This window comes from Streptomyces catenulae (genome assembly GCF_000718015.1).
GTDB classification, from domain to species: Bacteria; Actinomycetota; Actinomycetes; order Streptomycetales; family Streptomycetaceae; genus Streptomyces; species Streptomyces catenulae.
Genome location: NZ_JODY01000026.1, coordinates 1 through 57671 on the forward strand (window position 1 = coordinate 1; position 57671 = coordinate 57671).

Here is a 57671-nt window from a genome sequence, read left to right on the forward strand (position 1 = left end):
GCCCCCAACAGACCCGCACCCCACCGCCCCGGGGCCGACCGCCACGTCCACCCCGCCCCACATACAGCACACACGGTCCTCGCCCAGCTACCCTCCGTTCATAAGATTTCGGGCACCGCGCCCCGACCCCGCACCGGCCACCGACCCGGCACCACCCCCGGCCGCCGACCCGGCGGGCGCGGCGCCGCACCCGCACCGCCAGCACTTCGTACGCCGTACGCCCACAGGGCCCACAGGGACAAGGGACCGCCCATGGCCACCAGCCGTCTGTTCCGTATCTCCGCCGCTTTCTTCGCGGCCACCGCGCTGCTGATCTCCGGCTGTTCCTCGGGACCGTCGTCCACACCCGCCGCGGCCGGTCCGGGACGGGGCGAGGACGCCAACGCCTCCGGATCGAGCGGCGCCCCGAAGTCCGTCCTCGCCCCGCTGCCCACCGCCGTCCCCGCCGACCTGCGGCGGTACTACGACCAGAAGCTCAGCTGGCACGCGTGCGGCGTCAGCGGCTTCGAGTGCGCCACGATGAAGGCGCCGCTGGACTACGCGCGGCCCGGCGAGGGCGACCTCAAGCTCGCCGTCGCCCGTAAGAAGGCCACCGGCCCCGGGAAGCGCATCGGCTCCCTGATGGTCAACCCGGGCGGCCCGGGCGGCTCGGCGATCGACTACCTCCAGCAGTACGCACCGGAGCCCGCCGCCGTCCGCGCCCGCTACGACATGGTGGCGATGGACCCGCGCGGGGTGGCCCGCAGCGCACCGGTGGAATGCCTCTCCGACAAGGAGATGGACCGCTTCACCGAGACCGACCAGACCCCCGACGACACCGCCGAGGTCACCGCGCTCACCAACGCCTACCGCACCTTCGCCAAGGGCTGCGAGGCCCGCTCGGGCAAGCTCCTGCCGCATGTCTCCACCGTCGAGGCGGCCCGCGACATGGACGTGCTCCGCGCCGTCCTCGGCGACCGGAAGCTGTACTACGTCGGCGCCTCCTACGGCACCTTCCTCGGCGCGACGTACGCCGGGCTCTACCCGTCCCGCGTCGGCCGGGTCGTGCTGGACGGCGCGATGGACCCCTCGCTCGGCCCCCGCCAGGTCAACATCGAGCAGACCGCCGGTTTCAACACCGCCTTCGACGCCTTCGCCAAGGACTGCGTCAAGCGCCGCGACTGCCCGCTCGGCACGGAGAGCGCCGAGGACGCGGGCAAGCGGCTCTCCGACCTCTTCAAGAAGATCGACGCGCATCCGCTGGAGACCGGCGAGGACCGCCGCCTCACCGAATCGCTCGCCACCACGGGCGTGATCGCCGCGATGTACGACGAGAAGGCGTGGCCGGTCCTGCGCGAGTACCTGGCCCAGGCCGAGAAGGGCGACGGCCGCGGCCTGCTGACCCTCTCCGACAGCTACTACGAGCGCGACCCCGACGGCCACTACGCCAACCAGATGTACGCCAACCCCGCCGTGAACTGCCTCGACCTGCCCCCGGCGTACACCTCGGCCGCCCAGGTCCGCGCCGACCTGCCGCGCTTCCGCAAGGCGTCCCCGGTCTTCGGCGACGAGTTCGCCTGGGCCTCCCTGAACTGCGCGTACTGGCCGGTCAAGCCCACCGGCGCCCCCGAACGCATCGAGGCCAAGGGCGCCGCCCCCATCGTCGTCGTCGGCACCACCCGCGACCCCGCCACCCCGTACGCCTGGGCCAAGGGCCTCGCCGGTCAACTCTCCAGCGCCACCCTGCTGACGTACGAGGGCGACGGCCACACCGCCTACGGCCGCGGCAGCACCTGCATCGACAAGGCCGTCAACACCTACCTCCTCGACGGCACCGTCCCCCCGAAGAACAAGCGCTGCACCTGACCCCGCCCCACCCCCTGACCAGCCCGTCAACCGAGTACGAAGCACCCCTCCGGCATGTGTAGACTGGGCCGCGCACCACGCCGCCTTAGCTCAGTCGGCCAGAGCGACGCACTCGTAATGCGTAGGTCAGGGGTTCGACTCCCCTAGGCGGCTCAGAGAGAAAACCCCAGGTCATGTAGGTCGTGACCTGGGGTTTCTTGGTGCTCGGGCCAGGACGGAGGCCCGCCCCCTACCCCTGACTCCCTCCGAAGGCGTTCACCCCCGTGAGTTCTGCTGACAGGGACCACAGGCGGGCGGCCTGGGTGGGGTCGAGGGCGTGGTGGTGGACGCCGGACCAGCCCTCGGTGCTGGTGGTGGGTGCTGCGAGGTCGCAGTCCTCGCAGTAGGCGCCGCCGTGGTCCGTGAGGAGGGGGGAGGTGGCGACCCAGACGGCGGTTGCCGCGCCCTGTTCGGGGGTTTTGAAGTCGGGGTGGATCAGGGTGCCGGCCTCGTCGATCCAGCCCTTGGTGATCATGTCGGGGCGGGAGAGGTGGCGTTGCAGCGGGGTGAGGACGGCGCCCGGGTGCAGGGAGTACGCGCGGATGCCGGCGTCGTGGCCAAGGGTGTTCAGGTGGGTGGCGAACAGGGCGTTGGCGGTCTTCGCCTGGCCGTAGGCTTGCCAGCGGTCGTAGCCCCGGGTGAAGTGCACGTCGTCCCAGCGGACGGGGGAGAGCTGGTGGCCGGCGGAGGAGACCACGACCACGCGGGCGCCGGGGGCGAGGGCGGGCCACAGGCGGTTGACGAGGGCGTGGTGGCCGAGGTGGTTGACGGCGAACTGGGCCTCCCAGCCGGGGCCGACGCGGGTCTCCGGGCAGGCCATGATGCCGGCGTTGGCGAGGACGAGGTCGAGGCGGCGGCCCGAGGCGAGGAAGCGGTCGGCGAAGCGGCGGATGCTGTCCTGGTCGGCGAGGTCCAGTGCATCGACCTCGGCGCCGGGGGCATCGGCGACGGCCGCTTCGGCGGCGGTGCGGCGGCGGGCGGGGACGAGGACGCGGGCGCCGGCGCGGGCGAGCGCGCGGGTGGCCGCCAGGCCCAGGCCCGAGGAGCCGCCGGTGACGAGCGCGAGTTTCCCGGTGAGGTCGATGCCGCGCAGGACCTCGTCGGCCGTGCTGCGGGCGCCGAACCCCGATCCGATGGTGTGCTGAGGTGTTCCCATGGCCGGCACGCTAGGAGCTCGACCGAGGTCGAGGTCAACGCCGTACGATCCCCGGCATGGCAGAGACCGCACAGGAGTTGACCATCGGGCAGGTCGCGGAGCGCACCGGGCTGAGCGTCCATGCGCTGCGGCTCTACGAGCGCGAGGGGCTGCTCGTCGATGCGGTGCGGCGCAATGCGAGCGGCCGCCGCGTCTACCGCGAGTGGGAGGTGGAGTGGCTGCTGAACTGCACGAAGTTCCGGGCGTCCGGGATGCCGCTGGCCACCATCCGGGAGTTCGCCGCGCTCGTCCGCGGCGGCCCGGGCAACGAGGCGGAGCGGCTGGCGATCCTCCGCCGACACCAGGAGCAGGTCACCGACCGGATCACCGAACTCACCGGCGCTCTGGATCTGATCACCCGCAAGGTCACGGCCTACGAGGAGCATGTGGCGGGTGGTGCCGCCCGGGATCCCTGGACCGGGAGTGTGCCCGTGGCCGAGGAGTCCGCAGCGGCCGGTTCCTGAGGGGCGTCGGTTGTTCTGCGGGTGAGGCGGCGGACGTCCGGGACGGCGAGGGCGGCCAGGGTGAGGAGGGTGATGAGGGTGGCGCTGGACCAGAGGGCGGTGGGGCGGCCGGTCAGGTTCTGGGCGGGGCCGGCGAGGGCGGTGGCGAGGGGGACCATGCCGACCGAGCCGAGCCAGTCGTAGGAGGAGACGCGGGAGAGCTTGTCGGTGGGGATCTCCTGGTGGAGGGCGGTCATCCAGGTGACCGCGAAGACCTCGACGCCGATGCCGCACCCGGCCATCGTGGCGGCGAGCGCGGGGAGCGGGAGTCCGGCGGCGAGTGCCGCCGGGGGCAGGGCGCAGAGCAGGGAGCCGCAGCCGCCGGTCAGCAGCATCCGGTGCGGCTTCCAGCGGGTCATCAGCAGGGCGCCGAGCAGGGTGCCGGTTCCGAACGTGGCGAGGGCGGTGCCCCAGGCGCCGGCGCCGCCCAGCCGGTCGCGGGCGACGAGCGGGCCGTAGACGGACTGGGTGGCCGCGAACGCCGCGTTGACCACGGCGAATTGGGTGACGACCACCCACAGCCAGCGCCGCCCGGCGACCTCGCGCCAGCCCTCGCGCAGATCGTGGGCGAGCCCGCCGCGCCGTTTGCGGGGCGGGAGCGCGCCGGTGTCCAGGGCGGAGCGGAGGGCGGCGGCGAGGGCGAAGGCGGCGGCGTCGCCTGCCAGCACCCAGCCCGGTCCGACGACGGCGCAGAGCGCGCCGCCGAGCGCGGCGCCGCCGATCCCGGCGCCGTTGACGCCGATCCGGAAGAACGCGAAGGCGCGGCCCGCCTGGTCGGACGGTACGCAGGAGAGCAGCATGCCCTCGGCGGCGGGGGCGAAGAACGCCTGCCCGGTGCCGCCGAGCGCGGCGAGCAGCGCCAGCTGCCACACCGGCGGCGACCCGGTGAGCACCAGCGTCGCGAAGACGGCCTGTGAGGCGCAGTTGAGGCAGTTGGCCGCGACCATGACGCGGTGGCGCGGCAGCCGGTCCGCCACCGCGCCGCCGACCAGCAGAAAGGCGATGAGCGGCACGGTGCGGGCCGCGGCGACGAGCCCCACGTCCGTGCCGTCGCCGCCACCGTGCAGCACGGCGAACGCCGCCGCGATCACCGCCCCGGAGTTCCCCAGGGAGGTGATCACGGCGGCGGCCGTGAGCAGGCGGTAGGTGCGGCCCATCAGCCGCGGGGCCGTGCGTACTGGGCGACGTAGGAGACGGTGGCGGCGGTGAACGGTTCGTCCGCCCAGCCGCCGTGGCGGGAGATCCTGCGCAGTCCGCCCAGTTCCGCCATGAGGTCCAGTTCGGTGGGCCAGGTGTAGCGGTAGTGGACCGGCTGGATCCGTACGCCGTCCTTCTCGGAGAGGATGATCGACTCCAGGGAGATCACCTGCTCGACCGGGTCGTGGCGGGCGGTCTCCAGCCAGACGCCGTCACCGCGGCGCCCGAGGTGGGCGGTGCGGCGCCCGGCGCGGGAGAAGGTGTCGAGCCGGGGGACGGGCGCCTCGACGACGAGGCGGCCGTGGTCGGCGAGGACGGTGGCGGCGGCGGCCAGACAGGCGCGTTGGGCGGCGCCGTCCGCCAGCGAGCCGAGGGTGTTGAAGACGCAGTACACCAGGTCGTACGCGGCGGTGCCGTCCGGGGCGACGAGGTCGGCGGCGACGGTCATGTCGCCGACGGCGTGGGTGAGGCGGTCCCCGACGTGCTGTGCCTTGTCCGCGAGGATCTCCAGCATGGCGGGTTCGAGGTCGACGCCGTGGACGCGGATGCCGCGCTCGGCGAGCGGGACGGCCACCCGGCCGGTGCCGACGCCGAGTTCGAGCACGGTGGGCTCGGCGGCGCCGGTGGCGCGGGCGAGGGTCGCCAGGGCGTCGGCGGCCTCGTGCGCCGGGGCGTCGCCCATGGTCTCGGCGATCATCGTGTCGTAGGTGGCGGCCCAACGCGTGCCGTAGGTCTCTTCGTTGTCGATCACCGGTAGCTCCTCTCGGGGCCCTCGGGCTCAGGCGGAGCGGCGGGGACGGCAGCTCAGGCGCAGGCCGCGCGGGGTCAGCATGGTGCCGAAGTGCGGGTGCACGGCGGCCGCGGGGCCGGGCGCCACGTGGTGGTGGGCGGCCAGATGGGCGGTGCACAGGATGAGCAGGGCGTTGCCGAGGGCGCTGCCGATGCAGACCCGGGTGCCGCCGCTGTAGGGGAGGTACGCGTGCCGGTGCCGGGCGCCGCCGTTGGTGTCGGCGAGCCACCGGTCCGGGTCGAGCCGGTCGGCCCCGTCCCACCAGCGGGGGTCGCGGTGGACGAGGTACGGGCTGAACAGCACGGTCTCGCCGGGCGTCAGCCGTCGGCCGCCCAGTTCGGTGGCGTGCAGGACGCGGCGGCCCATCAGCCAGGTCGGCGGGTACAGCCGCAGTACCTCCTTGACCACCGCCTCGGCCAGCGGCAGGTCCCCCGCGCCGTACGCCGTGGGGAGGTCGGACGCCGCCCGTGCCTCGGCGGCGACGCGTTCGGCGAGTCGCGGGTCGGTGGCGAGGGTGTGGGCGATCCAGGTGAGCGAGACCGCCGGGACGCCGTAGCCCGCCAGGAGCGTGCCCTTCAGGAAGCCGCCCGCCGTCTTCATGCCGAGGTCGGCGGTCATGAGCGTCGAGGCCAGATCGGGCCCCGGTTCGGTGACGCGCTCCAGCCGGTCGCGCAGCAGGGCGTTGAGGGTGCGGTCCGCCTCCCGGGCGCGGTGCAGGGCGCGGTCCGGGAGCCAGCGCGGGCGCTGCCAGGAGCGGTTCATCAGCACCATGAACGCCTGGAACCGCCGCTCGACGGCGTCGACGACGCGGGGGCTCTCCTCGCCGAGGCAGATGCGGGTGAGGACGGCGCTGGTGTAGTCGGTGAAGACCCGTAGGGGGTCGAAGGGGCGCCCGCCGGTCCGGTGGACGGTGGCGGCGAACGCCTCGGTGATCTCGGCGCCGTAGGGCAGACAGGACTGCGGACGGAGCGCTTTCCAGGCCGGTCGGCGGGCCTGCATCCAGGGGCCGGTCTGGGCGTTGGAGAGCGGCGCGTCGGAAATGATCGCCTCTTCCGAGACGAAATCGGTATTCGTGCGGACGTGACAGTCGTGAATGGCATCCGGGTCCCGGACGACCACTGATCCCGCGTCGAAGCGGAAGAAGTCGCCGTACCGCTCGTGGTTCTTCTCCAGGAAGCGGATGCGGTTCTTCTCGTAGTCGGGCACATTGCCCACCAGCGGTCGGCCGCGGGGGCCGGGGATTTCCGTCACGGCCGGTGTCGGGTGTGCCTCGGCCATCGTCACTGTCATCACCCTCTGCTGTGGGGCGGTGCCCGGGGGGCCGGAACAGCCCTGCGGAAGCTGCTGTCCCGGGCCCACCCGTGAACCGGCTGGATCAGGCGTCGAAGTGGATGTACCGGCCGCCCATGCGGGACTGCGGGGCAGCCGCGGTGTCGAAGTGGATGTAGCGGCCGCCGAGCTTGGACTTGGCACCGAGAGCGCGCAGAACCTTCGCCATTTTCATCCCTCTTTCCGGTTGCCGGGAATGCCCTGGTGGAATTCCCGAAATCTGGGGTGTGGCCGAGGGGTTGGCCCTTTTTCTTTCTTTCGGGCCGTTCCCTCGTTCACGGGGACAACTCTGCCGGGCGGGAGAGGGCGGGAAAAGTCACGGGTTCTCGGTACCGGTGTCCGTGGACCGGCTGACCGGGACACGGCCTTCGGCGCCGAGGGCGAGCAGAATGAGCTGCATACGGTTGTGCACACCGGTCTTGGCGCGGATGCGCCGTACGTAGGTGTCGACGGTGTGGGTGCTCAGGCCCAGGGACCGGGCGATGGCCCCGTAGGTGTGGCCTTCGGCGAGGCGGCAGAGCACCTCGTGTTCACGGTCGGAGAGGGCGGAGAGGGCGGAAGGGCCTCTCTGTCTGCTGTCGATCACCACAACGTCCCGCCTTTCCGGGGTTTGCTGACTATTCCTGACCGGTGGAGAGGGTCCAGCCCCGGAGCAGTGGGGCGGATGCCAAGGCCCGGCGGACGACGCCCTCGGCGGCAGGGGGATCCGGGTCCTGCTGCGGTGTCCGGCGGGTGTAGATGCCGATGTCGATGTGGCGGGGCGCGGAGCGGGCGCTGATGTGCTCGATCCGGTCGCCCGGTGCGGCGGCGGCCCACAGCACGTCGACGATCACGGGTGCGGAGAGGCGGGAGTGGGGGTGACCGGGGGAGGTCAGCGTGAAAAGGGTCAGACGCATACGGCGTTAGCCCCAGATGAGGCTGTCGTCCGTGGAGTGCGCGGTGGTCACCACACGGGAGTGCGCGGGGGCGGCGCCGAGGGGGGCGGCGGACGCGGCGGCGGACGCGGCGGCGGACGCGGTGGCGAAGGCGATCCCGACGAGGGTGAGGGCGGCGGCGGTGCGTATGCGGGCGTGGACAGACATGGGAGCCCCCTGGGGGTGAGTGGGTGGGTTCTCCGGATCCGGCTGCGGTGTTCCGCGTCGGCCCGGTGCATTCATGGTGTGCCCGTGGCCGGTGGGGAGGAAGGGAGAACGGCCCGGCGAAACCGGCCAGGACGGTTCGGGCCACCGCGCCCCCGGCGTACGCGGGGGCGGACGAGGGCCCGGATCCGGTCGGCGGCGAACCGGCGGACGACGCTCCGGTCGGCCCGGCGCCCGCCCCCCGCGGACGCCGTCCACTTGGGATTCCGCGCCCCTCGCCCGCCGAAGTCCGGGCCCGTCCGCCCGCCGGAAGCCGCCCGGCGATGACCAAAAAGGCTCCGTCCGTACGCGGTATCTCACGTGCATAATGCACAAAACGCCGGGGGGGTCCGGCGAGAGGGAACCGGTCGCCGAGAACGAAGGGGATCTCCATGCTTGCCGCGATGGGCTTGAAGACGCTGCACGAGACGGTCTACGAGGCCATGCTCCGGCACCCGTCGTGGGGCGTGGACGAACTCGTCGCCCAACTGGACCTGACCGAGTCCGAGGTGCGCGCGGCCCTCGACGACCTCTTCGAACTCCGCCTGGTACGCCGGTCGTTCGAGCACACCGACCGGCTCCTCGCGGTCGCCCCCGAGATGGGGCTGCGGACGCTGCTGGAGCGCCAGCACGACGAACTCCTGCGCCAGCAACGGCAGATGGCCGAACGGCAGGCGTCGATCTCCCGCATGATCACCCATATCGCGGCGCGGCCGGTGACCGCCGCGCAGGGCGACGGCAGTGAGCAGATCCTCGGCATGGACGCGATCCAGCGGCGCCTGGAGCGGCTGGCGGAGGAGGCCACCGAGGAGATCTGCACCTTCATGTCGGGCGGCGCCCAGGCCGCCGACTCGCTGGAGGCGGCTCGGCGGAACGACGCCCGTCTGCTGGCGCGCGGGGTGACGACCCGGACCATCGGGCTGGACTCCATCCGGGACCACGGGCCGACCCTGGAGCACGCCCGCTGGCTCACCAGCCTGGGCGGCGAGTTCCGCACCGCGCCCTCGCTGCCGCCCCGCATGATCCTGGCCGACCGGCGCGCGGCCCTGGTGCCGCTGGACCCCGACAACACCCGTAAGGGCGTGCTCTGGCTGACCGGCCCCGGGGTCATCGCGTCCCTGACCGCCCTCTTCGACCAGGCATGGAACCAGTCGACCCCGCTCGGCGCCGACGATCCGGCGCCGCGGCCGGGGCTGAGCGAGGCCGAGCGCGCGCTGCTGCATCTCATCGGCCAGGGCCACACGGACGAGGCCGCGGCGGGGAAGCTGCACATCTCGCCGCGTACCGCCCGCCGGATGATGGCCGCGATCATGGAGCGCCTGGAGGCCCGCAGCCGTTTCGAGGCGGGGCTGAAGGCGGCCCAGCAAGGGTGGCTGTGAGCGGGGCGTATCCGGGAGGGGCCGCGCTGTCTGCGGGCTCCGGGCGTACGGCGGGGTGACACGGGCCGGTACGCCTGCGGGCGTGCCTCGGGGGGCGCGGGGAGACTGGGGGCATGGACGCGGTACGGGTTCCGGAGACGGCGGGCGGCGGGCGGTGTGACCCGGGGCGGGTCTGGTACGCCGCCTACGGGTCGAACACGCAGGGCGAGCGGCTCGCCTGTTATCTGCGGGGCGGCCGTCCCGCCGGGGCGAGGCGGACGTACCCGGGCTGCCGCGACCGGCGCCCGCCCGCGGAGTCGGCAGCCGTGGAGCTGCCCGGGGAGATGTACCTCGCGACCCGGTCGTCGGTGTGGGGCGGCGGCTGTGCCTACTACGACGCGGAGGCCGCGGGGCGGGTCCTGGCGCGGGCCCATCTGCTGACCGCCGGACAGTTCGCCGACCTCGCGGCACAGGAGATGCACCGGCCGCCCGGCACCGACCTCGACCTGACCGAGGTGCTCACCCACGGCCGGTCGGCGCTGGGCCCCGGCCGGTACGAGACGCTGCTCTGCGCGGGCTGGCTGGACGGCGCGCCGGTGCTCACCCTGACGGCGCCCTGGCGGATGCGGGACGTGACGTGGACGGTGCCGACCGCCGCCTATGTGCGCTGTGTGGGCACCGGTCTGGTGGCCGCCGGGGCGTGGGACGCGGCGACGGTGGTCGCGTACGTCGCCGCGCGCCCCGGGGCCGCCGGGCACTGGAGCCCGCGGGCCGTACGGGAGGCGATGGCCGCTCCGGCGGCCCGGTAGGCACCGGCGGCGTCACCCCGTCGCGCGGCCGATCCCGGCGCAGCCCTCGCGCAGGTGTCGGCGCCGAAGGCGGTGAGCGGGGAGACCGCGCCGGGGTGCGTCCGGCGTCGGTGGCGGGCCGGGCATCGGCCGGGGCGCCGCGGTGAGCGGCCGCCGGGTGGCCGGGCGCCGTGTGACCGCTGGTCATGTGACTGCTGGTCGCCCGGTAGGGTCGGATCCGTCCGGCGTCGGCACGGGAAGGTGTGGCGCCGGTGTCGTCCGGAACGGAAGAGCCCGAGGAGGTCGGTGTGCCGACGGGGACGTGGGAGCGGCTGCCGGACGGGCGGCGCGCGGCGGTGCTGGCGGCGGCCGAGGCGGAGTTCACCGCGCGGGGCTTCAGCGGCGGCAGCCTCAACACCATCTGCCGCGAGGCCGGGGTGTCGAAGGGCAGCCTCTTCCAGTACTTCACCGACAAGGCGGACCTCTACGTCCACCTCGCCGAGCTGGCGAGCGCCCGGGTCCGTACCGCGACGGAGGCCGAGATCGCGGCGCTGGAGTGCGACGGCGACCGCCTCGGCGCACTGGAGCGGGTGGTGGAGTTCTGGGTCCGCTACTTCTACGACCACCCCCGGGAGCGCGCCCTGACCGCCGCAGCCGCCCTCGAACCGGACCCGACCGCCCGCGCCGCCGTCCGCGCGGTCACCGACCGCCACTACCTCGCCGCGCTGCGCCCGCTCCTGGAGACCGGGGGCGCCGCGGGGCGGCTCGCGCCCGGCGCCGACACCGAGGCGCTGCTCTCCCTGCTCCTCCTGCTCCTGCCGCACCTGGCGCTCGCCCCGCACGTCGCGGGCCTCGACCCGGTCCTCGGGATGGAGGGCGCCGACGCCGATCGGGCCGTCGCTGCCGCCCGGCGCCTCCTCGCGGCGCTGCTGGGGCCGTACCGGGCCGGGGGCTGAGCCGGTGCCGACCGAGTGCGGCGCCGGGGCCCGCGGGCCCGCGCCGGATCGTTTGACAGGTGTGTACGGGGTGGGAAATTCTCGTTCCACTATCAACCGGGATGTCAGAGGTGGGCCGTGACCAGCGAGGAGCTTCTGGCTGTGCTCGCCGCGGTGGGTCACACACAGCGGCTCCGGATCATCGCGGAGCTGTCCGGCGGGCGGCTGTACGTCAGCGAACTGGCCCGCCGTCTGGGCATGTCCCGGCCGCTGCTCTACATGCACCTGGAGCGCCTGGAGAAGGCCGGTCTGGTGGCCGGGAATCTGGAGCTGTCCGACGACGGCAAGGCGCTGAAGTACTTCGAACTGGCACCGTTCGACCTCCACGTGAATATCGATACGATCCTCGCGGCCGTGCGGGCCGACGAGGCGGCGGACGACGCGGCCCCGTCGGAGCGGGCGGGTGGGGAGGCCCCGGCTGACCGACGGGGATCTGAAGACGTGAAGGGGAAACGCACATGACCGGGGCCGTCATCGCCATCGCCGTCGTACTGATCGTCGTCGGCGGGATCACCGCGAGCGTGGTCGCGTACTTCCGGTTGCAGCGCCATCGCGCGGACGCCGTGGCGATGGCCTCGTACCGCAAACTCGCCGAGGAGGCCGTCGCCCAGCAGGAGTCGCTGCGTGGGCAGTTGGCGGAGCTGGACGCGCGGGTCAAGGGCGTGGAGAGCCTGCTGCGCAGCGTCGACTGAGCCGCTCTCCGGCGTCCGTACGCCGTCGGTACCGTTGCCCCGCGCACGGTGACCGGCGGCGTTTCTTGTGGCCGGGCGCTCGGCGGCCGGGCCCCGGAACCCGCTCTGACCAGCGCTTTTAGCTCCGCACTTAAGGGCATTCCCGGGCCGGGGCCGCGTTCCTAGACTCGTGATCGTTCCTGCTGAGCACGGCGCCGGGCCGGTTGACGCGCGGTCAGAAGCCGAACATGTCCCACGGAGTCGCGGGGTTCTCCGGTGGCATCCCTTCGCCGGGCAGACCGCAGCGGCCTCGGGCGAGGCGCGGCCGGTGTCTGCGACCACGAGAAGAAGGGATGGTCGGGAATGTTCGGTCCTGGCGTCTCCATCAACGACGAGATCTTTCCGCCCCTGCTCCGGTGCGAGGCGCCGGACCTCGACACCGTGGAGTGGGCGGGGCGGCACCGCCCGGCTCTCGACACGCTGCTGCTCACCCACGGCGCGGTGGTGCTGCGTGGCTTCGGCGTCACCGGCCACGACGCGTTCGAGGCGCTGGCCGCGTCGCTGGTGACCGCCCTCTACGGCGACTACGGCGATCTGCCGCACGAGAAGGACGCCGACCGGGTCTACCGCTCGACGCCGTACCCCGCCCGTCAGTCGATCCTGTTCCACCACGAGAGCGCGCACCTGCCGCAGTGGCCCAGCCGGCAGTTCTTCTGCTGTCTGCAGCCCGCGGCGGGCGGCGGCGCCACCCCGATCGTCGACGGCCGGAAGGTGTGGCAGGCGCTCACCGAGGAGGAGCGGACCCGCTTCGAGAAGCGGGGCATCCGCTACGTCCGCAACTTCATCCCGGGGCTGGACGTCGGCTGGGAGCAGATGTTCGGCACCGACGACCGGCGCACGGTCGAGGAGCGCTGCCGGGCGCAGGGCGTCAGCTGCGAGTGGCTGCCCGACGGGGTGCTGCGCACCGTGCAGGACGCGCCCGCCGTCGTCCGCCACCCGGTCACCGGCGAGCAGGTCTTCTTCAACCAGCTGTTCCTCCACCACCCGGCCTGTCTGGAGAGCGCCGACCGGGAGGTGATGCGCTCACTGTTCGGGGACGACGAGACCGCCTATCCGCGCAGCGCGTCCTTCGGGGACGGCTCGCCGATCGGCGACGCCACCGTCGACCGGCTGCGGTCGCTCTACGACTCCCTGGCCCAGCGGTTCGTCTGGGAGCGCGGCGATGTGGCGATCATCGACAACATGCTGGTCTCGCACGGACGGGACCCCTTCGAGGGCGACCGCAAGATCATCGTGGCCATGGGCGACATGGTCAGCCGTGCCGCACTGACCTGACCGGCCAGCGCCCCGACCCCTCCGCCGGGCGCCCGTGCCCGGGACGAACAGCCGACAACAGGAGCAGTGATGGTCTCGTCAGCGGCACACCCCGGCATGCTCTCCGGTGAGGTGCGCGACATCGGAACGGACTCGGTGGTGCGGATCGTCCGGGCCCACGCCCGGCTGCGGCCCGACACCGTCGCGGTCCGCTCCGCCGGTACGTCCTGGACCTACCGGCAGCTGTGGCACCGCGCCCTCGTGGTGGCCGACGCGCTGCACGAGGCGGGGGTGCGGCCCGGCGACCGGGTCGCACTGTGGGCGGACCGCACGCCCGGCGTGATCGCGGGCGCCCTCGCCGTGATGGCGCTGCGCGCCGCCTACGTCCCCCTCGACCCGACGCACCCCGCGGAGCGCGTCGCCACGGTGCTCGCCGGGGCCCGGCCCGCGGCGCTGCTCCACGACGGTCCGGCGGCGGCGCCGCCCGCCGCCGGGGTGCCCGTCATCGACGTGGCGGCGCTCGCGGACCTCGCGGCACCGCCGGAGCGGCAGCTGCCCCGGGGCGCGGACATCGCCTATGTCGTCTTCACGTCCGGGTCGACCGGCACCCCCAAGGGCGTCCTGGTGCCGCACGCCTCGCTCGCCAACTACGTCGCCTGGTGCGGCTCGTTGACCGGATCGGACGGCGGCGGCAGCCCGCTCTTCGCCAGCCTCGGCTACGACCTGGCGATGACCTCGCTGTGGGTGCCGCTCGCCCTGGGCAACCGGGTGGTGACGGTCGCCGGACTCCACGACCAGGCGACGCTGTTCGGCGGCGAGCGGTACACCTTCGTCAAGCTGACGCCGTCGCACGCCCGGTTCTTCGAGGCGCTCGCCGAGCCGCCGCGGTACGACCGGGCGACCCGGCTGCTGATGTTCGGCGGCGAGGGCCTCGACCCGGCGCTCATCACCGCGCTCGGCGCCCGGCTCGACGGCGTACGGCTGATCAACCACTACGGGCCGACCGAGACGACCATCGGCTGCTGCGCCCAGGTCTTCGACAACCGCACCGTGCCCACCACACCGACCGTGCCGATCGGCGTGCCCGCCTGGAACACCCGCGCCTACGTGGTCGACGACGGGCTGCGACCGCTGCCGCCCGGCCGCCCCGGGGAACTGGTGATCGCCGGACGGGCGGTCGCCGCCGGGTATCTGGGCGGCGCGGGTGAGCGGTTCCTCGACGAGCGGGAGCTGGGCGGCGGGCCCGGTCCGGCGTACCGCACCGGCGATCTGGCCGAGGTGCTGCCCGGGGGGCGGCTGCTGCACCTCGGGCGCCGGGACGACCAGTGGAAGGTCAACGGCTACCGCGTCGAACTGGGCGAGCTCCGCCACCACGTGCTGTCCGTGCCCGGCGTCGCCGACGCCGCGTTCGACGTGGTGCGCGGGCCGGTCGACAGCCTGGAGCTGTTCGTCCGCGCCACCGATCCGGCGGCCGACGGCGAGGCGCTGGAGCGGGCCCTGCGGACGGCGCTCGCCGGGGTGCTGCCCTCCGGGCTCGTCCCGCAGGAGGTGCGGGTGGTGGCGGAGATCGTCTTCAACGCGAACGGCAAGTGCGATGTCGCGGCCACCCGGCGGAAGCTGGCCCGGCTCGCCCGCTGACGGCCCGGAGATTTACGTACCCGCCCGCACGGTGCCCGGCGCCGTGCGGGTGGCGCCGCATCAGGGCGCGGTCAGTGCCGTGTCAGCGGGGTCCGCAAGCATGACGGTGCGCCGGGCGGCCGGTGCGTACGGCAGACGACTCGGATACGGGAGTGAGTGGGCGACGTGTCGAATCCCTTTGATGACCAGGACGGAACGTTCCTCGTACTCGTGAACGACGAGGGCCAGCACTCGCTGTGGCCGGCCTTCGCCCAGCGGCCCGACGGCTGGCGGGTGGCGCTCGACGCGGGCCCGCGGGAGGCGGCGCTCGCCTACGTCGAGCAGCACTGGACCGACATGCGCCCGCTGAGCCTGCGCGAGTCCGCCTCGCCGCAGGCGTCCTGACCGGCCGTACGGCACCGGGCCGGAGGGCTGACGCGTGGGCATGGCGATTCAGGCGGAGGGACTGCGCAAGGAGTACCGGGGCACGCGCGCGCTGCGCGGCGTCGACCTCGCGGTGCCGTCCGGTACGGTGCTCGGCCTGCTCGGGCCGAACGGCGCGGGCAAGACGACCACCGTACGGATGCTGGCGACACTGCTCGCCCCGGACGGCGGACGGGCGGAGGTCGCCGGGTACGACGTGGTGCGGCAGCCGCACGAGGTACGGCGGCGCATCGGCCTCGCCGGACAGTACGCGGCGGTCGACGAACTCCTCACCGGACGCGAGAACCTCACGCTCATCGGCACCCTGCTGCACCTGGGCCGGGCCGCCGCACGGGAGCGGGCGGCGCAGCTCCTCGACCGGTTCGAGCTGACCGGCGCGGGCGACCGCCCGGCCCGGACCTACTCGGGCGGGATGCGCCGCCGCCTGGACCTGGCCGCCTGCCTCGTCGCCCGGCCCGCCGTCCTCTTCCTCGACGAACCCACCACCGGCCTCGACCCGGTGAGCCGGATGTCCCTGTGGACGGCGGTACGGGACCTGGTCGCCGACGGGGTCACCGTCCTGCTGACCACGCAGTACCTGGAGGAGGCCGACCAACTCGCCGACCGGATCGCGGTCGTCGAATCGGGACGGGTGATCGCCGACGGCACGCCCGACGAACTGAAGCGCAAGACCGGCGAGGAGCGGCTGGAGATCGCCGTGACCCACCCGGCCGACCTGCCCGCCGCGGTCTCCGCGCTGCGCCGGGTCACCGCGGCCGAGCCGCTGGCCGACGACGCCACCCGCACCCTCTCGCTCACCGTCGACGGCGGTACGGACACCATCGCCGCGGTGGCCGCCGCGCTGCACGCCGCGGACATCGCCGTCACCGACTTCGCGCTGCGGCGGCCGACGCTCGACGAGGTCTTCGTCTCCCTCACCGGCCGCTCCGCCTGAGCGTCGCGCGCCCGGCGTGGACCGTTCACCGCGTCATCTTCTTCATCTCCCGCGGCTGCCCGCGGGACTACGGGGGCCACCATGCAGAGAATCCACTTCGACGCCGCCGACCTCGCGAGAACCCGCCTGCGGACCACCGCGGGCCCGCTGGTGGAGACGGCCTTCGCGGTCGGGCTCCTGGGTCGCGGGGTCGGCGCGCCCTACGCCCGCTGGCGCAGTCAGGTCGGCAAGCGGCTGCCCCGGCGGCCGTACCCGCTCCACGGCGGTACCGCGCCGGGGCCGGACGCGTTCCTCGCCTGCGCCGAGCGGCACGCCGGGGACGAGACGGGCGCGGCGCCGGTGCGCGGGCCCGGCGCCCGGCAGGTCTCCGACGAGCTGACCGCGGTGTGGCGGGCGGCGGTCGCGCCCTACTGGGACCGGCTGCGGGCCTATCTGGAGGCGGAGTGCGAGGCGCGCGGCCGGATCATGATGGCCGGGGGCGCCGAACAGCTGCTGGCGACGCTGCACCCCCGCACGGTGTGGCGGGCGCCGGTCCTGGAGATCCCCGGCGGGCCCGACGAGGACATCCGGCTGGGCGGGCGGGGGCTGGTGCTCGTCCCGTCGGTCTTCCTCCACCGGGCGGCGCGGTTGATGACGCCCCCGGCGGGCGGCCCGCCGGTGCTGGCGTTCGCGGCGCCGCCCGACGCGGCGCGCGCCGCCGCGCTGTGGGAGGAGTCCGACCCGCCGTCGCAGTCGCTCGGCGCGCTGGTGGGGCAGACCCGCGCCGCCGCGCTGCGGGCGCTGCGGGCCACCTGCACGACCGGCCAACTCGCCGACCAGCTGGGCATCTCGGCGGCCGGTGCGAGCCAGCACACCGCGGTGCTGCGGGAGACGGGGCTGATCACCACCCGCCGGATCCGCAACACCGTGCTGCACACCGTCACCCCGCTGGGCGTCGCGCTGCTGGACGGCCGCGTCGCCCGCCCGCAGCGGCCCCCGGTCGCGGTACGGCCGCGCGGCGCCGCCGCCCTGATGTCCCCGGCACGCTGGGCTTCCTGACCGCCTTCCGAACGCACCGTGCACCGTCACGGCGAGGGCCCCGGTACCGCGTACCGGGGCCCTCGCCGTTTCTCTCGGTGGGTCAGGGGCGGGGGCTCACTCCCGCACCCCGGCCATCTGACCCGGCTTGCCCCGGAGGACCAGACGGGCCGAGAGCAGGGTGGTGGCGAGGGTCAGGCCGACGGCCGCGGCGACCACCCCGATGAAGATCCACGGGGAGCCGTCCGGGATCGGCGAGCCCAGCACGCTGATGCTCAGCGGCACCAGCGTCAACGCCGCCACCAGCACACCCAGCACGATCCCGGCGATCGCCACCAGCGCCGCCTCGACCGTCATCATCTGGAGCACCTGACGCCGGGTGGAGCCGATGAGGCGTTGCAGCATGAACTCGCGGCGCCGCTCGGTCGTCGCGACCACCTGCGTGTTCACCAGCGCGATCGTCGCGTACCCCACCACCATGCAGAGCAGCAGGTACGACATCCACGTCTGGGTCTCGTCGGCGTCCGCCCGGGCGACGGCCAGCGCGTCGCGGTCGGCGACCCGCAGCCCCGGATGGTCCTTCGCCAGGGCCGAGAGCGTGCCGGTCAGCTTCGCCGGGTCGGTGCCGGGTGCCGCCTTCACCATGATCTGCGGCAGCAGTCCGGTGCCGGTGTGCGGCGCCAGCAGGGCGGCCGGGAGCAGCGCCGTCTCGTAGCCGCGACGGCCGTCGAGCGTGGCCACCAGGGTGAGGCGGACGGGGGTGCCGTCGCCGAGCCGCATCGGCACCCGGTCGCCCAGCTTGTACCCGCCCTCGGTGACCATGGTGGTCGGCAGCGCGACGGATTCGCCGGTCAGCGCGGCGAGGTCGCCGGTGGCCGCGCGGTACGCCGTCGTCCGGCCCAGCCCGTCCGGGGTGACGCCCTGGAGCGGCACCTTCTCCGGGTTCGGGCTGTCGGGCTCGTCGCCCGGCTCCGGCTTCGGCACCGGCGGGTCGAGGTAGCCCAGGGTGGAGATCTGCGCGGACGCCGCCGCGACGCCGGGCTGCCGGGCGACGGTCCGGACGAGGTCCAGCGGCAGGCTGCCGTCGGCGGAGGTGACCACCAGATCGGCCCGCAGATCCTCCCGGAACGCCCGCTCGGCGCCGCTGGACTGGGTGGTCTGGAGGTAGATGAGGGCCATCGCCAGACCGCTGGCGAGCATCACCGGCATCACCGCACCGGCGAACCGGCTGGTGCGGGCCTTGGCGTTGAGCGTGGCCAGCGAACCGGCCAGCCCGGTGAAGGCGCGCAGCGGACCGCGGAGCGCCGCCGTGATCAGCTTGGCGAGTCCGGGCCCGAGCAGCCCGAAACCGGCCGTCCACAGCATCGCCGCGGGCGTCGCCGTACTGCCCGCCGTCGGCCCGTCCACCCCCGCGGTGACCAGCGCCAGCGTCGTACCGCCCGCGAGGAAGAGCAGGGCGAAGACCAGCCGGGGCGCGCTGAACCAGCGGCGCTGGAGGGACGCCTCGGCGAGCGCCTCGGTCGGCCGGGTGCGGGTCGCCGCCCGCGCGCCGAGGAACGCCGCGCCCAGCGCCGTCAGCAGCGCCGTGGCGACACCGATGGCGACGGGCACGAAACCGGCCCGGAACGCGATGGTCTCGGGGACCACTCCGGCGGAGGCGAACGCGCTCAGCAGCACCCGGCCGATGGCGGGCCCGGGGAAGGTGGCCAGCGCGGTCGCCACGACGGCGACGACCAGCGTCTCGCCGAGCACCATCCGCCGCAGCTGCGCGGGGGTGGCGCCGATCGCCCGCAGCAGCGCCGACTCGCGCTGCCGCTGGTTGAGGGAGAGGCCCACGGTGCTGGAGACGACGAAGACGGTGACCGCGGCGGACAGCCCGCCGAAGACGGACGCCAGCGTCACCAGCTTGCTGCCCTCGGCGATGACCTCGGGGTGCTCCGCCCAGCCGCGTTCGTCGCCGGTCAGCACCTGCGGCGGCGCGATCCCGGGCGCCCGCTCCGTACCCGCCACGGCCTTGGTGACGGCCTGGTGGACGGTGGCGGTGTCGGCGCCGGGGGCGGTGAACACGCCCAGGGCGTCGGGGGTGCCGGGGCGTCCGGTGGCGCGGTCGGCGGCGGCGTCGGTGAGGAAGACCGTCGCCGGGTCACCGGTGCCGGACACCAGCGCGGTGACCCGGTAGGCACCGGCCTCGCCGCGCACCGTCAGCCGCACCGTCCGCCCGACGCGCACGCCGTGCTCCGCCGCGAACCGGGTGTCCACCGCGATCTCCCGCGCACCGGTGGGCGCGGTGCCCTCGGTGGTGCGGTACGGGGCCAGCCGCGCCGACGACCAGCCGTGGCCGGTCAGTTGGGCGCCGGGGTGCCCGCCGTCGAGGGTGGCGAGGGGGAACGAGACGTCCGGGACGACGGCGGAGACGCCCGGGACGGCCTTGACGCGGTCCGCCAGCGTCCGGTCGAGGCGGACGCGTTCGGGGAAGATGTCGCGCCGGGTGTCGGGGAAGCGCTGGTCGCCGGTGATCAACAGCGGGGCAGCGGCGAGGCGTTGCGGCGGGGCGGCCTTGTGCAGACCGGTCTCGAAGAGGCCACCGCAGCCCACCACGATGGCGGCGCCGAAGAACAGCGCGATGAACGTCGCGAGGAAGCCGCCCTTGTGGAAGCGGAGCGTCTTGAAGGCGAGCCGGATCACCGCCGGGCCTCCCGCCGGTGCGTGGGGGTCTCGGCGGCGGAGGTGTCGCCCCAGGCGCCGAGGTGGGTCATCCGTTCGGCGACCTGATCGGCGGTGGGGGCGGCCAGCGCGCTGACGATCTTCCCGTCGGCGAGGAACAGCACCCGGTCCGCGTGCGAGGCGGCCACCGGGTCGTGGGTGACCATCACGATCGTCTGCCCGCCCCACTGCACGGCCTCGCGCAGCAGTGTCAGCACCTCGCGGGCGGTGTACGTGTCGAGGGCACCGGTCGGCTCGTCGCCGAAGACGACGGCGGGCTTGGTGATCAGCGCGCGGGCGATGGCGACGCGCTGTTGCTGACCGCCGGACAGCTCCCCGGGCCGGTTGCCGCGCCGCGAGGCGAGCCCGACCCGCTCGATGACCTCGTCGACCTCGGCCTTCCGGGGGCGGCGTCCGGCCAGCCGGAGCGGCAGGGTGACGTTGTCGACGACGGTCAGCGCGGGCAGCAGGTTGAACGCCTGGAAGATGAAGCCGATGCGTTCGCGGCGGAGCTTGGTCAGCTCCTTCTCGTTGAGCGGCGCGAGGTCCACGCCGTCGAGGTGGACGCTGCCGGAGGAGGGCCGGTCGAGTCCGGCGGCACAGTGCAGAAAGGTGCTCTTGCCGGAGCCGGAGGGGCCCATGACGGCGGTGAAGCTGCCGCGCGGTAAGCCGATCGACACGCCGTCGAGGGCGGCGACGCGGTTCTTCGAACCGCCGTACACCTTGTGGACGTCGTCGAGCCGCACGACGGCGTGACGGTCGGGGGCGTCGTAGCCCTGCGGACTCGGGGTCCCGTTCATGTGCGATGTCCTCCGTGTGCGGTGGACCCGGCGTCCGGGCCGGGCGGGGTGGGCGGTGCGGTGAGCGGGCCGGGCTCCGCGAGGACGCGCCGGGCTGGGGCGAGCGGGTCGGGCGGCGGGCGGAGCAGGGCGTGGGCGACGGTGAGCTGCAGCCGGGCGGCGGCCACCACGGCGTACGAGGCGTACATGGCCAGTACCAGGAAGACCGCCGAGGCGATCAGCGCGGCGGGCCAGCTGTCGATCCAGACGCCGGGCCCCAGACCGTTCGACCGGCCGAGCCGGACGCCGTGGACGTACGAGCCGTCCGCCTGCCGGGCGCCGACCGCCCAGAACCACAGGGGCAGCGCCGCCCCGGCGAGCAGCGTGAGCCACAGCGCGAGGGTGAGCAGATCGAGCAGGAGCAGCAGCGGGTGCAGCAGGATCAGATAGCAGCAGTCGCGGTAGAACGCCGGGTCGGTGAACCGGGCCTTGAGGTGCCCGGCGAGCCCCGGTTCGGTGACGGGCTGGTAGGCGTACGGGATCGGCGCGTCGACCAGCGCGGCCCGGCCCCGTTCGACCTGGGCGCAGCAGCGGACCACCCAGGCGGTGCCGGAGGCCAGCGCCAGCGTCAGGGTGAGCTGGCCGAGGAGGAGACCCGCGAGGAGGGCGGTGGTGGCCACCGCGCAGAAGACCGATCCGGCCAGCGCGTGCCCGGCGAGGTAGCCGGTCGCCCGCCAGGTCGCCGCCGACACCAGCATGCGCGGCGGGTTGGCGGCGCGGGCCAGCCGCCGGGGCGTCAGCAGTGCCGCCGAGACCGGCGCCACCAGCAGGGACTTGACCGCCGTCGTCATCCCACGCTCCGCAGCAGCGTCTCGATCGCGGTGAGGCGGGCGTCGAGGGTCTGCAGCTGCTCCTGGAGGCGGGCGTGTCCGGCGGACGCCTCCTCGGCGAGCTTGCGGTACGCGGCCATCGCCACGGCGTCGGCGCGGTGGCGCTGGAGCCGGAAGTAGGCGACCACCGCCGCGGTGCTGCCGCCGGCGATGATCGTGACGATGGCGATCGTGATGACGGCGCCGGTCATGTCGTTCCTTTCGTGTCGCTGACTGTCTCCGGTGCGTCCGCCGCCACGGCGGTGGCTATGGTCTCGGCGGTCACGTGCAGGTCGAACGGCGCCAGTTCGAAGTACTTCAGCGCCTTGCCGCTGTCCGACAGCTCCAGGCTGCCGCTGACCAGACCGGCCTTCTCCAGCCGCTCCAGGTGCATGTAGAGCAGCGGCCGGGACATGCCCAGGCGGCGGGCCAGCTCACTGACGTACATCCGCCCACCGGCGATCTCCGCGATGACGCGGAGACGCTGGGCATGCCCCACGGCGGCGAGTACCACCAGCAACTCCTCGCTCGTCATCGTCCACGCCCTCTCCGGGAAGCATGTAAGTTCAGGCTGACACATGGATTTGTGAGCTGTCAAAGGTAAGGACAGACTTCCCCTCGACGGGAGGGACGGCCCGCAGGTGGGCCGCCCGGGGGCGGACAGCGCGAAGGCCCGGCCCCCGGGCGGGGACCGGGCCTTCGTCATGACGCGGTGTCAGGCGGTGGGCCAGGCACGGAACTGCCGCAGACCGTAGAGGAGCGGCGGCAGCGAGCGGTGCGTCACGATGCGGCGGGCGGTGGCGAAGACCGTCACATGGCTGCCGACCCGCTGGGTCAGGGTGACCTCGCAGTCGGCGACGGTGTGGGCGTCACGGGTCAGATGCGGACCGGCGGCGTCCGGGGACTGCTCCCAGGGCAGCAGGTCGAACCGGCGCGGATTGCCCGAGGCGAACAGCTCCGCCGCCGAACGGGCCTCCTCGTGCAGCAGATTCACCGCGAACTCACCGCTCTTCATGATCGCCTCCAGCGTCGGGCTGCCGTCGCGCAGGCAGACCAGCAGGGTCGGCGGATCGAGCGAGACGCTGCACACCGAGGAGCAGGTCATTCCGCGCGGCGCGCCCTCGTGGTCGGTGGTGGTCACCACGCAGACGCCGGTCGGGAAGCCGCTCATCATGTGCCGGAAGGTGTCGGGGGTGGCCCGGGCGGAGGCCGTCCGGGTGTCTGTCGCGGGCTCGGTCATCGGGTACCGCTTTCTGTCTCCGCGGGAAGCCCACCGGCGTCCCGCACGGGAGGCGCTCCCGGCTCGGGGAGCTGTCCGGGGTCGGTGACCTGCCGGGGCGGGCGCGCGTCCGCGGACCGGCGCGCGTCCCGGCGGTCGAGCAGATTCAGCAGCGGGCCGGTGAGCGCCGTCGTCACCAGCGCCATCACCACCAGCGCCAGGACCAGCGGCGGAGCCAGGATGCCGGAGCTCAACCCGGCCTGGATCACGATCAGTTCGGTCAGCCCGCGGGTGTTCATCAGCGCACCGATCCGCGCCGCCTCCCCGCGCGGCAGCCCGCCGATGCGGGCACCGGCGTAGCCGCCGAGGAGCTTCCCGGCGCAGCCGAGCGCCACCGCCACCACGATCAGCGACCAGGCGGAGGCGGAGAAGCCGCGGGTGAGCACGGTGATGCCGGTGACCACGAAGAACGCCGGGGCCAGCGCCCGCCCCGCCCGGGAGACCAGATGCACCGGGCGGGCCCAGGGCGCCCCCTCGCCGCCCGGTACGGCCAGCCCCACCAGCGCCGCGCCGAGGATCGCCGTCATGCCCAGGTGCTCCATGGCGAGCGCCACGGCCAGCGCCACCGCCCCGAGCACCACCGCGGTGCCGCGCGGCAGCCGGGTGCACAGATCGCGCGCCACCCGGGTGCGCAGCCCGTACCGGACCGCCAGCGCGCACCCGGCGCCGAACAGCAGCGCCCGCAGCCCGTGCAGGGTGCCGGAGGCGCTGCCGGAGCCGAGGCCGATCGCGACCGTGAGGAGCAGCCAGCCGATCGCGTCGATGGCGATGGCCGAGGCCAGTGCGAGCCGTCCGGCGGCCGACTCGGTCATACCGCGGTCGGCGAGGATCCGGGAGAGCACCGGCACCGCGGTGATGGACATCGCCACCGCGATCATCAGGCCCAGGGCCGGGAGCGGGGCGTCCCCGCGGACGGCGGGCGGCGCGACGAGCGTCACCCACCCGGTCAGCAGCGCGCCGGTGAACAGCGCGGGCAGCAGCGAACCGGCGATCACCCACCCGGTGGCCCGCCGCGGTGGCCGGTCCGGGCCGACCGCCAGCTTGTGCGCGAGGCCCACCAGGAACAGCACCAGCCCGGCTTGGGCGAACAGGGAGAGCAGGTCGAAGACGGGGCGCGGCAGCACCACGTCGAGGGCGGGGGCGCCGAAGGACGCGACCACGGCGGGCCCGGCCAGCAGGCCCACCGTGACCTCCCCCACGACTTCCGGCTGGCGCAGCCGGCGGGCGGCCGCCCTGCCGGCGGCGGCGAGCAACAGGACGACGGCGAGCGCCGCCACGGCGTGTGCGAACCGCGGTAACAGGTACAGCACGTCCATCGCGCAGGGGTCCTTCCCGATCGGGGTCCGGGTCGGGTCAGCCCAACCCGGCGAAGTACGAGTAGGCGGGCGGCAGGGTATCCGTCAGCCGCGCCGTCTTCTCCCGGATCAGCGCGAATTCCCGCCGGGCGGCCTCGCCGTCGGAGAGGTCCAGGGCGGGCGACGGCTTGATGTCGATACCGCCCATGCCGAGCAGGACGCACATGTACGAGTACGGCGGCAGCCCGTGGTAGTAGGGGTAGACCGTCTCCGAGTCGGGCAGCTGCGTCTTCCAGCGCTCGATGCGCTCGGCGAGCGCATCGGGAATTTTGCGGGTCTTGGTGTCGCGCCAGTACTGCGTGTCGTTCCGCTTGGCCGCCACGTAGTGGAGCACCAGGAATTCCCGGACGCCGTCCATGACATGGCCGGTGGCGCTGTTGTAGAGATCGCGGCGGACCGGGTCCCAGTCCTCGCCGGGGAAGTACTTGACGAGCTGTTCGATGGCGTGGTGGATGAAGAAGATACCGGTGGATTCCAGCGGCTCGACGAATCCGGCGGTCAGTCCGACGCCCACGCAGTTCTTCACCCAGGAATTCCGGGTGCGGCCGATGCGCATACGGATGTGATTGGCCTCGACATCCGCGGCCGCCGGGCCGACGAATTCCCGCAGAGTGCGCTCCGCGTCCTCCGGCGAGAGATAGTCCTTGGCGTAGACGTAGCCGGTGCCGACGCGGCCCAGCAGCGGAATCGTCCAGATCCATCCGGCGTCCTGGGCGGTCGCCGTGGTGCACGGCAGAATGCCGCGGCGTTCCATGTCCATCGGCACCTGGAGCGCGACGGCGCTGTCGTTCGGCAGCGTGTCCTGGTACGAGATGAACGGCTCCGCCAGCGCCTGGTTGAGCAGCACGCCGCGGAATCCGGTGCAGTCGATGAAGAGGTCGCCGGTGAGGTCGCCGTGTTCGGTGGTGCGCACGCCGCTGATCCAGCCGCGGTCGTCGAGATCGACGTGCTTGACGTCGTCGACGATGTGCCGCACACCGCGGTCGACGGAGTACTTCGTCAGGTACTTGGCGAGCAGCGCCGCCTCGAACTGGTAGGCGTAGGGGAACTGCGTCTTCCCCTGGTGCTCGGACATGGTCAGACCCTGCATCTCGTCCGCGCCCTCGTCGAAGGGCTGGTCGATGAGGGAACCGTCGAGGTGGCGGGGGCTGCGCCCGGCGTCGATGACCGACGCCATGACGAAGCAGTCCTTGTCGAACCGCTCGGTCGGCCGCTGCTTGAGCCACCACTCGGTGAGCGGCACGCCGTTGACCGACCGCATCTGCTCGAAGGGGTGGTAGAAGTAGTGGCCCTTCTCGCGCCAGTTCTCGAACCGCACCGCGAGCTTGTACGTGGCGTTGCACGCCGGCATCCAGTCCTTCTCCTTGAGTCCCAGGAACTCGAAGAAGTGCCGGATGTCGCTGAAGGTCGCCTCGCCGACGCCCACGGTGGAGATGTTGCCGGACTCCACCAGCGTGACGTTGACGCGTTCACCGAATGCGGCTTTGAGGTACGAGGCGGTCATCCAGCCCGCCGTTCCACCGCCCACGATCACTACGTTGTTGAGCACCGAATTACTCCCGTCGGTAGCTGTCGGTAGCTTCTACGAGTTCCGGTCGGAAAAGGCCGGATCCCCCGTCGTCGTGAACGCCATCCGTTTTTGTGCCCCTCGGGGTGGCGCCACCGATGAACGACTCTAGGAAGGCGGGAAAGAGCGGAACAGACCATTAAGCGTTGCATGAAAAACGCAGGCCCGATGAGGTGCGATCCCATGTCAGCACCGTGTCAGCGCAAGGCGGAAACATTGCGGTGTGTGCCGGGCGTCGGTCGACAGGCGTTCCGCCCGGGGCGGCAACAGCCCCCCGTCTACTGCAAATGGAGTGGTGCATGAATCGGCAAGTCCATGTCCCGCCGTTCGCCGTGATCCCCGGCGTGCAGGTGGACCGCGTGCTGTCCGGGAACGAGAAGGACACCGTCGACCTGGTGGAAGCGGCGTACCGGGTGCACGGTGACGGCGACACGGTGAATCCGCCGTCGTATTTCCTGCGCTTTCCCGACCGGCCCGCCTCGCGCATCATCGCCCTGCCCGCCTCGCTCGGCGGCGCCACCCGGGTCGACGGGCTGAAGTGGATATCCAGCTTTCCGGAGAATGTGCGCCGGGGGGTGCCCCGCGCCTCCGCGGTCCTGATCCTCAACGACCCGGAAACCGGCTACCCGTTCGCCTGTCTGGAGAGCTCCATCGTCAGCGCCGCGCGGACCGCCGCCTCCGCGGCGCTCGCCGCCGACCGGCTCTCCCGCGGGCGCGCCCGCCCGGCGCGGGTCGGCTTCATCGGCAGCGGGCTGATCGCCCGCCACATCCACACCTATCTGGCCCGCACCGGCTGGGAGTTCGACGAGATCGGCGTCCACGATCTCTCCGCCGACCACGCGGCGGGCTTCCGCGGCTATCTGGAGTCCTCCGGCGTCGGCGGCCGGATCACCGTGCACAGCGGCGCCGAGCAGCTGATCCGCAGCTCGGACCTGGTGGTCTTCGCGACCGTCGCCGCCGCCCCGCACGTCGGCGATCCCTCGTGGTTCGCCCATAACCCGCTCGTCCTCAACGTCTCGCTGCGCGACCTCGCCCCCGAGGTGCTGCTCGCCTCGGCCAACTTCGTCGACGACGTCGAGCACTGTCTGAAGGCCGACACCTCCCCGCACCTGACCGAACAGCTCACCGGCGGCCGGGACTTCCTCGACGGCACCCTGTACGACGTGCTGACCGGCCGGACCGAGGTCCCCGCCGACCGGCCGGTGGTCTTCTCGCCGTTCGGGCTCGGCGTCCTCGACCTCGCGGTGGGCAAGCGGGTCTACGACGCGGTGCGCGACGCCGGGGAACTCCGTACCGTCGACGGTTTCTTCCACGAGACCGACCGCTACGGCAGCGCCGGTGCGCCCGGCGACCGCAGCTGAGGCGGGTGGTCCTCGTGCCCGTGATCTCCGCGCCGGAGGACTTCCATGTGGACGATCTCTACGTGGACCTCCGGCCCGCCCTCGGCGCCTCGCTCTACCTCAAGTGCGAGGGGTTCAACTTCGCCGGGTCCATCAAGCTGAAAGCGGCCCGGGCGATGATCGCCGACGCCGAGGAGCGGGGCGCGCTCACCGCCGACTCGGTCATCGTCGAGTCCTCGTCGGGCAATCTCGGCGTCGCCCTGAGCATGATCGCGGCGGACAAGGGCTACCGCTTCCTGTGCGTGACGGACACCCGGTGCAACCTCACCACCCGGCGGCTGATGGAGGCGATGGGCGCCGAGGTGCACATCCTCACCGAACCGCACCCGGAGACGGGGTTCCTGGGCGCCCGGCTCGACCTCGTCCGGGAGCTGTGCGCCTCCGACAGCCGGTACCTCTGGCTCAACCAGCACGCCAACCCGTACAACTGGCTGGCCCACCACCGCACCACGGCACCGGCCATCGCCTCGCACTTCCCCGATCTGGACGTGCTCTTCGTCGGCGCCGGGACGACCGGCACGCTGATGGGGTGCGCCCGGTACTTCAAGGAGTCCGGCCGCCCGGTGACGGTGGTGGCCGTCGACTCCGTCGGCTCCGTCACCTTCGGTGGCCCGCCCGGCCTGCGGATGATCCCGGGGCTCGGCGCCGGGGTGCGACCGCAGCTGCTCGACGAGGCGTACGTGGACGATGTGGTGCATGTGCCGGAGGTGGCGGCGATCCGGGTCGCGCACCGGCTGGCGGCGGCCGGATATCTCTTCGGCGGCTCGACCGGCACCGTCATCGCGGGCGCCCGCGGCTGGCTCGCCGAGCACCGCCCGGACGGCCGCGCCACCGCCGTGGCCATCGCCCCTGACCTGGGGGAGCGCTACCTCGACTCCGTCTACCAGACCAACTGGGTCAGCGACATCTACGGCGCCCACGCCCTGGACCGGGACGCGGTCCGGCCCCGTTGAGCGGCGCCGCCGCCGACCCGCGCCACCGCGCCGTACGGCTCCCGTCCCCTCGGGCGACGGGAGCCGTTTCGTCGTGTCCGGGGCCGGTCGGGCCGGGGCGCGACCGGTTGCGGAGGGGGTGTCCCCCGTTTTCGGCGCGTCACCGACTTACGGTTGACGGCCTTCACCTCCACCTGTCATCTTGAACTTACATGCGGCGGTCAGAGCCGACCCTGAAGGAGCGGAACAGTGAAGAAGCAGCCGATCACCGTGCGGGTGGCGAGCTGGAGCGCCTTACATCCGGGGCGGGCGATCGCCACCTGGTTCGCGTTCGTTGCCCTCTGCCTCGTCATCGGAATCGTGTCCGGCACCCACAACGCGGTCGCCAAGGACTACCGGATCGGGGAGTCGGGGCGGGCCGAGGCCATCGCCACCGACGCGGGTCTGGAGCGCAAGCCGACCGAGCAGATCATGTTCAGCGCCCGGACCGGCGCGTTCGACGAGGCGCAGGCGCGGAAGGCGGCCGGGGATCTCGGCACCCGCATGCAGGCGCTGCCCGAGGTCCTCGACGTCAAGAAGCCGGTGCTGTCGGAGAACGGCCGGATGCTGATGCTCGAAGTGACGATGAAGGGCGTCAAGCGCGAGGCACTCCAGCACGTCGACCCGCTCCAGGAGCAGACGGCGGCGGTGCAGAAGGGCCACCCCGACCTCGTCGTACAGGAGACCGGCGACGCCTCCGTCAGCAAGGGCCTCAACAAGCAGCGCGGCGACGACCTCGCGAAGACCGAGATGATCACCTTCCCGGTCACCCTGGTGACGCTGCTGATCGTCTTCGGTTCGCTGGTGATGGTCGGCGTCCCGCTGCTGCTGGCGCTCTCCTCCATCGCCGCCTCGGTCGGCCTGTCGATGGTCGTCTCGCACCTGGTGCCGGACGCCGGGGTCGGCATGAACGTCATCCTGCTGATCGGCATGGCCGTCGGCGTCGACTACACGCTCTTCTACCTCAAGCGCGAACGCGAGGAACGGTCCAAGGCGGCGGGCTCGCTCAGCCCCGAGGCGCTGGTGGGGATCGCCGCGTCGACCGCCGGACGGGCGATCGTCGTCTCCGGCCTGGCGGTGATCATCTCCAGTGCCACGCTCTTCCTCGCCACCGACATCATCTTCTCCTCGCTGGCCACCGCGACCATCCTCGTCGTCTTCGTCGCCATGGTCAGCTCGGTGACGGTGCTGCCCGGTCTGCTGGTCGCGATCGGCCGCCGCACCTCCCGCCGCGCCGCCCACCGCGCCGCGAACGGCAAGCGGACCCGCGCGGACCGGCCGGAGCGCACCGGCCGGATGTTCACCGCGCTGCTCAGCCCGGCACGTAAGCACCCGCTGGCCACCCTCGTCGTGTCCGCCCTGGTCATGCTGGGTCTGGCGGCGCCCGCCCTCGGGATGCAGCTGCGCGTCCTCAACAAGGACACCCACTCCCGGGCGATCCCCGAGATGCGCACCTACGACCGGCTCAACGACGCCTTCCCGGACCGCCGCGCCGAGCACTGGGTCGTCGTCCGCGCCGGTGCCGACCAGCGGACCGAGGTCCGCGCCGCGCTGACGGACCTCGCGCACCGCGCCGAGCGCGACCCGATGTTCTCCGACCACCCGCCGAAGGTGGAGACGTCGGACGACGGGCGCGTCAGCCTGATGACCCTGGCCGTCCCGCACCGCCTCAGCTCACCCGAGGCGACGGGCTCCCTGGACCATCTGCGCAAGGACTACCTCCCGGCCACGCTCGGCAAGGTCAAGGGCGCCGAGTACGGCGTCGACGGACCGGTCGCGGTCGACGTCGACTATCTGATCCACCAGAACGACAAGCTGCCGATCGTCGTCGGGTTCCTGCTGCTGCTGACGTTCATCATGACCACGCTGGTCTTCGGCTCGGCGGTCATCGGACTGGTGGGCGTGGTGCTCAACCTGCTCTCCGTCGGCGCCGCGTTCGGCCTGGTCGTCGTCTTCTTCCAGTGGGGTCTGGCCTCGACGCTCTTCGGCTTCGACCCGAGCGCCACCAGCGCCATCGGCTCCCGGGTGCCGCTGTTCCTCTTCGTGATCCTCTTCGGACTGTCGATGGACTACCAGGTCTTCGTCGTCAGCCGGATCAAGGAGGCGGCGATGAACGGGGTGCCCACCCGGCAGGCGGTCCTCGAAGGCATCGAGAAGTCGGCGAAGGTGGTCACCAGCGCCGCGGTCGTCATGGTCACGGTGTTCGCCAGCTTCATGTTCCTGCACCTGGCGGAGATGAAGCAGATCGGCTTCAGCCTCGCGGTCGCCGTCCTGCTCGACGCCTTCATCATCCGGATCATGATCCTCCCGGCGGCACTGACCCTGCTGGGCGAGGCCACCTGGTGGCCGTCGAAGAAGATCCGGCGGGCGCGGAGCGAGATGGCCGAGAACGGCGGTGGCCGATCGGCCACCCCCTTGACCCCGGCGGCACCGTTCCACTAGCCGTCGGCCCACGGACGGGCGCCGGACCGGACCCCCGCCGGTTCGGCGCCTGTTCCCGTGAGGACATACCAAACCGCCGGAGTTGCCCGTCCCAGATGGTATTTCCCCCGAACGAGTGGCTCCGGGCAGACTTTGCCGTGGTTTGCCGATAGCTACGGGGGTCAGCTGTGGAGATCAACCTTCTGGGACCGCTCTATCTCGCGCAGGGGCGGGAGCACCACACGATGGCATCGAAGCGAGCCGGCGTCGTGCTGACGCTGCTGGCGCTCTCGCCTGGCACACCGGTCGTCTTCGACCAGATCGTCGACGAACTGTGGGCGGGCCGCTCGATGGCCAATGCGCGTAACGCACTTCAGGCCAATGTCGGACGGCTCCGCAAATTCCTCAAGGCGGTCACCGGTCTGGACGGCGACCGCCTCATCCGCACCGTCGGCAGCGGCTACGTCCTCGACGTCCCGCACGACGTGGTCGACGCCCACCGGTTCGCCGCACTCGCCGACACCGGCGCCGCGCTCGTCGACCGGGACCCGGTCGAGGCGGTCGTCACCCTCGAATCGGCGCTCTCCCTCTGGCGCGGTCCGGCCCTCCTCGACACCTGCGACGGGCTCCGCTGCCGGGTCCACGCGACTCATCTGGAGGAGCGGCGGATCACCGCCTACGAGGATCTGACGGCGGCGAAGCTCCGCGTCCCCGGCGAGCGCGTCTCACTCACCGAGATCCGCCAACTCGCCGCCGAGCACCCCGGGCGGGAGCGGCTGAGCGAACTGCTGATGTTCGCGCTCTACCGCGACGGACGGCAGGCGGAGGCGCTGGAGATCTTCCACGGCGCCCGCAGAAGACTCGCGGACGACCTCGGACTGGAGCCCGGACGCGGTCTGCACCGCGCCTACCAGGCGATTCTCATGCAGGACGATGAGCTGGGGGAGCCGCGGCGGGTTCTGCTGCACGCGGGCCGGAGCTGACACCACCCGCGGCGCGGCGTCCCACCGGAGGGCGGTGGCGCCGCGCCGGGTGGTGCCCTCCTGCCGAAAAGACGTCCGGTGTGCTGCGTGTCACCCTGTTAGCGTGATGAATCACCTCGAGACTTCTGTGCCGAGGTGATCAGTGCTGGGCTGTTCGGTGCCACGGGGGTAGCGTGAACATAGAGTTACGGCATGCGCGCATAGTGTCCGTCATCTGCCGTTCCGGAAGCATTTCCAAGGCCGCCGCGGACCTGGGTGTGCCGCAATCGAGCCTCACCGCACAACTGCGCCGCATCGAGAAGGCCGTGGGCGGACCGCTCTTCGTCCGCTCGGCCAGCGGCGTCGTCCCTACCGTTCTCGGCGAGCGGCTGCTCCCCATGCTCACCGAACTCGTCCACCGCGCCGACATGGTGATCGTCGAGGCGGCGGCGCACGCCTCCTCGTCGATGTTCCGGTTCGGGAACGCCGACTGGACGCCGCCGTCGCTGCTCAGCGCGTTGCAGGACTCGCTGCCCGGCACCGAGGTGCGCACCGAGACGCTCCGGCCCGACGCCGCCGTGGACGCGGTGCGCCGCGGCTGGCTCAACGCGGCGATGGTGCCGTGCAGTTCCTTCGTCGAGCCGGACGACCACGTCGAGATCGACACCGCCGTCATCGTGCGCGAACCCGTCTGGCTCGCCCTGACGCCGGGCCATCCGCTCTGCGCCGAATTCTCCGTCGACGCCTGCCACCTCGCCTCCCTCAAGTGGGTCCGCTACGCCCGCGACCACTGGTTCCACCCGATGGAGAAAGACCTGTTCGCCCGGCTCCCGGTGGCCGAGCCCGAGGTGCTGCACTACGTCCACGGCCACCACGAGGCGATGAGCTGGGTGCGCGACGCCGGTGCCGCCGCGCTGACCACCCCGACCGGCGCCACCAAGGACGTCGCCCTGGTGCCGCTCGCGGAGACGGAGTCCACCGAGATGGTGCTGATCTGGCGCAGCGGCTCCGTCGACCGCGCCACCTTGGCGCAGCTGGTGGAGACCGTCCGCGGCTACTACTGCGCCTATGCGCGGACCATCCCCCGCTACTGGTCCTGGATGGCCGAACACCCCGCGAAATTCCCGCAGTTGCTGCGGTATCTCCAGATGGCCTGAGCGTCGGTCCGGGGCGTCAGTCCGGTATCAGCCCGCTGTCAGGGCTCTTCGTCAGCATCGACCGCATGACGACAACGAACCGTGTGGACGCCGAAGGCCGGGCCACGATCAAGGGCATCATCTGCGACATCCTGGAGATCGACGCGGAGGACATGACCGACACCAGCCGCTTCAAGGAGGACCACGAGGCGGACTCGATGGGCGCCATCGAAATCCTCTCCCAGCTGGAGCGCGCCTTCGGGGTCGACATCGACCAGGCCGAACTGGCCCGGATGGTCAACCTCGAAGGCGTCGTCACCGTCATCGACGAGGCGCTCCTGGCCAAGGCCGCATAGGCGGGGACGGGAGCGCACCGTGTACGACAACGATCAGCGGCCGGCGCGCCGCGTGGTGATCACCGGGCTCGGTACGGTCAGCAGCATCGGGCTCGGCGTCACGGCCTTCCTGGACGGGCTGCGGTCCGGCCGCAGCGGGGTCAAGCCGATCACCGCCTTCGACACCACGGGCTTCGCACACGCCAACGGCTGCGAGGTCACCGGGTTCGACCCGGCGGAGTGGATCCACCGGGTGGACGCCACGGAGTTGGGCCGGGCCACACAGTTCTCGGTCGCCGCGGCGCGGATGGCCGTGGCGGACGCGGGCCTGACCCCGGAGGAACTCAGGGCGCGCCGGGCGCTGGTCTCCGTCGGCACCACCGATGCCGAGTCCCGCGACCTCGACGCGCTGGTGGACGTGGAGCTGCGGGAGGGCCCGGAGCGGTTGCCCGCCACGGTGGTGCGCCGGGCGCAGGCCGGGCGGCTGTCCACCGGCATCGTGCGGGAGCTGGCGCTCACCGACGTCGAGGCGCTCACCCTGCCCACCGCCTGCGCCGCCGGGAACTACGCCATCGGCAGCGGCTTCGACGCGATCCGCGGCGGTGAGGTCGAGGTGGCGCTGTGCGGGGGCGCGGACGCGGTGTGCCGGAAGACGTTCGCCGGGTTCTACCGGCTCGGCACCATCGCGCCCGAGGTCTGCCAGCCGTTCGACAAGGACCGTAAGGGCATCCTCACCGGTGAGGGCGCCGGGATCCTCCTCATGGAGAGCCTGGAGACGGCGCGTGCCCGCGGCGCCCGGATCTACGCCGAGGTGCTCGGCTACGGGCTCAACTGCGATGCGCACCACCCCGTCGCGCCCGACCAGGACAGCCTGGCGCGGTGCATGCGGATCGCGCACCGCAACGCCGGGGTGAAGCCGCAGGACATCGACTTCATCTCCGCGCACGGCACCGGCACCCGCGCCAACGACGTGACGGAGGCGGGCGCCATCCGGCAGGTCTTCGACGCGCCGCCGCCCACCGTCTCCATCAAGTCGATGATCGGCCACTCCATGGGCGCGGCCAGCGCCCTCGCCTCGGCCGCCTGCGCGCTGGCGCTGACCGAGGGCTTCATCCCGCCCACCGTCAACCACCACGAGACCGACCCGGAGTGCGGTCTGGACTGCGTGCCCAACGTGGCCCGGAGCACCGAACTGAACGTCGTGCAGAACAACGCGCTCGCCTTCGCGGGCAACAACGCCGTGCTGATCCTCGGCCGTCACCGGGAGGCCCAGTGATGTCCCCCTTGGTCCTCTCCGCCTGGTCGGCGGTGTCTCCGTACGGCGTGGGCGCCGAACCGTTCGCGCGCGGGATCACCGCCGGGCGCTGCGCGGTCGGCCCCCTCGACCCGGCGACGCACCCGGGGCCCTTCGACCGCGGCGGGGTGGTGCCCGACTTCAGCGCCCGTACGCATGTGGGGAAGAAGGGGACCCGGACGATGGACCGGGTCACCGCCCTCGCCGTCGCCGCCGTCGGGCAGCTGCTGGAGTCCTGCGACGGCGGTCCGGTGCGGCAGCCCGAGGAGACCGCGCTGGTCCTGGGCACCGGCTCGGGCAGCGTCCAGAGCATCATGGACTTCACCCGCGACTCCTTCGCCGGGGAGCGGCCCTACCACGTCGATCCGGCCCGCTTCCCGAACGCCGTGATGAACCGGGCGGCCGGGCAGAGCGCCATCTGGCACCGGATCAAGGGCCCCAACACCACCGTCGCCGGAGGGTGGTTGACCGGGCTGCTGGCGCTGAGCTACGCGGCGCGGCTGCACCGCGGCGGGCACTGTGCGCGGGTGCTGTGCGGTGCGGCGGAGGAGTACTCGGAGCAGCGCGCCTGGCTGGAGTGGCACGGGCGGTCCGCCGCCGAGCGGGCCACCCCGCTCGGCGAGGGCGGCGCGGTGTTCCTGCTGGAGCCCGCCGAGGCGGCGCGGGAGGCCGGGCATCCGGCGCTGGCCCGGCTGCTGACCACCCGTTTCCGCGCGTACGGGGCGGAGAGCGAGGTCCGTGCGGCGCTCGCCGCCTGTGTCCGGGACGCCCTGAAGACCACCGGGGTCGCCCCCGGGGACGTACGGCTGGTGGCGCCGCTGGGGGCCGGGGGTGAGTCGGCGGCGCTGGAGGAGGCCGGTGTCGGGGATGCGCTCGGCGCGGCGGACCCGCGCTGGATCCGCTGCCGTCCGCTGCTCGGCGACACCTCGGCCGCGGCCACCAGCCTCCAACTCGCGGCGGTGCTCGCCGCCGCCGGTGCCGACGGACTGGCGCCCGGCGAGGCCGCGCTGGTCACCGGCGTGGAGCGGGACGGCACCGTCGGCTGCGCGCTGCTCGCCGGAGCCTGATCCGCCCGCCCGGGCGGCCGTCCGCCCGGGCCCGGCGGCGGCGCGGCCGTCCGCGTCGCCGCCCTTCCGCACGTCCCGATGCCTGATTCCCGATGCCTGACGCCCGACGCCTGATTCCCGATGCCCGATGAGGAGACCCGTATGTCCGCAGCCGACCGGCCCGTCGCCCTGGTGACCGGAGGGTCCCGGGGCATCGGCCGTCATGTCGTGACCCGGCTCGCCCGGGACGGCCACGACGTGGCGTTCTGCTACCAGTCCGACCGGACCGCCGCCGAAGCGGTGGCCGCGGAGGCCACCGCCGCGGGGGCGCGCGTCCACGCGGTGCGCGCCGATGTGACCGACCACGACGCGGTACGCGCCTTCGTCCGCGGCACCGAGAAGGAACTGGGGCCGCTGGACACCGTCGTCTCCTGCGCCGGGATCGTCCGCGACAACCCGCTGGTGATGCTGGGCGAGGACGACTGGGACGCCGTCATGCGGGTCAATCTCGACGGCACGTTCCACGTCTGCAAGGCCGCCGCCTTCGCGATGATGAAGCGCCGCCGCGGCTCGCTGATCACCCTGTCGTCCGTCGCCGGGGTGTACGGCAACGCCACCCAGACCAACTACTCGGCCACCAAGGCCGGAATCATCGGCTTCACCAAGGCGCTGGCCAAGGAGACGGGTCGGTACGGCATCCGCGCCAACGCCGTCGCCCCCGGCTTCATCGCCACCGACATGCTGGGCGAACTCGCCGAGGACCATCTCGCGAAGATGACCGCGCGCATCCCGCTCGGCCGCCTCGGCCGCCCCGAGGAGGTCGCCGACCTCGTCGCCTTCCTCGCCTCGGACCGCGCCTCCTACATCACCGGCCAGGTCTTCGGCATCGACGGCGGTCTCGTCGTCTGACGCCACCGCCTCCGCCGCCCCTCGACGCGAACGGGACTTCCGTATGCCCAAGAAGAACGCCATCCCACGCTGCTACTTCAACCTCCGCAGCCCCTACTCCTGGCTCGCGTACCGGGAGTTGACCGCCCACCACCCCGAGGTCGTCGCCCGCCTGGAGTGGGTGCCCTTCTTCGAACCGGACGCGCTCAGCACCCGCCTCCTGACCGAGGCGGGCGCCGCCTTCCCGTACTCCGAGATGTCCCGGGAGAAGAACCGCTACGTGCTCCAGGACGTCGGCCGCCTCACCAAGGAGCGCGGGCTGACCGTGACCTGGCCGGTCGACCGCGCGCCGGTGTGGGAGGTGCCGCACCTCGGCTACTTCGTCGCCGCCCGCGAGGGCCGCGGCCACGACTACATCGCCGCCTGCTACCGGGCCCGCTTCGGCGAGGGCCGCGACATCTGCGACCGCGCCACCGTCGCCGACCTCGCCGACGGCCTCGGCCTCGACCCGCGGGAGGTCGCGGAGGCGAGCGACGATCCGAAGCTGCGCGAGGAGGGGCTGCGCGCGCTCCTCGGCGTCTGCACCGACGGCGCCTTCGGCGTGCCGTTCTTCGTCCACGGCTACACCCGCTTCTGGGGTCTGGACCGCCTCGACGCGTTCCTCGCCCATCTGCGCACCAAGGACGCACCGGCCGCCTCCGTACCGCGGCCGGACGCCGCGGTGGGCCTGGGCCGCTCCGTCGACGACGGGCACGCGGGCGGCTGCGGCTGACCGGCGCCGGGCCGCTACCCGGCGCCCGCCCGGCCCGCGCCGGACGGCGGGCGCCGGGCCGGTACGCGTCAGTTCCGAGTCAGTCCGGTGTCAGCGCCCTCGTCGACGATCGACGGGTGAACTCGATGACCTTCGCTAGGGGATTGGTATGACGACTCACGTCCACACGGCCGGCCTGCCGCTCACCGCCGGGCAGAAGGACATCTGGTTCGACGAGAAGCTCTCCGGCGGCGGCGCCGCGTACAACACCGCGATCTACTGGGACATCCGCGGCCCCCTCGACCGGCGGCTGCTGCGGACCGCGCTGGAGCGGCTGGTCGAGGAGGCCGAGTGCCTGCGCGCCCGGTTCACCGAGACCGACGGGGAGCCCCGGCAGTTCATCGAGGAGCTGGCCCCGGCGGACCTCCCGCTGACCGTCACCGACGTGAGCGCCGCCGCCGACCCGGTCGCCGCCGCCCGCGAGGCGATCCGCGCCGACCTGGCCGTCCCGCTCTCCCCGGCGGCCGAACCGTACGTCCCGCTGTTCCGGCTGAGCGTCTACACCCTCGCCGAGGACCGCACCTTCTTCTGCCTCCTCAACCACCACCTGGTCTCCGACGGCTTCAGCTACGTCATCTACTGGGAGCGGCTCGCCGCGATCTACGCGGCGCTGCTCGACGGCACCTCCCTCGACGAGGGCCGCTTCCCGCCGCTGCGCGAACTGATCGACGCCGAGGCGGCGTACGCCACCACACCGCGTGCCGAACGCGACCGCGCCTACTGGGAGGAGCGGTTCGCCGACCGGCCCGAGCCGGTCTCCCTCGCCACCCGCGACGCCGCGCCCGCCGAGGTCTTCCACCGCGCCGAGACCGTGCTGCCCGACGAGGTCGCCGACCGGCTGCGCGGCCTCGCCTGGGACGCCCGCGTCACCTGGCAGACCGTGCTGGCCGCCGCGCTCGGCGTCTACACCCGGCGGATGACCGGCGCCCCCACGGACGACGTACTGCTCTCGCTGCCCGTCACCGCCCGCGTCGGCGGCACCATGGCCGACATCCCGGGCATGGTCGTCAACTACGTACCGCTGCGGCTCACCGCCGCCCCCGGCACCACCCGCCGCGCTCTGCTCACCGCGACCTACACCGCCTTCTCGAAGGCGCTGCGCCACCAGCGTCACCGGGTGAGCCGGATCCGCCGGGCGATGGGCCTGGCCAGCGACGACCGGCGCCCCTTCGGGCCGTTCCTCAACATGATGCCGCAGATCGAGAAGCTGGCCATCGGGCCCTGCGCCGCCACCCTGCACAGCCCGTCCACCGGCCTCGTCGACGACCTGGAGTTCACCGTCGCCGACAAGGGCGCCGACGGCGTCGGCGTCGACCTCAGCGGCAACGAGGCCCGCTACACCCGGGACGAGGTCCACGCCCATCTGCGGCGCTTCGTGGACTTCCTCGACCGCTTCGTCACCGCGGACGACACCACCGTCCTCGCCGCCCTCGACGTCCTCGCCCCCGGTGAGGCCGGAGCCCAGGCCGCCGCGCTCACCGGCCCGGTGCGCGAGGAGCCCCACCGCGGCGTCGTCGAGCGGATCCGCGACCACGCCGCCGCCCGCCCCGACGCCCCGGCCGTCACCGACGACGCCGGACACCTCGGCTACGCCCAACTCACCGGCCGCGCCTCCGCGGTGACCCGGCTGCTGGCCGGGGGCGCCGGGCCGGTGGCGCTGCTCACCGAGCCCGGCCGGGACTTCGTCACCGCCGAACTGGGCGCGCTCGGCGCCGGGCGGCCCTTCCTGCCGCTCGACCCGGCCGCCCCGCCCGCCCGCCTCACCGCCCTGCTCACCGACAGCGGCGCCACCTGCGTCCTGGCCGACGCCACCCACCACGCCCTCGCCGAACGGGTCGGCGCCGACCTCCCCGTCCACCTCCTGGACGGCACGCAGGACCCCGCCGACGGCCTCGCGCCCCTCACGGGCGGCCCGCTCGACCTCGCGTATGTGCTCTACACCTCCGGCTCCACCGGCCGCCCCAAGGGGGCGATGGTGCACCGCGGCGGGATGGTCAACCATCTGCTCGCCAAGGTCGAGGAGCTGGGCCTCACGGAGGGCGACGCGCTCGTCCACAACGCGCCCGTCACCTTCGACGTCACCGTCTGGCAGACCCTGGCGGCGCTGCTCGCCGGGGGCCGGGTCCGCGCGGTGCCCCGCGAGGTCGCCGCCGACCCGGACGCCCTCTTCGACGTCATCGCCGCCGAGCGGCTGACCGTCCTGGAGGTCGTCCCGTCCCTGCTGCGCGCCACCCTCGACGCCTGGGACGCCGCCGGGCGCGCCCCCGAACTGCCCGCACTGCGCCGACTGGTCTCCAACGGCGAGGCGCTCCCCGCCGATCTGTGCGCCCGCTGGTTCGCGCGCCATCCGCACATCCCGCTCGCCAACGTCTACGGCCCCACCGAGTGCTCCGACGACGTCACCCACGCCCATGCCGCCACCCCGGCGGAGACCGGCGACGGCGAGGCGTCCATGCCCATCGGCCGCCCGCTGCGCAACACCCGGCTGTACGTCCTCGGCGACGATCTGCGGCCGGTGGCCCAGGGTGTCCCCGGTGAGCTGTACATCGCCGGTGCGGGCGTCGGCCGCGGCTACCTCGGTGACCCGGGCCGTACCGCCGCCACCTTCGTACCCGACCCGTTCACCGCCGACGGCGGCCGGATGTACCGCACCGGCGACCAGGTGGTGCTGCTCGCCGACGGGCAGCTGCGCTTCAACGGGCGCCGCGACCACCAGGTCAAGATCCGCGGTCAGCGCATCGAGTTGGGCGAGGTGGAGGCGGCGCTGCGCGCCCTGCCGTCGGTCACCGACGCGGTGGCGGTGGCCGTCCCCGACCCGGCGGGCCACCAGCGGCTCGTCGGCTACGTCGCAACGCCGGACGGCACCGGCACCGGCACCGCCGCGCTCCGCGACGAACTGGCCCGGACGCTGCCCGCCGCCATGGTGCCCGCGCTGCTGCTGGCGCTGCCCGCGCTGCCGCTCACCCCGCACGGCAAGATCGACCGCAAGGCGCTGCCCGCCCCCGACTTCGCGACCGTCCGCACCGGCGGCGCGCCCCGCACCCGTGAGGAGCGCCTCCTGTGCGAGGTGCTCGCCGATGTCCTCGGGCTGCCCGAGGTCGGCGTGGACGACGGCTTCTTCGCCCTCGGCGGCGACTCCATCAGCGCCATCCAGGTCGTCGGGCGGGCCCGGAAGGCGGGGCTGGCCGTCACCTCCCGCGAGGTGTTCCGGCACCGCACCCCGGCCGCCCTCGCCGCCGTCGCGCGCCCCGTCGGCGGAGCGCCGCGGCCCGCCGCCCCCGTTGACGACGCCGTCGGCGAGCTGCCGCTGACCCCGATCGCCGACCAGTTCCGCGAGGAGGTCTCGCATCTGGCCGACGCCACCCGCGAGTACGCCCAGTACGTCACCCTCACCGCACCCGCCGGTGCCGACCCGGAGCGGCTGACGACGGCGCTCGGGGCGCTCCTCGACCACCACGACGCGCTCCGTACCCGGCTCACCGCGCCCGCGCCGGGCCTGTGGTCCCCCGAGGTGCTGCCGCCGGGCTCCGTCCCGGCCACGGTCACCCGGGTCGAGGCCGCCCCCGGCGACGACGCGGACGCGCTGCTCGCCGCCGAACTCGCCGCCGCCCGCGCCCGGCTCGACCCCGCCACCGGACGGCTGCTGGCGGCGGTGCTGCTCGACGCCGGACCCGACGCGCCCGGCAGACTGCTGCTCGTCATCCACCATCTGGCCGTCGACGGGGTGTCCTGGCGCGTCCTCCTCGACGATCTGACGGCCGCCTGGCGGGCCGTCGCCGAGGGCCGCGAGGTGCGCCTCGACCCGGTCCCGACCCCGTACCGGCGCTGGGCGCGGGCCCTGGCCGACGAGGCGCGCAGCGCGCGGCGGGTCGCCGAACTCCCGCTGTGGAGCGCCCAGTCGGGCGACGGCGCCGACGCCACCGCCACGCTCGGCGACCGCCCCCTCGACCCGGCGACCGACGTCCACGGCACCGCCGGACGGCTCCGCGCCGAACTCCCCGCCGACCGGACCGCCGCGGCCCTCACCGACGCCCCGGCCGCCTTCCGCGCCGAGGCGGGGGAGGTGCTGCTCACCGCGCTGACCCTCGCCCTCACCGGCCACGACCACCGCGCGGGCGGCACCGCCACCCGCGCCCTGATCGAGCTGGAGGGCCACGGCCGGGAGGAGGTCGCGACGCCGGACGGCCCGCTCGACCTGTCCCGTACGGTCGGCTGGTTCACCAGCGTCTTCCCCGCCCTCCTCGACGTCGGCCGGCTCGACCGGGACGCCGTACGGGACGGCGGCGACGCCTGCGCCACCGCGCTCGGACGGGTCAAGGAGACCCTGCGCGCCCTGCCCGACCACGGCTTCGGCCACGGTCTGCTGCGCCACCTCAACCCGCAGACCGCCACCGTCCTCGCCCGCCACACCACACCCCGCGTCGGCTTCAACTACCTGGGCCGCTTCCGCACCGGACCGGACGCCGCATGGGCCCTGCGCCCCGGCGCCTTCGGCCTCACCGCCGCGCCCACCACCCCGCTGCGCCACCTCGTGGAGCTGGTCGCGACGGTGGAGGAGCGCCCCGAGGGCCCGGTGCTGGTCGCCGAGTGGACCTGGGCGGACGGCGCCGTCGCCGCGGACGACGTGCGGCGCCTGGCCGACGACTGGTTCCGCGCCCTCGACGCGCTCGCCGCCCGCGCCGCCCGGCCCGGCGCCGGGGCCCGCACCCCCGCCGACTTCCCGCTGGTCCGCGTGGAGCGGTCGGAGATCGAGACGTACGAGCGGGAGACCGGCGGTCTCACCGACGTCCTGCCGCTCTCCCCGCTCCAGCGCGGACTGCTCTTCCAGTCGCAGTTCGACCGGCACGGCGTCGACGCCTACACCCTCCAGGTCGTCATGGACGTCGACGGTCCCCTCGACCGGGGCGCGCTGCGCGCCGCCGTCGCCGCGCTGCTCGACCGCAACCCGGCGCTGCGGGCGGCGTTCCGGGAACGGGACACCGGCGACCCGGTCCAGGTGATCCCGGACGCCGTCGAACTCCCCTGGACGGAGACGGACCTGAGCGACCTGGGTGAGGAGGCTGCCGCGGCCGAGGCGGCGCGCCGCACCGACGAGGAGTGGCTGCACCGCTTCGACACCGCCCACGCCCCGCTGACCCGCTTCACCGTCCACCGGCTGGGCCCGGACCGCCACCGCGTCGTGTGGACCGCCCACCACATCCTCGTCGACGGCTGGTCGCTCTCCGCGGTGCTGGCCGAGGAGTTGGTCACCCTCTGGTCCAACGGCGCCGACACCAGCGCGCTGCCGCCGGTCGCCCCCGTAAGGGCGTATCTGGAGTGGTCCGCGGCGCAGGACAAGGAGGCCGCGCGGGAGGCGTGGCAGAAGGAGCTGGCCGGGATCGACGAGCCGACCCGGCTGGGCCCGGCCGACCGCCCCCGCGTCACCGAACTGCCGGGGACCCGCACCGTCGACGTCCCCGCGGAGCTGACCGCCGCGGTCACCGCCTGGGCGCACGCCCGCGGTCTGACGATGAACACCGTCGCCCAGGGCTGCTGGGCCGTGGCGCTGGGGCGGCTCACCGGGCGGCAGGACGTCACGTTCGGCGCGGTCGCCGCCGGGCGGCCCGAGGAGCTGCCGGACGTCGAGCGGATGGTCGGCGCCTTCATGCACACCCTGCCGGTCCGGGTGCGGCTCGACCCGGCGATGACGGTGGAGGCGATGCTCACCGACCTCCAGGACCGCCAGCTCGCTCTGGAGCCGCACCAGCACCTCGGCCTCGCGGAGGTCCAGCAGGGCGCCGGGATCGGGGAGCTGTTCGACACCGTCGTCAGCTTCCACAACTACCCCTCCGGCGTCCTCGACCGGATCGGGGAGCGCATCCCGGGCCTGACCATGCGCGCCTGGGAGGCGCGGGTCATCGCCGAATACCCGCTCGCCCTCGGGGTGTTCCCCGGCGACCGGCTGCGCCTGGAGGCGCAGTACCGGCCCGATCTCTTCGCCGCCGACGAGGTCGACGCGGTCCTCGGCCGCTTCGTCCGGGTGCTGCGCGCCCTCGCCGACGGGCCGGACACCGCCCTCGGCACCCTCGACGCGCTCGGCGCCGACGAACGGGACCGGCTGCTCGGCGACTGGTCCGGCGCCGCCCGCACGGCCGCCGCCCCCACCGGGCACACCCCCGGCCGCTTCGAGCCCCGCGCCGCCGCCGCGCCCGGCAAGGACGCCGTCGTCCTCGGCGACGAACGGCTGTCGTACGCCGAGCTGAACGCCCGCGCCAACCGGCTCGCCCGGCTCCTCACCGAGCGGGGTGTGGGCCCCGAGAGCGTCGTCGCGGTGATGGTGCCGCGCACCCCCGCGATGGTGGTGGCCGCCCTCGCGGTGCTCAAGGCGGGCGCCGCGTATCTGCCCGTCGACGCCGCCTACCCCGACGACCGCATCGCCTACATGCTCGACGACGCGGCGCCGGTCGCGCTGCTCACCGACGCGGCCACCGGGGCGTCGCGGAGCGCCGTCACCGACGCAGGCGTGCCGGTCGTCGTCCTCGACGCACCGCAGACCACGGACCGCCTCGCCGCCCTCGGCGCGGACGACCTGACCGACGCCGACCGCACCGCCCCGCTGCGGTCCGAAAACCCGGCGTATCTGATCTACACCTCCGGCTCCACCGGCCGCCCCAAGGGTGTGGTGGTGGCGCACACCGGGCTGCTGGCGATGGTCGACAGCCTCGTCGAACGCTTCGGGCTCGACGAGGAGACCCGCGTCCTGCAGTTCGCGTCGTTCAGCTTCGACGCCTCCGTCTGGGAGTTCATGCTGGCGCTGCTGACCGGCGGCACCCTCGTCATCGCCGACGAGGAGTGCCGTACCGCCGGGGCGCCGCTCGTCGACCTGATCCACCGCGCCGGGATCAACCTGGCCGGACTGCCGCCCGCCGTCGTCTCCGGACTCCCCGAGGACAGCGAGCTGCCCGCCGGGCTGCGGCTCGCGGTCGCCGGGGAGGCGGTGCCCGCCGAGATCGTGGCGCGGTGGGCCGACCGGGTCCGCCTCCACAACGGCTACGGCCCGACCGAAGCCGTCGTCAGCTCCACCGTCTGCGGCCCCCTCACCGGCACCGGCCGCCCGCCCATCGGACGCCCCACGACCGCCCACCGCGTCTACGTCCTCGACCGCCATCTGCGGCCGGTGCCCGTCGGCGTCGTCGGTGAGCTGTACGTCGGCGCCGGACTGGCCCGCGGCTACCTCGCCCGGCCGGAGCTGACCGCGCAGCGGTTCGTCGCCGACCCGTTCGGGCCCGCCGGGGAGCGGATGTACCGCACCGGGGACCTGGTGCGCTGGCTGCCGGACGGTCAGCTCGACTACACCGGGCGCGCCGACGACCAGGTGCAGCTGCGCGGCTTCCGGGTGGAGCTGGGCGAGATCACCTCCGCGCTGCTGGCCCGCCCCGGCATCGACCAGGCCGCGGTGGTGCTCCGGGAGGACGAGGCGGGGGAGCGCCGGTTGGTCGCCTACGTGGTGGCCGCCGACCCGGCGGCCCTCACCGACCCGACGCTCGGCGCCGCCCTGCGCGACCAGCTCGCCGGGGTGCTGCCCGACTACATGGTGCCCTCGGCGGTCGTCGCGCTGGAGGCGCTGCCGCTCACCCCGCAGGGCAAGCTCGACCGCAAGGCCCTCCCGGCGCCCGATCTCGCCGGGGCGTCCCACGGCCGGGCGCCGCGTACGCCCGTCGAGGAGATCCTCTGCGGTCTCTTCGCCGACATCCTGTCCCTGCCGCACGTCTCCGTCGACGACGACTTCTTCGCGATCGGCGGGCACTCCCTGCTGGCGACCCGGCTGGTCAGCCGGGCCCGTTCGGCGCTGGGGGTGGAGCTGCCGATCCGGGCGCTGTTCGAGAGGCGGACGGTCACCGCGCTGGCCGCCGTGGTGGAGGCGGCGGCGCAGGCCAGACCGCCGCTGACGGTGGCGCCGCCCGGCGCCGAGCGGCCGCTCTCCTTCACCCAGCGGCGGCAGTGGTTCCTCAACCGCCGTGAGGAGCGCGCCGACGGCACCTACAACACCCCGATGGCCTTCCGGCTGACCGGCCGGCTGGACACCGCCGCCCTCCAGGCCGCCCTGACCGATGTCGTCGAACGGCACGAGGTGCTGCGCACCGTCCTGCCCGACACCGACGGCGTCCCCTCGCTCCGCGTCCTCGACGCGCGGACCGGCGGCCCGGTCCTCAAGGCCCGTACGGTCACCGAGGAGGGGCTGACCGAGGCGCTGGCCGCCGAGGCGGACCAGGGCTTCGACCTCACCCGGGAACCGCCGCTGCGCGCCCGGCTGCTCTCCACCGGCCCGGACGCCTGTGTGCTGCTGCTGGTCTTCCACCACATCGCGTTCGACGGCTGGTCGATCGTGCCGCTGCTGACCGACCTGTCCACCGCGTACCGGGCCCGGCAGGCGGGGCGCGCCCCGCGCTGGGCGCCGCTGCCGGTGCAGTACGCCGACTTCGCCCACTGGCAGCGGGAGCTGCTGGGCTCCGACGAGGATCCCGACAGCGTGGCCTCCCGGCAGCTCGCCTTCTGGCGCGACGCCCTCGCCGGGCTGCCCGAGGAGCTGGAGCTGCCCACCGACTTCCCGGCGCCGGAGGTGGCCGGGTCCGCCGGTGACACGGTGATGTTCGACGTGGAGCCCGAACTCCACCAGGCGCTGGTGGAGTTGGCGCGGAAGACCGGTACCACCGAGTTCATCGTCTTCCAGGCGGCCCTGTCCGCGCTGCTGACCCGGCTGGGCGCCGGGACCGACATCCCGCTGGGTGTCTCGGTGGCCGGGCGTACCGACGAGGCGCTCAACGATCTCGTCGGGATGTTCATCAACTCCCTGGTGCTGCGCGGCGACACCGGCGGCGACCCGACCTTCACGGAGCTGCTGGACCGGCTGCGGGAGACCGACCTCGCCGCCTACTCCCATCAGGACGTGCCGTTCGACCAGGTCGTGGACGCGCTGCGGCCCACCCGCTCGCTCTCCAAGCACCCGCTGTTCCAGGTGGTGCTGAGCGTGCAGAGCCACGGCGACCAGCCGCTGGCGCTGCCCGGGCTGACCGTCACCCCGCAGTACGTGCCCTCCGGCCGGGCCAAGCTCGACCTGGTCATGGAGCTGCTGCCGTGGCCGGGCGAGGGCGGGATGCGCGGGCTGTTCAACTTCAGCACCGACCTGTTCACCCGGGAGAGTGCCGAGCGGATGGTCGGCGGGTTCCGGCAGGTGCTGCGCGCGGTGGCCGCCGACCCCGACGTCCGGATCGGCGCCCTGGAGCTGCTGACCGGCGAGGAGCGGGAGCGGGCGCTCGCCGTGGGGCGCGGTCCGGTGCGGGAGACGGTGGCGGCGACGCTGCCGGAGCTGTTCGCCGCGCAGGTCGCCCGCACCCCGGACGCGCCCGCCGTCGGCACCGGCGCGCACGCCCTGACCTACGCCGCACTCGACGCCCGGGCCCAGCAGTTGGCGCGCCGTCTGCTCGCGGCGGGCGCGGGCCCCGAGAAGACCGTGGCCCTCGCGGTGCCGCGCGCCGCCGACCGGGCGGTCGCCGCCCTGGCGGTCCTCACGGCGGGCGCGGCGTACGTACCGGTCGCCGCCGACGAGGCGGCAGCCGGTGTCCGGGCGCTCTTCGCGGACGTCCGCCCGGTGTGCGTGCTGACCACCGCGGGGCTCGCGGGACGGCTGCGCAGCACCGGCGTACCCACCGTCGTCCTCGACGGTCCGGACGTCCGCGCGCTCGCCACGGAGCCCGTCACCGACGCCGAACGCGGCGGTCCGCTGCTGCCCGGCCACCCCGCGTATCTGCTCCGCACCGAGGACGCGGCGGGCCGCCCGCGCGGTCTGGTCGTCGAGCACGGGGCGGCCGCCGACCGGCTGACCTGGCTGCTGGAGTCCGGGGAGGCCACGGACACCGGGCTGTTCGGCCCGCTGCTGTCGGGCGCCGGTGCGCCGGGCGAGGAGCCGCTGCCCCGGGACTGGGCGACTCCGGCCACCCTCGCCCCGGACGCCCGCGCCCGGAACACCCGGGCGTACGTCCTGGACGCGTGGCTGGCGCCGGTGCCGCCGGGGGTGACCGGTGAGCTGTACCTCGCCGGACCGGGGCTGGCCCGTGGTTACGCGGGACGGCCCGGCGCCACCGCCGAGCGGTTCGTCGCCGACCCGTACGGTCCGGCGGGCTCCCGGCTGTACCGCACCGGTACCCGGGTGGCGTGGGACGCGGACGGGAACCTGCGGACCCCGGGCGCGCCCGCCGAGGCGGCGGAGCCCGCACCGGAGACCTCGGCGCCGGACGCCGCGGCGGTGGCCGACCCCGCCGAGGAGGCGCTCTGCGCGCTGGTGGCCGAGGTGTTGGGGGTGGAGTCGTTCCGCGCCGACGAGAACTTCTTCGAGGCGCGCGGCGCGAGCATGGACAGCATGAAGTCGCTGCGGCTGGTGAGCCTGGCGCGCAAGGCGGGACTGGACATCAAGATCGCCGATGTCTTCGTCCACCAGACCGTCCGCGGTCTGGCCGCCGCCCTCACCCCGCGCCCCGAGCCGGAGCCGGAGCCGCAGCCCGTCGCACCCGCGCCGGAACCCGCCGCCCCGGAGCCGTCCGCACCCGGCCCCCGGCACAGCACCCGGATCATGGCGGACGCCATCGAGGAGACCGGACGCGCGGGCGGCGCCGACCCGTTCGCCCCGCTGCTCGCCATCCGCACCGGCGGCAGCCGCCCGCCCGTCTTCTGCCTGCACAGCGGCGTCGGCTTCGCCCTCTCCTACCTGCCGCTCGTCCGCCATCTCGACGAGGCGTACCCGCTGTACGGCATCCAGGCGCCCTGCGTCGTGGGGGACGCGCCGCTGCCCGGCAGCGTCGAGGAGAGCGCCGCCGGCTACGTCCGCATGATCAAGGAGGTGCGCCCCGAGGGCCCCTACCACCTGCTCGGCTGGTCCCTCGGCGGACTCCTCGCCTACGAGGTCGCCGTCCAGCTGCGGCGTGCCGGGGACGAGGTCGGGCTGGTCGCCAACCTCGACGCGTACCCGCGCACCGGCGTCGCCGACGACCGCGACGAACAGCAGCTGCTCGCCTGGTTGCTGGAGGGCATCGGCCACCACCGCGACGAGTACGGCGACCGGGCGCTGACCGCCGCCGACGTCCTCGACGCGCTGCGCCGCGACGACAGCCCGATGGCCCGGATGGGCGAGGAGCGGATGCACCGCATGGTGCGGCTGATGATGCACCACCAGTCGCTCTCCACCCGCTACCGTCCCGCCGACCTCGACGTCCCGATGGACCTCTTCCTCGCCGCACACTCCGACTGGGGTGAGGCGGGCGCCGGGCAGGTGGACGACGCCCAGGTCAAGGACCGTTTGTGGACGCCGTACTTCAGCGGGGAGCTGCGGGTGCACCGGATCGGCTGCACCCACGACGACCTCCTCAACCCCGGTCCGCTCGCCGAACTGGGCCCGGTCGTCGCCGCCGCGCTGGAGCGCCACCACCGGGAGCGCGCATGAGCACCGTGGCCCACCCGGGCACCGGCCGCGGCTTCGCCGCCGGTGCCGTGCTCACCGAGGTCCTGGCGGTGGCCGGGCGGCGCCTGCACCATCTGCGGCGGGCGCCGGGCCGGGTCATCGGTGTGGCGCTCAGCCCGCTGGTGTCGATGGTGATGCTCGGCTACCTCTTCCGGGACGCCGTCCGGCTCCCGGCGGGCGGCGACTACGGCGAGTACGTCTTCGCCGGGGGCGCCGTGCAGGTCGCGCTGGCGTGCGTCGGACCGACCGCCGTCTCCGTCGCGATGGACGTCAAGGGCGGGCTCGTCGACCGCTTCCGGTCGCTGCCCATCAGCCGGTCCGCGGTGCTCTTCGGGCACACCCTCGCGGACCTGCTGGTGGGGCTCCTGGGACTGGCGGTCGTCACCGGCGCCGGACTGCTGCTCGGCTGGCGCCCCCGCACCGGCGCGCTCCCCACCCTCGCCGCCTTCGGTCTCATCGCCCTCTTCGTCTACGTGATGCTCTGGGTCGGTGTGCTGCTGGCGATGGTGCTGCGGACGGTGGAGACCATCAGCGTCGTCACGCCGTTCATCGTCGTGGTCCTGCCGTTCCTGTCCAACGCCTTCCTCGCCCCGCAGGCGATGCCCGGCCCGATCCGCCCGCTCGCGGAGTGGAACCCGGTCAGCGCCGTCATCACCGCCTGCCGCGACCTGTGGGGCAATCCGGCGGCGCCCGGCAGCGGGTTCCCCGCCGAACACCCGGTGACGGTCGCCGCCGTGACGCTCGGTGTGCTCTTCGCCGTCTGCTCCGCCCTCAGCCTTCGCCGCTACCGCACCGCGGGCACCTGACCCGCCTGGAGGAAACCGCCATGACCCAGTCCCCGCCGCAGGAGGCCACCGCACCGCCCCCGCTGGAGAGCTACGACCTCACCGACCCGCAGACGTTCCGGGACACCGACCCGCAGGCCCTGTGGCGGCGGTTCCGTACCGAGAGCCCCGTCCACCGGCACCCGGCGACCACCCCGGTCCCCGGCTTCTGGGTGATCTCCACCTACGCCGATGTGGTCGCCCTCTACCGCGACAACAAGCGGTTCACCTCGGAGCAGGGCAACGTCCTGGCGACCCTGCTCCAGGGCGGCGACTCCGCGTCCCGCAAGATGCTCGCCGTCACCGACGGGCCGCGCCACCGCGACATCCGCAACCTGATGCTCAAGTCCTTCGCGCCGCGGGTGCTGGAGCCCGTCGTCGCCGGGGTCCACCGCCGCACCCGGGAGCTGGTCGCCACCGCGCTGGACCGCGGCGCGCTGGACTTCGTCACCGATGTCGCCGACCACATCCCGATCAACACCATCGGCGATCTGATGGACGTGCCCGCCGCCGACCGCGAACAGCTCGTCGAGTGGAACACCCGCACCCTGTCCCGGCACAGCTCCGAGGACAGCGAGTTCGAGGAGGTGATGGCCCGCAACGAGATCCTGCTGTACTTCTCCGAACTCGCCGCCGAGCGCCGCCGCCACCCCGGCGACGACGTCATCAGCGCGCTGGCCACCGCCACCGTCGACGGGGCGCCGCTCTCGGACGAGGAGGTCGTCTTCAACTGCTACAGCCTCATCCTCGGCGGCGACGAGTCCAGCCGGATGTCGTCCATCGGCGGGCTCATCGCCTTCGCCCGCCACCCGGAGCAGTGGCGCCGCCTCAAGGACGGCGAGGTCGACGTCGCCACCGCCACCGAGGAGGTGCTGCGCTGGACCACCCCCGCGATGCACTTCGGACGCCGCGCGCTGGTCGACGTCCCGCTGCGGGACCAGGTGATCCGCGCCGGGGACGTGGTGACCCTGTGGAACAGCTCCGCCAACTTCGACGAGGACGCCTTCGCGGACCCGTACCGCTTCGACATCGGCCGGACGCCCAACAAACACGTCGCCTTCGGCCACGGGCCGCACTTCTGCCTGGGGTCGTTCCTGGGCCGGGTCCATGTCAACGCGATGATCGACGCGCTCCGCACCCAGGTCCGTGACATCGAGCTGCTGGGCCCGCCGGAGCGGCTGTACTCCAACTTCGTCGACGGCTACACCGGTCTGCCGGTGTCGCTGACCGCGGAACCCGCGGCGGCGGGGAAGGTGACGGCCTGACATGCGGGAGGAACGGCGAACGTCGGGCGGCACCACCCTGGCCGTCCTGCACACCGGCGGCCCCGTGACGGGCCCGGACGCCGTGGCGCCGGAGGGGGTACGCCGCCGGGTCGACGAGCTGCTGACCGAGTGCGGCGCGGTGCTGCTGCGCGGTCCCGGGGTGGCGGACGCCGACGCGTTCCACCGCGCCGTCACCGCCTTCGGCGACCCGCTGATCGACAGCTACCGCGGCGGCAACACCCCGCGGATGACGGTCTCCGACGGGGTGTTCACCTCCACCGAGTACCCGGCGCGCTTCGACATCTCGCTCCACAACGAGATGTCCTACGCCCACCGGTGGCCCGGCCGGCTCTTCTTCTGCTGCCTCCAGGCGCCCCGGACGGGCGGCGCCACCCCGGTCTGCGACGGCCACGCCCTGCTGGCCGACCTCGACCCGGCGGTCCGCGCGCGCTTCGCCTCCGGCGTCGTCTACCGCCAGCATCTGCACGGCGGACTGGGGCTCGGCAAGTCCTGGCAGGACACCTTCGAGACGGACGACCGGTCGGCGGTGGAGGAGTTCCTGGCGGCGTCCGAGGCGGAACACCGGTGGACCGCCGACGGCGGCCTACGCGTCAGCCAGCACCGCCCCGCCCTCCGCACCAACCCGCTGACCGGCCGCGACGTCTGGTTCAACCAGGCCGAGCAGTGGCACCCCTCCAACCTGCCGGGCGACGAGGGCGAGGCGCTGCTGTCGCTCATCGGCGACGTCGACGACCTCCCGCACTGGGTGACCTACGGGGACGGCACCCCCATCCCGGAGTCCGACCTCGCCGCGGTCCGCACCGCCGCCACCCGCAACCGCCTGGTCGAGCCCTGGCAGCCCGGCGACATCATGATCGTCGCCAACATGTCGGTCCTGCACGGCCGCGAGGCGTACACGGGCTCCCGCCGGGTCGTGGTCTCGATGACGTGAGGACACGGCGAACGACGGGCGGTTGTCCCGTCCGCGCGGAAGCCCCGTCCGTCCCTCCGGACCGGAGGGACGGACGGGGCTTCCGCGGTGCGGTCACCGCACCCGCCGCCTCACCCCCGCGACGCGAAGACCGTGTAGCGCCCCGAGGTCACCAGGTCGTCGTCGAGCGGGGTGGTCAGGGTGAAGCCGCGGCGGCGTAGTTCGGTGGTGAGGGTGGGGAGGCGGCCCTCGGTGGTGGTGCCCGGTTCGTCGTGGATCTCCAGGGCGATGCGGTGGATCAGCGGCCAGTGCGCCTCGTCCACCCCGCGCAGCACCTCCGCCTCGGCCCGCTGGACGTCGATCTTCAGCATGTCGACGCGGTCCACACCCGCCTCGGTGAGGACGTCCGAGAGCCGCCGGGTCCGGCACACGTAGGGGACCTCCCGGAAGCGGAAGTCCAGCATCTCGTCCAGCAGCTCGGTGTCCTCGCCGAGCCCGGCGGTGTCCGGGGCGGCCAGCACCCGGCGGCGGATGAAGTCCCGGTCGGTGCCGGTCGCGGCGAGCGTGGCCCGGGCGGACATCGTGGTGTAGCCCGGGTAGTAGGTGAACTCCACCTCGCCATCGGTGTCCGACAGCGCGCAGGGGTACAGCGTGGCCGGGACGCCGTACGCCGCCGTGTTCTCCGCCAGCTTCTCGAAGACCGGCGGGAGCGGTTCGAAGGCGTGGACGGTGGCGCGCGGGCACTCCGCGTGGACGAAGAGCGAGTAGAGGCCGATGTTCGCCCCCACGTCGAAGACGACGGCGTCCGGCGGCAGCGTCATCCCGTCGGGGAGGTAGGCGCGGCGGACGAAGATCTCCTCGTGGAGGAAGGCGGTCTCGTGGGCGTTGACACCGGCGATCCGGCTCGGGTCGATGTCCATGCGGACTCCTACGGTTCGCGGGCACGGGCGCCCACCAGGCTGCCGCACGGTGCTGACGCCCCGCTGACGGGCGTCACCGCCGCCACCTGGGATTTTCGGCGGATGCTTAAGGAGCTGTCCGGGCCCCGCGGCGCTTCCTAGGGTGTGGCCGAAAGCCCCGTCGTCCGCCCGCGGGCGGGGCTCCGCGGTCGCGTTCCGTGGCCGCTCGCATCCCGCGGTCCGGTCCGGGCGAACCGAGGAGTCGGAGAGACACGATGAGCGTTCTCGACGAGATCGTCGAAGGGGTACGGGCCGATCTGGCGGTGCGCCGCAAGCGGGTGCCCGAGGCGGTGCTGCGGGAGCGGGCGGCAGCCGCCGGGCCCCCGGTGGACTGTGTGGAACTGCTCCGCGCGGGGCCCGGCCCGGCGTTGATCGCCGAGGTGAAGCGGGCCAGCCCGTCCAAGGGCGCGCTGGCCCGGATCGGCGCCCCCGCGGACCTCGCCGCCGAGTACACCGCCGGGGGCGCCGCCGCCGTCAGCGTGCTGACCGAACAGCGGTGCTTCGGCGGCTCGTTGGACGATCTGGACGCGGTCCGCGCCAGGGTCACCGCCCCCGTGCTGCGCAAGGACTTCGTGGTCGGCGCGTACCAGCTGTGGGAGGCGCGGGCGCACGGCGCGGATCTGGCGCTGCTGATGGTGTCGGTGCTGGCACAGCCGCTGCTGGCGGACCTGGTGGCGCTGGCCACCGAGATCGGGCTGACGCCGCTGGTGGAGGCGCACGACGAGGCGGAGGCGGAGCGGGCGGTGGCCGCCGGGGCGCGGGTGGTCGGCATCAACGCGCGCAATCTGCGGACGCTGGAGGTGCACCGCCAGACCTTCGCGCGGGTGGCGCCGCACCTGCCGGACGGGATCGTGAAGGTCGCGGAGTCCGGGGTGCGCGGCCCGTTCGACGTCGCCGGATACGCGACGTCCGGCGCCGACGCGGTCCTGGTCGGGGAGGCGCTGGTGCGCAGCCCCGACCCGCGGGCCACGGTCGCGGCGTTCCTGGCGGCGAGCCGACCGGCGGTGGTGGGCGGCTGACGGCACGCGGACGGGCGCGGGGCGGCGCGGACGGGCCGCCCCGCGCTCACGCCGCGCGCACCCCCTCGGCCCGCTTCGTGGACACGGCCGCCCACCGCTCCAGCACAGCCGCCGCCGCCCCCGTGTCGACGGCGGCGGCGGCGCGCTCGACCCCGGCGGCCAGCCGCTCCGTGACGGACCGGTGGCCGCCCGGCCCGTCCGGACCGTCGAGCACCGCCAGGCCCGCCGCCGCCGACAGCAGCACCGCGTCCCGCACCGGACCGCGCGCACCGGCGAACACCTCGCGCGCCACCCGGGCGTTGTGCGCCCGCCCGCCGCCCCGCAGGGCATCCGCGGGGGCGAGGGGAATGCCCAGCTCACGCGGGTCGAACACCTCCCGGCGCACCGTCCCGCCGTGGACCGACCAGACCGTGGAGGTCGTCGTGACCGTCAGCTCGTCCATCCCGTCGTCGCCCCGGAACACCAGCGCCGGTACGTCGCGGCGCGCCAGCACCCCGGCCAGCAGCGGCGCCAGCCGGGCATCGGCCACCCCCAGCGCCAGCGCCGCCCGCGGCGCCGGGTTGAGCAGCGGGCCCAGCGCGTTGAAGACCGTCCGCACCCCCAACTCCCGGCGCGGACCGGCCGCGTGCCGCATCGCCGGATGGAAGGCGGGGGCGAAGCAGAACGTGATGCCCGCCTCCGCCGCGACCTCCGCCACCTCGTCCGGCGGCAGCGTCAGCGCCACCCCCAACTCCTCCAGCACATCGGCCGATCCGCACGCCGACGACGCGGCCCGGTTGCCGTGCTTGACCACCCGGGCACCGGCGCCCGCCGCCACCACGGCGGACATGGTGGAGACGTTGACGCTGTGCGAGCCGTCGCCGCCGGTCCCGACGATGTCCACCACCGGCCCGGGCACGTCGAGCGGGACGGCGTGCCGCCGCGCGGACCGCACCAGCCCCTCGATCTCCTCGACCGTCTCGCCCTTGGCGCGCAGCGCCACCAGCAGCCCGGCCAGCCGCACCGGACCGGCCGCACCCGACATCACCGCGTCCATCGCCCGTTCCGTCTCCGCGGCCGGCAGATTCCGGCCGTCCAGAAGGGCGTTCAGCATTTCCGACCAGTGGGGACCATGAGGCTCGGCGGTCACGGAATTCTCCTCGGACGACACCTGAGATCTGTCTCCGGAAGGTCACCGGAGAACTCTTCCCCGGCAGTCTCCGAAAACAGCGCGCACCCGCACCAGACCACTCACCGTACGGAAAGACGGTCCACTCGGAGGGAAGCAGCATGGCGCTGCACATGGCGGTGGAGATCACCAAGAATTCCGGTGTCTCACTGACCGCGCAGATCCAGAGTTACCTCAGAAAAGAGATCTCCGGCGGAATTCTCCACCCCGGAACCTGGCTGCCGTCCAGCCGCCGCCTCGCCCACGACCTCGACGTCTCCCGCAGCGTCGTCGTGGAGGCGTACGGCCAACTCGTCGCCGAAGGCTATCTGGAGGCCACCCAGGGCGCCGGGACCCGCGTCGTCGACCACCTCGACACCGCGCCGCCCGTCGTCCCGGCGCTGCTGGACGAGGGCCATGTGCCCGCCGTCCGCTGGGACCTGCGCACCGGTGGCCGCAATCTGCCGGTCTTCCCCCGTCGCGAATGGCTCGCCTGCTACCAGCGGGTGCTGCAGACGGCGACCCCCGCCGACCACGACTACCCGCCGCTCGCCGGGACCCCGCGGCTGCGCACCGAACTCGCCCGCTACCTGGGCCGGGCCAGGGGCGTACGGACCGACGCCGGGCGCCTCGTGGTCACCTCCGGGTTCGCCCAGGCGCTGGGGCTGCTCTGCGCGGTGCTGCGGCAGGACGGCGGCGGTCGGCTCGGCATCGAGGACCCGGGCCACCCCCGGCAGCGGCAGTTCGTCCGGGAGAGCGGGGTGCGGCCGGTGCCGGTGCCCGTCGACGACGAGGGCATCGACGTCGACGCGCTCGCCGCGTCCGGGGTGCGCGCGGTGCTGGTCACCCCGGCGCACCAGTTCCCCACCGGCGTCGTCCTCTCGCCCCGCCGCCGGGCGGCGCTGGTCCGCTGGGCGCGGGACGTCGACGGGCTGATCGTCGAGGACGACTACAACGGCGGTCTCTGGTACGCCCGCGACCCGCGCCCGCTCGCCCTCCAGCGGCTCGCCCCCGACCACGTCGTGCACGCCGGGACGGTCAGCAAGAGCCTGGCGCCGGGGCTGCGGCTGGGCTGGCTCGCGGCCCCCGCCGAACTGCGGGACCGGCTGCTGCGGGTCCGCGCCCGGCACGATCTGGGCACCGAGAGCCTCACCCAGCTGACCTTCGCCGAACTCCTCGCCGGTGGCCTCTTCGACCGCCATCTGCGCCGCCTCAACGCCCGCTGCCGCGACCGCCGGGACGCCCTGGAGGAGGCGGTCCGCCGCCATCTGCCGGGCGCCGCGGTCATCGGCCCGCCGGCCGGTCTGCACGCCTACGTCCGGCTGCCGCGGCACACCGACGAGGCGGCGCTGGTGGCGCGGGCGCTGGACCGCTCGGTGATGGTGCGCGGCGGCGCCGCCTACCACGTCCGCCCGCGCCACCAGGAACCCGCGCTGGTGGTGGGCCACGCCCATCTGCCACGGTCCGGGGTGACGGAGGCGATCCGGGCGCTGGCCACCTAGGCGAGCGGGCGGGAGCGGGCGGGAGCGGGGGCGGGCGGTGCGCACCGCCGGTGGCGTGCGTCCGGGCCGGGGCCGGTGGCGCCGTGCGCTTGGGCCGGGCCCGGTGGTGGCGTGCGCTCGGCCCCGGCCCCCCGTCACCGGGCCGGTGCGCCGCCGGACGCTGCCCGGACCGCCGGGTCCGCCGGGTCCGCCGGGTCCGCCCGGGCCAGGAAGTTCGCCATCATCGTCAGCCCGCCGCTGGTCATGATCGACTCCGGGTGGAACTGCACGCCCTCGATCGGGAGGGTGCGGTGGCGCAGTCCCATCACATAGCCGTGGTCGGCGGCGACCGCCGTGGTGACCAGCGGCTCCGGCAGCGGCTCGGCCACCACCAGGGAGTGGTAGCGGGTGGCCTCCAGGGAGTGGCCCAACCCGGCGAACAGGCCCGCCCCGTCGTGCCGCACCGTGCTGGTCCGCCCGTGCATCACCTGCTCGGCGACGGCCACCCGCCCGCCGAACGCCAACGCGATGGCCTGGTGCCCCAGACAGACCCCGAGCAGCGGCACCCGCCCGGCGAACCGGTGCACCAGCTCCACATGGCCGGACGCCGCCGGATGCCCGGGACCCGGCCCGAGGATCACCGCGTCCGGACCGGACGCCGCCAGTTCGTCGGGGGAGCGGGTGAGCGAGCGCACCACCTCGGTCCGCCCGCCCAGCGTCCGTACGTACTGGTCGATGATGTGGACGAAGCTGTCGTACGCGTCGACCAGCAACACCGTCGGCGGGCGCTCCCCGAACGGCGCGCGACCGCCCCGCGCCGCCGCCACCGCCACCGGCGCCCCGCCGTTCCGCATCTCGTCCCCCGTGCCCCGCATACCGCGTCCCTCCGCCGTCCCGGGCGCCCGCCGCGCCCCCTCCGTGCCGCTCACGGCAGCAACTCCTCGCCGGTCAGCGCCCAGTGGGCGGCGCCCATCTTCAACAGCGTCTCCCGCCACTCCGCCTCCGGATCCGACTGGGCGACCATGCCCGCCGAACTCTGCGTCGAGTACGTCGTCCCGTCGTACTCGACGGTGCGGATGCAGAGCGCGAACTCGCTCCACCCGCGGACGTCCACCAGCCCGACGGCGCCCGCGTAACTGCCGCGCCGCTCCCGCTCCAGACCGTCGATGATCTCCATGGCGCGGACCTTCGGCGCGCCCGTCATCGTCCCGGCGGGGAACGTCGCCCGCACCGCGTCCCACGTCGAGACGGACTCCGCCAGCCGCCCGGAGACCGTCGAGACCAGGTGGAAGACGTGCGAGTAGCGCTCCACCGCCATCAGCCGGTCCACCGGCTGCGTACTTGGGCGGCTCACCCGCCCGATGTCGTTGCGGCACAGGTCGACGAGCATGACGTGCTCGGCGCGCTCCTTGGTGCTCTCCCGCATCTCCTTGACCCGGAGCCGGTTCTCCTCCTCGTCCGCCCCGCGCCGCGCCGTCCCCGCGATCGGCCGCATCACGATCCCGTCGCCCTCGATCCGGAAGAACAGTTCCGGACTGGCGCCGATCAGCGTCCGGCCCGCCCGCGGCATCAGATACATGTACG

48 protein-coding genes and 1 tRNA gene (1 of these 49 running past the window's edge) are annotated in these 57671 nt (G+C 73.7%); 29 read left to right on the top strand and 20 right to left on the bottom strand.

The window, feature by feature from the left end; genetic code table 11:
- The first annotated feature begins 252 nt into the window (after positions 1-252).
- Both IF23_RS0121390 and IF23_RS0121395 read left to right on the top strand, forming a co-directional pair.
- The gene (locus IF23_RS0121390; protein ID WP_030286048.1) at positions 253-1845 is read left to right on the top strand and encodes an alpha/beta hydrolase; all 1593 of its coding nucleotides are present in this window, start codon (positions 253-255) and stop codon (positions 1843-1845) included.
- 79 nt (positions 1846-1924) lie between these two features.
- Positions 1925-1998 (top strand) — tRNA-Thr (locus IF23_RS0121395).
- Positions 1999-2074: 76 nt separating this feature from the next.
- On the opposite strand, the gene IF23_RS0121400 is transcribed toward IF23_RS0121395, so the two are convergent.
- On the bottom strand, positions 2075-3040 hold the full coding sequence (locus IF23_RS0121400) for an oxidoreductase (protein ID WP_030286049.1): 966 nt from the start codon (positions 3038-3040) through the stop codon (positions 2075-2077).
- A gap of 56 nt (positions 3041-3096) precedes the next feature.
- On the opposite strand from IF23_RS0121400, the gene IF23_RS0121405 reads away from it, so the two are divergent.
- On the top strand, positions 3097-3543 hold the full coding sequence (locus tag IF23_RS0121405; RefSeq protein ID WP_030286050.1) for a MerR family transcriptional regulator: 447 nt from the start codon (positions 3097-3099) through the stop codon (positions 3541-3543).
- Here IF23_RS0121405 and IF23_RS0121410 read toward each other — a convergent pair.
- From IF23_RS0121410 to IF23_RS34125, 7 genes are all read right to left on the bottom strand, one after another.
- Positions 3453-4739 carry an MFS transporter gene (locus IF23_RS0121410; protein ID WP_051739779.1) on the bottom strand — a complete coding sequence of 429 codons (1287 nt, stop codon included), beginning with the start codon at positions 4737-4739 and terminating at the stop codon, positions 3453-3455. The genes IF23_RS0121405 and IF23_RS0121410 overlap by 91 nt on opposite strands.
- Positions 4739-5530 (bottom strand): class I SAM-dependent DNA methyltransferase, encoded by a 792-nt coding sequence (locus IF23_RS0121415; protein ID WP_051739780.1) that lies wholly within the window; start codon positions 5528-5530, stop codon positions 4739-4741. The genes IF23_RS0121410 and IF23_RS0121415 overlap by 1 nt, the downstream gene beginning before the upstream one ends.
- 27 nt (positions 5531-5557) lie before the next feature.
- Positions 5558-6859, bottom strand: a complete 1302-nt coding sequence (locus tag IF23_RS0121420) for a cytochrome P450 (protein ID WP_078654150.1) — start codon at positions 6857-6859, stop codon at positions 5558-5560.
- A gap of 85 nt (positions 6860-6944) precedes the next feature.
- Positions 6945-7067 (bottom strand): hypothetical protein, encoded by a 123-nt coding sequence (locus IF23_RS35440; RefSeq protein WP_281179995.1) that lies wholly within the window; start codon positions 7065-7067, stop codon positions 6945-6947.
- Positions 7068-7214: 147 nt separating this feature from the next.
- A complete protein-coding gene (locus tag IF23_RS31495) occupies positions 7215-7484 on the bottom strand; it encodes a response regulator transcription factor (protein ID WP_051739794.1) in 270 nt (89 codons plus the stop codon).
- Between the two features lie 31 nt (positions 7485-7515).
- Positions 7516-7794 carry a hypothetical protein gene (locus IF23_RS0121435; RefSeq protein WP_030286057.1) on the bottom strand — a complete coding sequence of 93 codons (279 nt, stop codon included), beginning with the start codon at positions 7792-7794 and terminating at the stop codon, positions 7516-7518.
- 6 nt (positions 7795-7800) lie between these two features.
- Positions 7801-7980, bottom strand: a complete 180-nt coding sequence (locus tag IF23_RS34125) for a hypothetical protein (protein ID WP_030286059.1) — start codon at positions 7978-7980, stop codon at positions 7801-7803.
- 440 nt (positions 7981-8420) lie between these two features.
- Between IF23_RS34125 and IF23_RS0121445 the strand changes: the two genes are divergently transcribed.
- The 10 genes from IF23_RS0121445 to IF23_RS0121490 all read left to right on the top strand — a co-directional run bounded on the left by IF23_RS0121445 (position 8421) and on the right by IF23_RS0121490 (position 17175).
- A complete protein-coding gene (locus IF23_RS0121445; RefSeq protein ID WP_211266184.1) occupies positions 8421-9395 on the top strand; it encodes a helix-turn-helix transcriptional regulator in 975 nt (324 codons plus the stop codon).
- A gap of 113 nt (positions 9396-9508) precedes the next feature.
- A complete protein-coding gene (locus IF23_RS0121450) occupies positions 9509-10183 on the top strand; it encodes a hypothetical protein (protein WP_037679035.1) in 675 nt (224 codons plus the stop codon).
- Between the two features lie 251 nt (positions 10184-10434).
- Complete coding sequence (locus IF23_RS0121455) at positions 10435-11118, top strand: TetR/AcrR family transcriptional regulator (RefSeq protein ID WP_245655049.1); 684 nt, start codon at positions 10435-10437, stop codon at positions 11116-11118.
- 117 nt (positions 11119-11235) lie between these two features.
- Positions 11236-11619 carry an ArsR/SmtB family transcription factor gene (locus IF23_RS31500; RefSeq protein WP_037679038.1) on the top strand — a complete coding sequence of 128 codons (384 nt, stop codon included), beginning with the start codon at positions 11236-11238 and terminating at the stop codon, positions 11617-11619.
- A complete protein-coding gene (locus IF23_RS0121465) occupies positions 11616-11849 on the top strand; it encodes a hypothetical protein (protein ID WP_030286067.1) in 234 nt (77 codons plus the stop codon). Before IF23_RS31500 ends, IF23_RS0121465 begins: the two co-directional genes overlap by 4 nt.
- 342 nt (positions 11850-12191) lie before the next feature.
- Entirely contained in the window at positions 12192-13163 is a 972-nt protein-coding gene (locus IF23_RS0121470; protein WP_051739782.1) for a TauD/TfdA family dioxygenase, read from the top strand.
- 69 nt (positions 13164-13232) lie between these two features.
- Complete coding sequence (locus IF23_RS0121475) at positions 13233-14780, top strand: amino acid adenylation domain-containing protein (RefSeq protein ID WP_078654152.1); 1548 nt, start codon at positions 13233-13235, stop codon at positions 14778-14780.
- A gap of 165 nt (positions 14781-14945) precedes the next feature.
- Positions 14946-15164, top strand: a complete 219-nt coding sequence (locus IF23_RS0121480; protein WP_030286074.1) for an MbtH family protein — start codon at positions 14946-14948, stop codon at positions 15162-15164.
- Between the two features lie 40 nt (positions 15165-15204).
- On the top strand, positions 15205-16137 hold the full coding sequence (locus tag IF23_RS0121485; protein ID WP_030286076.1) for a daunorubicin resistance protein DrrA family ABC transporter ATP-binding protein: 933 nt from the start codon (positions 15205-15207) through the stop codon (positions 16135-16137).
- 81 nt (positions 16138-16218) lie between these two features.
- Positions 16219-17175, top strand: coding sequence for a helix-turn-helix domain-containing protein (locus tag IF23_RS0121490; protein ID WP_030286078.1), 957 nt, complete (start codon positions 16219-16221; stop codon positions 17173-17175).
- 96 nt (positions 17176-17271) lie between these two features.
- Here the strand turns inward: IF23_RS0121490 and IF23_RS0121495 are convergent, their stop codons facing one another.
- The 8 genes from IF23_RS0121495 to IF23_RS0121530 form a co-directional block, all read right to left on the bottom strand.
- Positions 17272-19839, bottom strand: coding sequence for an FtsX-like permease family protein (locus IF23_RS0121495; RefSeq protein WP_030286080.1), 2568 nt, complete (start codon positions 19837-19839; stop codon positions 17272-17274).
- Complete coding sequence (locus IF23_RS0121500) at positions 19836-20657, bottom strand: ABC transporter ATP-binding protein (protein WP_051739784.1); 822 nt, start codon at positions 20655-20657, stop codon at positions 19836-19838. The genes IF23_RS0121495 and IF23_RS0121500 overlap by 4 nt, the downstream gene beginning before the upstream one ends.
- Positions 20654-21487 (bottom strand): sensor domain-containing protein, encoded by an 834-nt coding sequence (locus IF23_RS0121505; protein WP_030286084.1) that lies wholly within the window; start codon positions 21485-21487, stop codon positions 20654-20656. The genes IF23_RS0121500 and IF23_RS0121505 overlap by 4 nt, the downstream gene beginning before the upstream one ends.
- Positions 21484-21717, bottom strand: coding sequence for a hypothetical protein (locus IF23_RS0121510; RefSeq protein ID WP_030286086.1), 234 nt, complete (start codon positions 21715-21717; stop codon positions 21484-21486). Before IF23_RS0121510 ends, IF23_RS0121505 begins: the two co-directional genes overlap by 4 nt.
- Positions 21714-22040 (bottom strand): ArsR/SmtB family transcription factor, encoded by a 327-nt coding sequence (locus IF23_RS0121515; RefSeq protein ID WP_030286088.1) that lies wholly within the window; start codon positions 22038-22040, stop codon positions 21714-21716. The genes IF23_RS0121510 and IF23_RS0121515 overlap by 4 nt, the downstream gene beginning before the upstream one ends.
- Before the next feature lie 180 nt (positions 22041-22220).
- A complete protein-coding gene (locus tag IF23_RS0121520) occupies positions 22221-22745 on the bottom strand; it encodes a flavin reductase family protein (RefSeq protein WP_030286090.1) in 525 nt (174 codons plus the stop codon).
- Positions 22742-24100 carry a cation:proton antiporter gene (locus IF23_RS0121525; protein WP_051739785.1) on the bottom strand — a complete coding sequence of 453 codons (1359 nt, stop codon included), beginning with the start codon at positions 24098-24100 and terminating at the stop codon, positions 22742-22744. The genes IF23_RS0121520 and IF23_RS0121525 overlap by 4 nt, the downstream gene beginning before the upstream one ends.
- 37 nt (positions 24101-24137) lie before the next feature.
- Complete coding sequence (locus IF23_RS0121530; protein ID WP_030286093.1) at positions 24138-25688, bottom strand: tryptophan halogenase family protein; 1551 nt, start codon at positions 25686-25688, stop codon at positions 24138-24140.
- A gap of 317 nt (positions 25689-26005) precedes the next feature.
- On the opposite strand from IF23_RS0121530, the gene sbnB reads away from it, so the two are divergent.
- The 14 genes from sbnB to IF23_RS0121600 all read left to right on the top strand — a co-directional run bounded on the left by sbnB (position 26006) and on the right by IF23_RS0121600 (position 51502).
- Positions 26006-27067, top strand: a complete 1062-nt coding sequence (sbnB, locus tag IF23_RS0121535) for a 2,3-diaminopropionate biosynthesis protein SbnB (RefSeq protein ID WP_051739786.1) — start codon at positions 26006-26008, stop codon at positions 27065-27067.
- Positions 27068-27081: 14 nt separating this feature from the next.
- Positions 27082-28059: a 2,3-diaminopropionate biosynthesis protein SbnA gene (sbnA, locus tag IF23_RS0121540; protein ID WP_030286097.1), complete on the top strand. Its 978-nt coding sequence runs from the start codon at positions 27082-27084 to the stop codon at positions 28057-28059.
- A 228-nt stretch (positions 28060-28287) separates the two neighbouring features.
- Positions 28288-30519, top strand: a complete 2232-nt coding sequence (locus tag IF23_RS0121545; RefSeq protein WP_245655050.1) for an MMPL family transporter — start codon at positions 28288-28290, stop codon at positions 30517-30519.
- A 224-nt stretch (positions 30520-30743) separates the two neighbouring features.
- Complete coding sequence (locus tag IF23_RS31505; protein ID WP_107126990.1) at positions 30744-31481, top strand: AfsR/SARP family transcriptional regulator; 738 nt, start codon at positions 30744-30746, stop codon at positions 31479-31481.
- A 173-nt stretch (positions 31482-31654) separates the two neighbouring features.
- On the top strand, positions 31655-32617 hold the full coding sequence (locus tag IF23_RS0121555; protein ID WP_030286103.1) for a LysR family transcriptional regulator: 963 nt from the start codon (positions 31655-31657) through the stop codon (positions 32615-32617).
- 65 nt (positions 32618-32682) lie between these two features.
- Positions 32683-32952 (top strand): acyl carrier protein, encoded by a 270-nt coding sequence (locus IF23_RS0121560; RefSeq protein WP_030286105.1) that lies wholly within the window; start codon positions 32683-32685, stop codon positions 32950-32952.
- Between the two features lie 19 nt (positions 32953-32971).
- A complete protein-coding gene (locus IF23_RS0121565) occupies positions 32972-34207 on the top strand; it encodes a beta-ketoacyl-[acyl-carrier-protein] synthase family protein (RefSeq protein ID WP_030286107.1) in 1236 nt (411 codons plus the stop codon).
- Positions 34207-35292: a beta-ketoacyl synthase N-terminal-like domain-containing protein gene (locus IF23_RS0121570; RefSeq protein WP_030286108.1), complete on the top strand. Its 1086-nt coding sequence runs from the start codon at positions 34207-34209 to the stop codon at positions 35290-35292. Before IF23_RS0121565 ends, IF23_RS0121570 begins: the two co-directional genes overlap by 1 nt.
- A 141-nt stretch (positions 35293-35433) precedes the next feature.
- Positions 35434-36180 (top strand): 3-oxoacyl-[acyl-carrier-protein] reductase, encoded by a 747-nt coding sequence (gene fabG / locus IF23_RS0121575; RefSeq protein ID WP_030286111.1) that lies wholly within the window; start codon positions 35434-35436, stop codon positions 36178-36180.
- Between the two features lie 43 nt (positions 36181-36223).
- The gene (locus IF23_RS0121580) at positions 36224-36931 is read left to right on the top strand and encodes a 2-hydroxychromene-2-carboxylate isomerase (protein ID WP_030286113.1); all 708 of its coding nucleotides are present in this window, start codon (positions 36224-36226) and stop codon (positions 36929-36931) included.
- Between the two features lie 148 nt (positions 36932-37079).
- The gene (locus IF23_RS0121585) at positions 37080-48443 is read left to right on the top strand and encodes a non-ribosomal peptide synthetase (RefSeq protein ID WP_078654153.1); all 11364 of its coding nucleotides are present in this window, start codon (positions 37080-37082) and stop codon (positions 48441-48443) included.
- The gene (locus IF23_RS0121590; RefSeq protein ID WP_030286117.1) at positions 48440-49267 is read left to right on the top strand and encodes an ABC transporter permease; all 828 of its coding nucleotides are present in this window, start codon (positions 48440-48442) and stop codon (positions 49265-49267) included. Before IF23_RS0121585 ends, IF23_RS0121590 begins: the two co-directional genes overlap by 4 nt.
- Positions 49268-49287: 20 nt before the next feature.
- The gene (locus IF23_RS0121595) at positions 49288-50550 is read left to right on the top strand and encodes a cytochrome P450 (RefSeq protein WP_030286119.1); all 1263 of its coding nucleotides are present in this window, start codon (positions 49288-49290) and stop codon (positions 50548-50550) included.
- Position 50551: 1 nt separating this feature from the next.
- Positions 50552-51502: a TauD/TfdA family dioxygenase gene (locus IF23_RS0121600; RefSeq protein WP_051739787.1), complete on the top strand. Its 951-nt coding sequence runs from the start codon at positions 50552-50554 to the stop codon at positions 51500-51502.
- 110 nt (positions 51503-51612) lie between these two features.
- Here the strand turns inward: IF23_RS0121600 and IF23_RS0121605 are convergent, their stop codons facing one another.
- Positions 51613-52401: an FkbM family methyltransferase gene (locus IF23_RS0121605; protein ID WP_051739788.1), complete on the bottom strand. Its 789-nt coding sequence runs from the start codon at positions 52399-52401 to the stop codon at positions 51613-51615.
- A gap of 254 nt (positions 52402-52655) precedes the next feature.
- Between IF23_RS0121605 and trpC the strand changes: the two genes are divergently transcribed.
- Positions 52656-53459, top strand: coding sequence for an indole-3-glycerol phosphate synthase TrpC (gene trpC / locus IF23_RS0121610; RefSeq protein WP_030286124.1), 804 nt, complete (start codon positions 52656-52658; stop codon positions 53457-53459).
- A gap of 46 nt (positions 53460-53505) precedes the next feature.
- Here trpC and trpD read toward each other — a convergent pair whose 3' ends face one another.
- Positions 53506-54552 (bottom strand): anthranilate phosphoribosyltransferase, encoded by a 1047-nt coding sequence (gene trpD / locus IF23_RS0121615; protein ID WP_051739789.1) that lies wholly within the window; start codon positions 54550-54552, stop codon positions 53506-53508.
- Positions 54553-54728: 176 nt separating this feature from the next.
- On the opposite strand from trpD, the gene pdxR reads away from it, so the two are divergent.
- Positions 54729-56108: a MocR-like pyridoxine biosynthesis transcription factor PdxR gene (pdxR, locus tag IF23_RS0121620; RefSeq protein ID WP_030286128.1), complete on the top strand. Its 1380-nt coding sequence runs from the start codon at positions 54729-54731 to the stop codon at positions 56106-56108.
- A 134-nt stretch (positions 56109-56242) separates the two neighbouring features.
- Here the strand turns inward: pdxR and IF23_RS0121625 are convergent, their stop codons facing one another.
- Both IF23_RS0121625 and IF23_RS0121630 read right to left on the bottom strand, forming a co-directional pair.
- Positions 56243-56863 (bottom strand): anthranilate synthase component II, encoded by a 621-nt coding sequence (locus tag IF23_RS0121625; protein ID WP_051739796.1) that lies wholly within the window; start codon positions 56861-56863, stop codon positions 56243-56245.
- Between the two features lie 149 nt (positions 56864-57012).
- Positions 57013-57671, bottom strand: the 3' portion of a protein-coding gene (locus IF23_RS0121630) for an anthranilate synthase component I family protein (protein WP_030286132.1). It continues 853 nt past the right edge of the window; only the last 659 of its 1512 coding nucleotides appear in the window; its start codon lies off the right edge, out of view; the stop codon is at positions 57013-57015.

Coding starts and splice junctions, on each gene's coding strand:
- trpC (WP_030286124.1), top strand. CDS start 52,656: ATGAGCGTTCTCGACGAGATCGTCGAAGGGGTACGGGCCGATCTGGCG.
- IF23_RS0121420 (WP_078654150.1), bottom strand. CDS start 6,859: ATGACAGTGACGATGGCCGAGGCACACCCGACACCGGCCGTGACGGAA.
- IF23_RS0121410 (WP_051739779.1), bottom strand. CDS start 4,739: ATGGGCCGCACCTACCGCCTGCTCACGGCCGCCGCCGTGATCACCTCC.
- IF23_RS0121400 (WP_030286049.1), bottom strand. CDS start 3,040: ATGGGAACACCTCAGCACACCATCGGATCGGGGTTCGGCGCCCGCAGC.
- IF23_RS0121570 (WP_030286108.1), top strand. CDS start 34,207: ATGTCCCCCTTGGTCCTCTCCGCCTGGTCGGCGGTGTCTCCGTACGGC.
- IF23_RS31505 (WP_107126990.1), top strand. CDS start 30,744: ATGGCATCGAAGCGAGCCGGCGTCGTGCTGACGCTGCTGGCGCTCTCG.
- IF23_RS0121605 (WP_051739788.1), bottom strand. CDS start 52,401: ATGGACATCGACCCGAGCCGGATCGCCGGTGTCAACGCCCACGAGACC.
- IF23_RS0121505 (WP_030286084.1), bottom strand. CDS start 21,487: ATGACGACGGCGGTCAAGTCCCTGCTGGTGGCGCCGGTCTCGGCGGCA.
- IF23_RS0121585 (WP_078654153.1), top strand. CDS start 37,080: ATGACGACTCACGTCCACACGGCCGGCCTGCCGCTCACCGCCGGGCAG.
- IF23_RS0121435 (WP_030286057.1), bottom strand. CDS start 7,794: ATGCGTCTGACCCTTTTCACGCTGACCTCCCCCGGTCACCCCCACTCC.
- IF23_RS0121600 (WP_051739787.1), top strand. CDS start 50,552: ATGCGGGAGGAACGGCGAACGTCGGGCGGCACCACCCTGGCCGTCCTG.
- IF23_RS0121470 (WP_051739782.1), top strand. CDS start 12,192: ATGTTCGGTCCTGGCGTCTCCATCAACGACGAGATCTTTCCGCCCCTG.
- IF23_RS0121485 (WP_030286076.1), top strand. CDS start 15,205: ATGGCGATTCAGGCGGAGGGACTGCGCAAGGAGTACCGGGGCACGCGC.
- IF23_RS0121490 (WP_030286078.1), top strand. CDS start 16,219: ATGCAGAGAATCCACTTCGACGCCGCCGACCTCGCGAGAACCCGCCTG.
- IF23_RS35440 (WP_281179995.1), bottom strand. CDS start 7,067: ATGGCGAAGGTTCTGCGCGCTCTCGGTGCCAAGTCCAAGCTCGGCGGC.
- IF23_RS0121560 (WP_030286105.1), top strand. CDS start 32,683: ATGACGACAACGAACCGTGTGGACGCCGAAGGCCGGGCCACGATCAAG.
- IF23_RS0121390 (WP_030286048.1), top strand. CDS start 253: ATGGCCACCAGCCGTCTGTTCCGTATCTCCGCCGCTTTCTTCGCGGCC.
- IF23_RS0121475 (WP_078654152.1), top strand. CDS start 13,233: ATGGTCTCGTCAGCGGCACACCCCGGCATGCTCTCCGGTGAGGTGCGC.
- IF23_RS0121520 (WP_030286090.1), bottom strand. CDS start 22,745: ATGACCGAGCCCGCGACAGACACCCGGACGGCCTCCGCCCGGGCCACC.
- IF23_RS0121510 (WP_030286086.1), bottom strand. CDS start 21,717: ATGACCGGCGCCGTCATCACGATCGCCATCGTCACGATCATCGCCGGC.
- pdxR (WP_030286128.1), top strand. CDS start 54,729: ATGGCGCTGCACATGGCGGTGGAGATCACCAAGAATTCCGGTGTCTCA.
- IF23_RS0121515 (WP_030286088.1), bottom strand. CDS start 22,040: ATGACGAGCGAGGAGTTGCTGGTGGTACTCGCCGCCGTGGGGCATGCC.
- IF23_RS0121465 (WP_030286067.1), top strand. CDS start 11,616: ATGACCGGGGCCGTCATCGCCATCGCCGTCGTACTGATCGTCGTCGGC.
- IF23_RS0121445 (WP_211266184.1), top strand. CDS start 8,421: ATGGGCTTGAAGACGCTGCACGAGACGGTCTACGAGGCCATGCTCCGG.
- IF23_RS0121590 (WP_030286117.1), top strand. CDS start 48,440: ATGAGCACCGTGGCCCACCCGGGCACCGGCCGCGGCTTCGCCGCCGGT.
- trpD (WP_051739789.1), bottom strand. CDS start 54,552: ATGCTGAACGCCCTTCTGGACGGCCGGAATCTGCCGGCCGCGGAGACG.
- IF23_RS0121405 (WP_030286050.1), top strand. CDS start 3,097: ATGGCAGAGACCGCACAGGAGTTGACCATCGGGCAGGTCGCGGAGCGC.
- IF23_RS34125 (WP_030286059.1), bottom strand. CDS start 7,980: ATGTCTGTCCACGCCCGCATACGCACCGCCGCCGCCCTCACCCTCGTC.
- IF23_RS0121595 (WP_030286119.1), top strand. CDS start 49,288: ATGACCCAGTCCCCGCCGCAGGAGGCCACCGCACCGCCCCCGCTGGAG.
- fabG (WP_030286111.1), top strand. CDS start 35,434: ATGTCCGCAGCCGACCGGCCCGTCGCCCTGGTGACCGGAGGGTCCCGG.
- IF23_RS0121525 (WP_051739785.1), bottom strand. CDS start 24,100: ATGGACGTGCTGTACCTGTTACCGCGGTTCGCACACGCCGTGGCGGCG.
- sbnB (WP_051739786.1), top strand. CDS start 26,006: ATGAATCGGCAAGTCCATGTCCCGCCGTTCGCCGTGATCCCCGGCGTG.
- IF23_RS0121450 (WP_037679035.1), top strand. CDS start 9,509: ATGGACGCGGTACGGGTTCCGGAGACGGCGGGCGGCGGGCGGTGTGAC.
- IF23_RS0121580 (WP_030286113.1), top strand. CDS start 36,224: ATGCCCAAGAAGAACGCCATCCCACGCTGCTACTTCAACCTCCGCAGC.
- IF23_RS0121500 (WP_051739784.1), bottom strand. CDS start 20,657: ATGAACGGGACCCCGAGTCCGCAGGGCTACGACGCCCCCGACCGTCAC.